Source organism: Rhizobium sp. RU20A, from assembly GCF_900155885.1.
Taxonomy (GTDB): Bacteria; Pseudomonadota; Alphaproteobacteria; order Rhizobiales; family Rhizobiaceae; genus RU20A.
Map to the genome: position 1 here is coordinate 1,693,029 of NZ_FTMB01000001.1, position 54,089 is coordinate 1,747,117.

Consider the following 54,089-nt stretch of genomic DNA (forward strand, 5'->3'; position numbering starts at 1 on the left):
CAGGTAGACGCCGGACGTCGGCGTGGAGCCGGTGATGGTGACCTCCGGCGCATCGATCTGCACCTCCGGCGGATCCTGCTCCTCGGCACGGGCGGCAGCGCCGACGGTCAGTGTTGCAAGGCCAAGCGCGGTCGTCGCCGCAAGCGTCGCGATCAGGCGCATGGCCCGCTCTCCCATTTGAAGACGTGTCCCGCGGGACGCGGTCAAGCCGCGCCGGGGCATTGGCCGGACTATGCCAGCGGTGGGTTAAGCGGTCGTTAACCACGTCCGTTAAGGAGGCAGAAAGATCTGGCTGGCGGACAAACGAAAAGGGCGGCCCGCAAGGACCGCCCCTTTTCAAGACTGGACCTTATGGGCCCGTCAATTACATGCCGGCGCCACCGAGAACCGTGACGGCGCGGCGGTTCTGCGACCAGCAGGAAATGTCGTCGCAGACGGCGACCGGCTTTTCCTTGCCGTAGGAGATGGTGCGCAGGCGGTTGCCGGGAATACCGCGCGAAACGAGGTAATCCTTCGTGGCCGCCGCGCGGCGGGCGCCGAGCGCGAGGTTGTATTCACGCGTGCCGCGTTCGTCGGCATGGCCTTCGATGGTGATGGCGTAGTTGCTGTAGCGCTGCAGCCACTGGGCCTGACGATCAAGCGTTGCCTGGGCATCGGCACGGATCGATGAGCTGTCCGTGTCGAAGAAGATGCGGTCGCCGACATTGACCGTGAAGTCCTGCTGCGAGCCCGGCGTGGCATTGGCGCCATTGGCACCGTTCAGGCCGAGTTCCGAAGCATTGTTCGGCAGGTTATTCTTCTTGGATGCGCAGCCGGCAAGGGCAATGCCCAGGACGAGCGCGATCACGGCGGGGTTGCGGGCGAGGGACTGCATGCGGCCTGCGGCCGGGGCTGCGATACGGCTCATGGCCGAACTCCTATGGACTGTCTTCATTCAGGGTTGCCAGACTGTAACCGGGACCGGTTAATCCGGTTTCAACGGTCATGGTTAATGTCTGGTTAAAAGAGCATCAACAGCCGCTAGATCAGCACTTTACGGCGAGAAAGCGGCAGCCTGCCACAATTAGGGAGAGGCCGGAGACACGAACGGCGCCCGAAAGGCGCCGTTTGCATGTGGATTTCCTGCCACAGATGCGGCACCCGCCCGCCCTATTCGAGAAGCGGCGACCAGGCCGGGTCGGAGGCGAAGCTCTTCGTGGGGATCATCTGCTCGTTATAGCCGGTCAGGTCGATCGAATAGAGCTGCGGACCGCCGGCACCGGCGGCCTGGCGGAAGAACATCAGCACGCGGCCGTTCGGCGCCCAGGTCGGGCCCTCATTGTGGAAGCCGGTCGTCAGGATGCGCTCGCCCGAACCGTCCGGCTTCATCACGCCGATCGAGAACTTGCCACCCGACTGCTTGGTGAAGGCAATGAGGTCGCCGCGCGGCGACCAGACCGGCGTCGAATAGGCGCCGTCGCCAAAGGAGATGCGCGTCTGGCCCGAACCATCGGCACCCATCACGTAAAGCTGCTGGCGCCCGCCGCGGTCGCTTTCGAAGACGACGCGGTTGCCATCGGGCGAATAGGAGGGCGAGGTGTCGATGGCGGCCGTATTGGTCAGGCGCGTCGTGGTGCGCGAGCGAAGGTCCATCGTGTAGATGTTGGAATTGCCGTCCTGCTGAAGGCTCATGATGACCTTCTGGCCATCGGGCGAAAAGCGCGGCGAAAACGTCATGCCGGGGAAATTGCCGACCACTTCGCGCTGTCCGGTTTCCAGCTGCAGCAGATAGACGCGCGGCTGGTTGCCTTCGAACGACATATACGTGATTTCCTGACGGTTCGGCGAAAAGCGCGGCGTCAGCACGATGTCGTTGGAATTGGTGAGCGCGCGCGCATTGAACCCGTCCTGGTCCATGATGGCGAGCTGGCGCTTGCGGGCCGTCTTCGGGCCGCTTTCGGCGACATAGACGACGCGGGTGTCGAAATACCCCTTCTCGCCGGTGATGCGCTCATAGATCGCGTCGGCGATGATATGGGCCACGCGACGCCAATTTTCCGGCTGCGTGAAGAACTGCTGTCCCGTCATCTGCTGGCCGGCAAAGGTATCCCACAGGCGGAATTCGGCGCGCAGGCGGCCATCGCCTTCCTGCGTCACGCGGCCCGTCACGAGCGCCTGGGCGTTGATGACGCGCCAGTCTTCAAAACGCGGCGCGGCATCGGGATTGGACACCTTCTCGATGAAGGCGCTCTTGTTGACCGGCGCGAAGAGACCGGAGCGCTTCAGGTCGGCGGCGATCACTTCCGAGATCTTCTGCCCCAGTTCGCCCTGCAGGAAGTCCGTGACGGCGATCGGCAGGGGCTCGACATTGCCCTTGTTGATGTTGATTTCCACGACAGCGTGCGCAGGCGAGGCAGCCAGCGGCACAATCGCCGCGAGCGCGATCAAAATGCGTGTGAACGTGCGTCTCAGCATGGTTTCAAAGCCTTTCAGCCGATTTCGGCATTTTCCTGAAGCACCGTTTCGATGGAATCGAAGCGGCGCTTCAGGATCTAATGTTTGTTTGGCGCATTTCCGGACGCAAAACCGCTGCACACTTTTGCTGGAAATGCTTCAGAGCATGGAGCTGGGATCGAAATTCACGACCACCTCGCTCCAGGAATCGTATTTGTCGGCGGGCAGACCCTTGAACGGCGAGGATTTCAGCACCGCACGCCGGGCACCGCCCGACAGCGCCCGCCGCGCCGCATCCGTGCCGCCGGTCGCCTCGACCTCCGGCTCGCCGATGATGGCGCCGCTCTCGTCGAGCTTGATGGTCACCTTGATGCGCACGTCGGAGGCATCGGCCATGCCGGGAATGATCGACCAGTTGTTCTGGATCTGGCCACGCAGGGCATCCATCTCGCTCATCGACAGCGTATTGCCGCCCGTCGTCTTCTTGCCGCCGAGCGAAGCCTGTTCGGTGGCGCGTTTGGCACCGCCGCCGGACGGGTCCTGTTTGTTGAGAAGCGCGGCGATTTCGTCGGCATTGAAGTCGCTCTCCTTGGCGGAGGCGGCCTTCTTCTGCTCCTTTTTCTTCTGCTCGGCCGTCTTGGTGTCGGCCTTGGCGGTCTCCGTCTCCGGCTTCTTCTCCACCGGCTTCTCGACGGGCTTTTCCGCCGCCTTTTCCACCTTCGGCTTCATCTGTGGCGTCGGCACATTGTCCGGCAGCGCTTCGGCCTCGGGGCTTTCGGCCGGCTTCGTCTCGGCCGGCACAGGCTCGGGCTTGGTCTCCGGCTTCACCTCCGGCTTGCTTTCCGGCAGCGCCGCAACTTCCTGCGGCACCGGCTCGGGGGCCGGCGCCTGCTCCTCGCTGGCCTTGATCTCTTCCTGCACGGGGTCCGGCGTCGGCGGCGCCTTTTCGGTCTTCTCCGGCGCGGCGGCGCTTTCCGTTTCCTTCGGCTTCACATTCGGCGTCGGCGTGTTTTTCAGATCAACGGTGTTCTCGCCGACATTTTCGGCGTTCTCCACGATATCCGGTCGCTTCGTCGGCACGGGCGAGGATTTCTCCGCCTTCGGCGCCGTCTTGTCGCCCTGCTGAATCTGGGTGATCGATTCCACCGGCACGATATCGACCGGCAGCGACTCGACGTCCATGACCTCGAAAGGTTCCGGACTGCCGAACGAAGCCAGCGCCAGGGTCAGCACCATGGCGTGCACAACGGAAGATGTGATGAGGCTTGCCTTCATCTCCGGTCGATCACTTGTCCGTTTCCTGCAGCGTCACCAGGCCGAGGTTCTTGAAGCCGGCCGCCGAGATGCGGGCCATGACCTTCATCACGGTGCCGTAATCGGCATTGGTGTCGCCACGCACATAAATGCGCTCATTGTATCCGGTGGTCGCGATCGCCTCGAGCTTCGGGACGACCTCGTCGAGGGCAATCGGCGTTTCCTGCAGGAAGATCTCGCCATTCGGGTTGACCGAGACGGTGATCGGCTGCGTGTCGGAATTCAGCGCCTTCGCCTGCGTTTCCGGCAGATCGATCGGCACGCCGACCGTCATCATCGGCGCAGCGACCATGAAGATGATCAGGAGCACCAGCATGACGTCCACGAAGGGCGTCACGTTGATTTCGCTCATCACGGCCTTGCCGCCGCGTCCACCGCGCCGACGACGACCGCCCGAACCCTTGGCACCGCCAACTGACATACCCATCGCGTGTCTCCTTGCCCGCCCTTGTCCAGCGCCGCTTTACTGTGCGGCCTGGCGGGTCTGCAGCTTCTCGTCGATCTGGCGCGACAGGATGGCGGAAAACTCGTCGGCAAAGCCCTCCATGCGGGCCGAAAGCTTAGCCGCATCGGCGGAAAACTTGTTGTAGGCGATAACGGCGGGAATGGCCGCCAGAAGGCCGATCGCCGTGGCCAGAAGCGCCTCGGCGATACCGGGCGCGACGACGGCAAGGTTGGTGGACTTCGAACCCGCGATGGCCTGGAACGAGGTCATGATACCGACGACGGTGCCGAAGAGGCCGACGAAGGGGCCGGCCGAACCGATCGTGGCGAGCGAGCCGAGCCGCGCCTCGAAGCTCTCGGCCTCCCGCGCCAGCGTCACGTCCATGGCGCGATCGATCCGCATCTGCAGGCCGATCGGCGAACGGGCGCCGCGCTCAAAGCTCTTCTTCCATTCGCGCATGGCGGCCACGAAGATGGCGCCCATGCCCGATGTCTGGCGGTCCGAGAGTGTGCGGTAAAGCTCTTCCAGCGACTGGCCGGACCAGAAGACCTGTTCGAAATTGTCGAACTGCCGGCGTGCCTTGTTGAAGGCGATGGTCTTGTCGACCATGATCGCCCATGTCCAGACCGAGGCTGCGAGCAGGCCGATCATGACCAGCTTGACCACGAGGCCCGCTTGCATGAACAGCGACCAGAGGGTCACGTCTGCCGTTGCGGCCAATCCTACCTGTTCCATCCTGTCAGTCCCCGAAATCGGAATGCCCGGCAAGAGCATCAGCCGCTCACCGCCGGGTGGCAAAAACTTGGGTTCGTACAAGAGGGGCCCGGCCGGTGCCGCTGATCGTCGAGGCCGGCGATCATGAAGCGTCGTATTGGGCCTTCTTGCCTTCAAATTTGGTCAAAGGATGACGTGGCACTGCACAAAATCCTAACGGTCGCAGTAAGACATCATTATCGTTAATAGAGGGTTACCGCGCCCGCTGCACGGCCCCTGCAAAAGGGGCCAGAGGCCTGTTCCCGGGGGGACAGCGCGGGACGGGCAAAAGGGCGATTGTCCGTCTCAACGGATGAGGCGGTCTCATCCAGCAGCGACAGCCAGAACCGACAATCAAATCTGCACCAAGGAGCCCTCCCCATGCGCAAGCTCATCCTCTCCGCCACGCTGACCACCCTCGCCGCCCTCTCCTTCGCCGCCCCGTCCATGGCCGGCGGCTGGGACGATGGCTGCAACGACGACGCCCGCAGCTACCGGCCGACGCACCATGCCAGCTACGCCTGGAGCGCGCCGCGCCGCGAGTACCAGGAAGAACCGACCTGCTACGTCCGGGTCGTCAAGGACTGGGACAGCTACGGCGACGTCATCATCCGCAAGGTCCGCGTCTGCGAGTAAGGCCGACGTTGGAAGACCGAAGACAGGGCGGCGCGTCGGCAACGGCGCGCCGCCTTCGTCCGTGCGAACAGCGTTGGTAACGGGATGTAATGAATTCTGATGGCAGCATGGATGCCGGCATGATCCGTTTTGTGGCAGAACGGGTCCAGAATCACCGTTTGCAGCGCACGAGCGCGCATCCGAGACCGGCCCCGCACGCGATCGAGCACCCGCGCCCATCGCAACAGCACCGGCCGGTGAGCATGATGGAGACACTATGAAGCGCAAGTATTTCGGCACCGACGGCATTCGCGGCCAGTCGAACATGTTCCCGATGACGCCCGACCTCGCCATGCGCGTCGGCATTGCCGTGGGCACCATCTTCCGCCGTGGCGCCCACCGCCACCGCGTGGTCATCGGCAAGGACACCCGCCTGTCCGGCTACATGCTGGAAAACGCGATGGTCGCCGGCTTCACCGCCGCCGGTGTCGATGCCTTCGTTCTCGGCCCGATCCCGACGCCGGCCGTCGCCATGCTGACGCGCTCGCTGCGCGCCGATATCGGCGTGATGATCTCCGCCTCGCACAACCCCTATGAGGACAACGGCATCAAGCTCTTCGGCCCCGACGGCTACAAGCTCTCCGACGAGATCGAAAGCCAGATCGAGGAATTGCTCGACCAGGATCTCTCCAACCAGCTCGCCCGCGCCGGCGACATCGGCCGCGCCAAGCGCATCGACGGCGTGCATGACCGCTACATCGAGCATGCCAAGCGCACCCTGCCCCGCGACGTGACGCTGAAGGGCCTGCGCGTCGCCATCGACTGCGCCAATGGCGCCGCCTACAAGGTGGCCCCCGCCGTGCTGTGGGAACTTGGCGCCGACGTCGTCACCATCGGCGCGGAGCCGAACGGCAAGAACATCAATCTCGAATGCGGCTCGACCCACCCCGAGACCCTGTCACGAAAGGTGCATGAAGTGCGTGCCGACATCGGCATTGCGCTCGATGGCGACGCCGACCGCGTGCAGCTCGTCGACGAGCGCGGCACCATCATCGACGGCGACCAGCTGATGGCCGTCATCGCCGACACCTGGGCGGCCGACGGTCTGCTGCGCGGCAAGGGCATCGTTGCCACCGTCATGTCGAACCTCGGCCTCGAGCGCTACCTGAAGGCCCGCAAGCTCTCCCTGCAGCGCACCAAGGTCGGCGACCGCTACGTTGTCGAGCACATGCGCGAACATGACTTCAACGTCGGCGGCGAACAGTCCGGCCACATCGTGCTCTCCGATTTCGGCACCACCGGCGACGGCCTCGTCGCCGCCCTCCAGGTGCTCGCCGCCGTCAAGCGTTCCGGCAAGACCGTCAGCGACGTCTGCCACCGCTTCGAGCCGGTGCCGCAGATCCTGAAGAACGTGCGCGTCATGACCGGCAAGCCGCTGGAGGACCCGCAGGTTCGCCAGGCGATCGCCGATGCGGAAGCTGCGCTGGCCAAATCCGGTCGCCTCCTGATCCGCCCCTCCGGCACCGAGCCGCTGATCCGCGTCATGGCGGAAGGCGACGACCGCGGCCAGATCGAGCGCATCGTCGACGAACTCATCAACGTCATCGGCAGCGCCCGCAACGCGGCGTGAGCCACACAGAGCCCCGCACGAAGACCGGCTTACGCCCTTTCTCTGTCATCCCGGCCACCGAGCCGGGATCCAGCCGCCGCGCGTGTGCGCGGCGAAAGACGTCTTTCAGACCAAAGACTTGGTCTGGCTGGATGCCGGAGTGAATCCGGTATGACCTCGGCCTTGCCCCACCCTTCAAAAACATCCGCAAAACACGGTGTACTCGCCCTTAACGTTAAGTCGCGTTTAACCATTCTTCTTCATCATACACACCAATTCCGACAGAAGGCCTCGGCTCGCCGCGGCGTCGAGAAAGATATTGGAGTGAGACCATGAAGTACGGATTGATGGGTGTTGCTGTCCTTCTCGCCAGCAGCACCGCGGCTCTCGCAGCCGACTTTTACCAGCCCCCCGTCGAACAGCCGATCATCGAGCAGCCGGTCATCGAGCAGCCTGTTGCCTCCGCCGGCGGATGGTACCTGCGCGGCGACGTCGGCTACTCCTACACGAAGATGCGCGGCGCGCACTTCTTCCAGGGCTCGAACGCCAATGTGGCCCATTTCGCCTCGGCCAAGGTCGACAACACCTGGACCGGCGGCATCGGCGTCGGCTACCAGGCCACCCAGTATCTGCGCGGCGATCTGACGCTCGACTATTTCGGCAAGAGCGACTTCCGCGGCTCCACGATCGGCGGCTGCGGCGTCGCGACGGCCTGCACCTCGCGTGACATCACCTCCTTCTCGGCCCTCAGCCTGATGGCCAATGCCTATGTCGATCTCGGCACCTACTACTCGGTCACGCCCTATGTCGGCGCCGGTATCGGTGGCACGCGCGTCAAGTGGGACAAGCTGCGCAACACGAGCTGCGAGACGGGCAACCCGGCCAACTGCGACCCCACCGTGGAGCATGGCGGCGGCGAAAACTGGCGCTTCACCTACGCCCTCATGGCCGGCGCTTCCGTCGACATCACCTGCGACCTGAAGGCCGATGTCGGCTACCGCTACCGCCGCGTGCTTGGCGGCAACATGTTCGGCTATGCCCAGAACGGTGGCCCCGGCTACGACAAGGGCTTCAACATGCACGAAGTGCGCGCCGGCCTGCGCTACTCGCTCGGCGGCTGCGCCGAGCAGGTCGCCTACGAGCCGCCGCCGGTGTCCTACGAGCCGCCCCCGGTCTTCAAGTAAGCCGGGACGTGACCATAATGTTCGCGAAGGGCCGTCCCGTGAAGGGGCGGCCTTTTGCGTCAAAAGGACAGCCATCGTCCCCCTCGGGCAAAAGGACCCTCGCCATGCCTTAAGATTTCCCTATTTTTCCGTGAGCCTTCTGCCAATCCCCTCGCACATGTGCTTGGCTTGGCAACGTCTTCAACGACCGCCCCCCGGGCGGGAACCCACTCAGACAGGAAAACGAGATGAAGCAATTCGTCGTGGCAACGATGATCGCGCTTTCTGCCTGCTGCGCCACCGCCGGACCCTCGTCCGCCGGTCCGCTCACCGCCTTCATGACGCCCCCGGTCGCCAGCCAGTCCAACCTGCCCGTCGTGCGCGTCCAGGCCGAAGCCGGCCGCATCACCCAGCTTGAGGAACAGATCCGCCAGTTGAACGGACGGATCGAGGAAATGAGCTTCCAGCTGCTGCAGATGCAGGAGCAGATCCGCAAGTTCCAGGAGGATAACGAGTTCCGCTTCCAGGACCTCGAAAAGGGTGCCGGTGGCAACAGGAAACAGGGCGCCGTCACACCTCCGCCATCCGCAGAGCAACAGGCCTCCGTCACGCCCGGCGTGACGGATGGGTCCGCAACCGCCGTCGATCCCTCGACGGCGGGCGCCGACCAGCAGGCATTGAACAGCGCGACCGGCGCCCCGGCGGAGACCCTCGGCCAGATCGTCTTCGACGAGAACGGCAATCCGGTCGCCGCCAACCGGCAGCAACAGCCGCTTGAGCAGCAGTCCAGCCTTCCCGGCGTCAGCACGACCACCCCGCCGGCCACGCAAGGGGCGACCCAAGGTCAGACCCAGCAGAGCGCCTCGCTCGACAATCCTTCCGATCTCTACCAGGTGGCCTATGGCCATGTCCTGGCCGGCGACTATGCCCAGGCCGAGCAGGAATTCCGCGACTACCTCGATATCTTCCCCAAGGGTGAAAAGGCCGCCGACGCCAATTTCTGGATGGGCGAGGCCCAGTATTCGCAGGGCAAGTTCTCCGAATCGGCCAAGACCTTCCTCAACGCCCACCAGGCCTTCTCGTCCTCTCCGAAGGCGCCGGAAATGCTGCTGAAGCTCGGCATGTCGCTCGCCCAGCTCGACAACAAGGAAACCGCCTGCGCCACCCTGCGCGAAGTCGGCAAGCGCTACCCCAATGCCTCCTCTGCCGTGAAGGGCAAGGTCAAGAGCGAGCAGAACCGCCTTGCCTGCTGAGGCAACGACGATTGCCACGAGCGAAGACGCTGGCGAGGCGATGGCCGTGACCCCGCCGAATGACGATCAGGCCCCCGGCCTCACCGGGACGCGCGCTGCGCACCCCCATCCCCACGATACTCTGCACGTTACTCCGCCCGACAGCTCATCCCCGACCAATGCCATGAACGCCGGTACCGCGCTGCCCGCTCCCGCACGGCCGAAAGCCTGCGCATCGCCCGTCGAGATGGCCGCAGCCTTCCTTGCCACCCTCACCCGTCCCGGCCCGCTTCTCGTCGCCATTTCCGGCGGCAGCGATTCCCGCGCCCTTCTCCTCGCGCTGCATGCCGCCGGCGGCCGCAACCTCGTTGCCGCAACCGTCGACCATCGCCTCAGGGCCGAATCGGCAGCGGAAGCCGACGAGGTTGCTGCGCTGGCCGCCACGCTTTCCATTCCCCACGAGACGCTCCCCTGGCACGCCGACAAGCCGCGCTCAGGCCTGATGGCCGCGGCCCGCATGGCGCGGTATGACCTCCTGTGCGATGCCGCCCGCCGCCATGGCGCCGTCGCGGTCGTCACGGGCCACACCGCTACCGACCAGGCCGAAACGCGGACGATGCGACGATTGCGCTCCGGTGACGAGACCGAGGCCGGAATGGCCGATGCCGTGCTGCACATGCCGAGCGGCGTGTGGATCCTGCGGCCTTTCCTCTCCCTTGAGCGCGATACGCTGCGCGCCTATCTCCGGGCCGCCGGCCACGGCTGGATCGACGACCCCTCCAACAGCGATCCGCGCTTCGAGCGCGCACGCCTGCGCCGAGCCGGCGCGGTCCCCGATCCTGTGGACGCTTTCCCGTTGGCTGGCGATCGAGATCTCATACGCCACCGCGCAGCCGAAAGCGGAGAAGCCGCGGCCTTCCTGCGCATCCACCTGCAGATGCCGACGCCGCGCATCGCGCGCCTCTCGCCCGGTTTTCTCGCCGAACTCCCCGGCCCCGCCGCCCGCCGGGCGCTCTTCACCCTGGCGCGCATCCTCGGCGGGCGCCAGCATGGGCCCGGTCGTCTGGCGGAAGATCGTCTCCTCGCCTTTCTCGCCGCGGGGACACCGGGGCGCCGGACGGCATCGCGCACCGTTTTTGACCGGCGCCGCGACGGTCTCTGGCTCTACCGCGAAAGCCGCGACCTCCCGTCGGTCACGGTTCCCGCCGGAGAGACCACCGTCTGGGACAACCGCCTGCGGATCATCAATCCCGGTCCGCAGGCGCTGACCGTCGGTCCGAGCCGCGATCCGCACGCTGTCGCGGCCCGGCTCACCGCCATCGGCCTACCGTCAGCCATCGCGCGCCGCGCCGCACCCGGCGAGCCGGACCTGCCGCCAACGAGCGCTGACGCCAATCCCGGCCTCGTTCCCCTTCTTGCCCCCTGGGACACCTTTTTGCCGCGTTTCGACCTGACAATTGCGTCTCTTGTCGCAGAGCGTGTCGGGCTTCCCGCCATAGCGCCGCCACCCGTCGCGACAAATTAACGGTTTTGCCGGCATGGCCGGCGGTTTGCCTTGGCAAGCGGGCACCGCGACCCTATGTTAGGCGCAAGTGGAAAGCGCTTCCTGCGCGTGTCCTGACATGAGGTTCCGGGGAGTTCGATGAACCCTAATTTCCGTAATTTCGCCCTCTGGGCGATCATAGCGCTCCTGCTGATCGCGCTGTTCAGCATGTTCCAGCAGCCCACCGAGCGCAGCGCCTCGCGCGAGATTCCCTTCTCCCAGTTCCTGAAGGATGCCGACGCCAGCCGAATCAAGGATGTGGTGATCACCGGCAACAGGATCGTCGGCAGCTACACGGAAAATGGCACGACCTTCCAGACCTATGCGCCGAGCGTCGATACGGCCCTGACCGAGCGTCTGGAAGCCAAGGACGTCACCGTGACGGTTCGCCCGGAAACGGACGGCTCGTCCGGCTTCCTCTCCTACATCGGCACACTGCTGCCCATGCTGCTGATCCTCGGCGTGTGGCTCTTCTTCATGCGCCAGATGCAGGGCGGCTCGCGCGGCGCCATGGGCTTTGGCAAGTCCAAGGCCAAGCTGCTCACCGAAGCGCATGGCCGCGTGACCTTCGCCGACGTCGCCGGCGTCGATGAGGCCAAGCAGGACCTTGAGGAAATCGTCGAATTCCTGCGCGACCCGCAGAAGTTCCAGCGTCTTGGCGGTCGCATCCCGCGCGGCGTGCTGCTCGTCGGCCCGCCCGGTACGGGTAAGACCTTGCTCGCCCGCTCCGTGGCCGGCGAAGCCAACGTGCCCTTCTTCACCATTTCGGGCTCCGACTTCGTGGAAATGTTTGTCGGCGTCGGCGCCTCGCGCGTCCGCGACATGTTCGAACAGGCCAAGAAGAATGCGCCCTGCATCATCTTCATCGACGAAATCGACGCCGTCGGCCGCCATCGTGGCGCCGGCCTTGGCGGCGGCAATGACGAGCGCGAACAGACGCTCAACCAGTTGCTGGTCGAGATGGACGGCTTCGAGGCGAATGAGGGCATCATCCTGATTGCCGCCACCAACCGCCCCGACGTTCTCGACCCGGCCCTTTTGCGTCCCGGCCGTTTCGACCGCCAGGTCGTCGTGCCGAACCCTGACATCAACGGCCGCGAACGCATCCTCAAGGTTCACGTGCGCAACGTGCCGCTCGCGCCGAACGTCGATTTGAAGACGCTCGCCCGTGGCACCCCCGGCTTCTCGGGCGCCGACCTGATGAACCTCGTCAACGAAGCCGCCCTGATGGCCGCGCGCCGCAACAAGCGCCTCGTGACCATGCAGGAATTCGAGGACGCCAAGGACAAGATCATGATGGGTGCGGAACGCCGCTCCTCCGCCATGACCGAAGCCGAAAAGAAGCTGACCGCCTACCACGAGGCCGGCCACGCGATCACCGCGCTCTACGTTCCCGCTGCCGATCCGCTGCACAAGGCAACGATCATTCCGCGCGGCCGCGCGCTCGGCATGGTCATGCAGTTGCCGGAAGGCGACCGCTACTCCATGAGCTACAAGTGGATGGTTTCGCGCCTCGTGATCATGATGGGCGGCCGCGTGGCGGAAGAACTGACCTTCGGCAAGGAGAACATCACCTCCGGCGCTTCCTCGGACATCGAACAGGCCACGAAGCTCGCCCGCGCCATGGTCACCCAGTGGGGCTTCTCCGACCAGCTCGGCCAGGTCGCCTATGGCGAAAACCAGCAGGAGGTCTTCCTCGGCCACTCCGTTTCGCAGCAGAAGAACGTTTCGGAAGCGACCGCCCAGAAGATCGACAACGAGGTGCGCCGCCTGATCGACGAGGCCTATACGGAAGCCCGCCGGATCCTCACCGAAAAGAACCACGAATTCGTGGCACTGGCCGAAGGCCTGCTCGAATACGAGACGCTGACCGGGGAAGAGATCAAGGCGCTCATCCGCGGCGACAAGCCGGCCCGCGATCTCGGCGACGATACGCCTCCCTCGCGCGGCTCCGCCGTTCCCTCGGCCGGGCACAAGAAGGACGCGAAGGGTGAAGAGCCAGAAGGCGGCCTGGAACCTCAGCCCCACTGAGGACGGCGCATGACCGATATGAAAAACGCGGCTCCGGGCCGCGTTTTTTGTTTCTGCAGACGGGGTCCGCGTCATGCCATGCCGGTGAACCGTTCAGCCAACGTTTCCGGCAGCCGGCGCGGCCGGCCCTTGCCGTTGATGACGGCGATAATGACGCGGGCTGCGATCAGCGGCATGTCGTCGCGGCGGATGGTCTGTCGCAGGATCATCTTCGCGCCCCCCGCTTTTTCCGTTTGGGTCTCGATGGTCAGGATGTCGTCCATACGGGCCGGGCCCTTGAAGTCGATCTCCATCCGGTGGACGACGAAGACCAGCCCCTCCGTGTCGCCGGCAACGGCCATGGCGGCCTGCTCGACCCCCAGAAGACGCAGATAATCCGTGCGGGCCCGCTCCATGAAATGGAGGTAGCGGGCGTGATAGACGACACCGGAAAAATCGGTGTCTTCGTAATAGACACGCTGCACGAGCCGGTGGCCCTCGCCGGTCAGTTCGCCGGAAAGCGGGATCTGCATGGTCTGCCTCTCAGTCGCTCCGGCCCGCGGATCGGCCCGCCCGGTCAAGGTCGCCATCGTCGAAGACGAGGTGCTCCGTGACGATCGGCAGGTTCTCGATGCGATCCTTGAAGAAATAGGGGGGAATATCGAGTGCCGTCAGCGCTGCGCGGGTGGCGGGCACCCATTTGAACTCCAGTTCGTTGCCGCCATCTTCCAGCCGGTGGACGATGCCGCCCTCCGGGTCGAAGGGGAAATCGACGGGGATCTCCATGCGGTAGTAGAAGCCGAGCTCGTGCCAGCGGCGTTTTTCATAATGGAAGAAATTCTCGACCACAAAGAGGAGCGGGCCGATGCTCACCTCGACCCCGAGTTCCTCGATCATCTCCCGGTAGAGCGTTTCGGCCGAGCTCTCGCCGATTTCCGCCCGCCCGCCGGGAAAGGTCCAGAAGGGCTCGTGCACGGCCCGGTGCACGAGCACGTGGCCCTCACGCAGCCCGAGACCGGCAATGCGATAGTTGAAGCGCGACGGCTTGGCATCGATGCGGATCATGCGGCGTTTGGCCATGTGCTATCCCAGTTCCACGACGACGATTTCAGGCGGCATGCCGACCCGAAGCGGCAGGCCCGTGCAGCCGAGACCGCCCGACACGATCAGGTTTTTCCCCTCCTCCACAATATGGCCGTAGCGGTAGCGCTGGCCGTATGCGGAAGGCACGAAGGGCGCATAGTTGAACATCTGCACCTGGCCCCCATGGGTGTGGCCGCACAAGGTCAAAGCGACGCGATCGGGCATATGGGCGAAAATGTCGGGCTCGTGCGCCATCATCACCACCGGCGCATCATCGGTGATCGCGGCCATGGTTTTCGGAACATCCGCAAGGCTGGTCATGTCGAAGGACCTGCCGGGGACCGCTTGGCGCAGCGCGCGCTGGTCTTCGAGGCCGGCAATCCAGAGGCCATGCCCGTCCTTTTCCAGCCGCTGCGCCGTGTTGGAATAGACGGGAATACCGTGATCGCGCATCATTCGGTGCAGGAAGGTTTCCGGCAGCCGCTCACGCTGCGCATCCATGTCCTCCCACCAGTCATGATTGCCCATCACGGCGTGAACGCCGAGCGGGGCGGAAAGCCGCGTGAGCGGCTGCAGCCAGGCAGCGGGCGCCAGCGGTTCAGCCACATGGCGGATCCCGATCACGTAATCGCCAAGGAGCACGATCATGTCGCCGCCGAGCCCGTTGGCGACATCGACGATGGAACGGATCCTGTCGGCATCCATCCAGGGGCGGCACGCATGGATGTCGGCGAGCGCGACAATCCGAAGCCTCAGCCCCGCCGGCCAGTTGGGCGGTGTCAGGCGATAGGTTGTGATGACCGGTTGGCGCATTGGCTCAAAGCCCACCGCATAGCCACCGGAAGCAAGACCGAGCGCACCGAGGCCCGCAACGGACCCGAGAAACTGGCGACGCGTCAGCATCTCACTCGTCCTCGGTAAAGAGGCGGAACTGCGCGGCTTCCAGCTCCTTCGGTGGCTGGAGGCCGAGATGCCGCCAGGCATTCGCCGTCAGAACCCGCCCGCGCGGCGTACGCTGGATGAAACCCTGCTGGATGAGGTAGGGCTCGATGATGTCCTCGATCGCATCGCGCGGCTCGGAGAGGCCAGCCGCGATCGTTTCGATGCCGACGGGCCCGCCGCCGAAATTGACGGCGATCATGTTGAGATAGCGCCGATCGAGCTGGTCGAGGCCGAGACTGTCGACATGAAGCCGCGTCAACGCCTCGTCGGCGATCTCCTTCGTCACCGCCTCGGCCCGCGCCACTTCCGCAAAATCGCGCACCCGGCGAAGGAGCCGCCCGGCGATGCGCGGCGTGCCGCGGGCGCGGCGGGCAATTTCGCGCGCGCCGGCATCGGTCATGCCGAGCCCCATCAGCCGCGCCCCGCGCCGCACGATCAGTTCCAGTTCCTCGACGGTGTAGAAGTTCAGCCGCACCGGAATGCCGAAACGGTCGCGCAGCGGCGTCGTCAGGAGGCCGAGGCGGGTGGTGGCCGCCACCAGCGTGAACTTCGAAAGGTCGATCTTCACCGAGCGGGCCGCCGGCCCCTCGCCGATGATGAGGTCGAGCTGGAAATCCTCCATGGCGGGATAGAGGATTTCCTCCACCGCCGGATTGAGCCGATGGATTTCGTCGATGAAGAGCACGTCACGCTCTTCTAGATTGGTGAGGAGAGCCGCGAGATCGCCCGCCTTGGCGATGACGGGACCGGACGTGGAGCGGAAATTGACCCCAAGTTCCTTCGCCATGATCTGCGCCAGCGTCGTCTTGCCAAGGCCCGGTGGCCCGACGAAGAGCACATGGTCAAGCGCCTCGCCGCGGTTCTTCGCCGCCTCGATGAAGATCTTCAGGTTGGCGCGCGCCTCGGCCTGCCCGGTAAACTCGTCCAGCGTCTGCGGGCGAAGCGCGGTGTCCACGTCCTCGCCGCGTTTATCGGGCGCCAGCAGCCGGGAAGGGTCGTTCATGCGAAAGGTCCAGTTCGTGCGGCGGGACGCGCGTCCCCTTGACGTTACAAGTTGACATTACAAGCGTGATCTCACCGGCCCAGGGCCGCGAAACGGTGTGCGGGCTAACGTTCCTCATTGCCGAAATCATGGCGATGCAATCGTTCAAGCCTCACCCCTTGCTTATGCGCGAAGCAAGCTGATTTGCAAACCACGTCCCGGCGATTGTCGGTCGCGCTTATCGTGCCAGTTCTTTCAGCCCAAGGCGGATCAATTTGGCGCTGTCGGCCCCCTCCCCGCCATTCTTCAGCGCCGCCGCAATGGCATTGGCGGCCTGATCGCGCGAATAGCCGAGATTGGTCAGGGCCGAGACGGCATCGGCCACCGGCGCACTCGCCACACCTTCGCCGATCTCCTGCTTGAAGCCGATGCTGGCGGCTGCCTCGCCGGAAAAGGCGGGTGCACGCGTCTTCAGCTCCGTGAGAATGCGGACAGCGACCTTTGGCCCGACGCCGGGTGCGCGCGAGATGGTCGTCTTGTCCTGCAACGCGATCGCATTGGCCAGTTCGCCCGGCGTCAACGTGGACAGAACCGCCAGCGCCACCTTCGAGCCAACCCCCTGCACGCTCTGGAGCAGGCGGAACCATTCGCGCTCCAGCGCACTGAGGAAGCCGAAGAGCCGCAGTTGGTCTTCGCGCACATAGGTCTCGATGAAGAGCACCGCCGCCTCCCCGGCCGAACCGAGTTTGCCGAGCGTGCGCGCCGAACAATAGGCGACATAGCCGACGCCGTGCACATCGAGCACCACATGATCCTCGGCGATCTCGTCGATGGTGCCTTTGAGTTTGCCGATCATGGGTGGGTCTCCGGTGTAATCAGATCGACCGTCGGGAAATAGCGGCGATAGCCGGCCGGGTCGCGGGTAAGCAGTCTGTAGCCCCTGATTGCCGCATGGGCACCGATCAGGAAATCCGGCAGCACGCGCGCCTTGCGACCGCCGGCGCCGCGATAGATGCGAAAAGCGCGCGCTGCCAGAAAGGCGGCAGGCCACGGAATGTCTTCGCGCTGGAACGTATCGCCCGGCAGCACCCGGTCGACCTCGTCGATCGTCTCGTAGCGAAAGCAAAACTCCGAATAGACAATAGGATTGATGACCATGCCGCCAACCATCGCCGCCTGCGCCAGCCAGCGGCGCGACCAGTCGCTCCAGGCCGGATCGCGCACGGCGACATCGACGAGAACATTCGTGTCAATGAGCGTCGTCATCGCCGCGCTCCCGCGTTATGCGCGCCAAAGCGTCCGCATCCACATGGGGATCGCCCGTGCCGCCCAGCGCATCGAGAGCAGCAAGGATCCGCGCCATCCGCACCCGCTCGGCTTCATCGCTGGCCCCGAGCTTCGGCGTGATGACGACGCGTCCATTCTCGAAGGAAAACACGACGTCAGTGTTTGGCTGGATACCAGCGAGATCCCTGAGATCACGGGGGATGGTGACCTGGCCCTTGGATGTCACACGCATGGCGCTCTCCTTTGTCGTAAGAATTATTCTTACGAAGAGAACAAGTCAAGAACAAATCACCCCGCCAGCGCCGCCAGCCGGCTGGCCATGCCCTGCCGGTTATGAGCGTGGCAGATGGCGATGGCCAGCGCGTCGGCGGCGTCATTGCCCTTGAAGATGGCTTTCGGCATCAGCACCTTCAGCATCAGGTGGATCTGCTGCTTTTCGCCATGGCCCACGCCGATGACGGCCTTCTTGACGGCGTTGGGCGCGTATTCGGCCACTTTCAGCCCGGCTCGGGCCGGGACCAGCATGGCAATGCCACGGGCCTGGCCGAGCTTGAGTGTCGCCGTGGCGTCCTTGTTGACGAAGGTCTGTTCCACCGCCGCCTCATCCGGCTGATAGCTGTGCACGATCTCGGCTAGGCCGTCATGCAACTGGCAGAGCCGCGAGGCGAGATCCATCTCGCCATCGGAGGTCACGGTGCCCGATGCCACGAAGCGCAGGGAATTACCGAGCGTTTCGATGACGCCCCAGCCGGTGCGACGAAGACCGGGGTCAATGCCAATGATGCGAATCGTCTCTTTCATGCGCCAGATCCTATGCTCACCGGCCGGACGCTGCCAGCCAAATGTGAACAAAACAAAAACATGACGGCCAGATCTGGCCTGCCGGGTGGGATTTTCCGGTCAGACTTCCTACATGGCAGAGAACACCGATCTGAAAGGCACCCGATATGACCGACCTCTCCATCCTCGATCTGTCGCCGATCAACCAGGGATCGACGGTGGCGCAGTCGCTGGAAAATTCGCGCCAGCTGGCCATCAAGGCCGAGAGCCTTGGCTACAGGCGGTTCTGGCTGGCGGAGCATCATGGCATGCCGGGTATTGCAAGCGCTGCCACCGCGCTCGTCATCCAGCACGTCGCCGCGGCGACGAAGACGATTCGCGTCGGATCCGGCGGCATCATGCTGCCGAACCATTCGCCGCTCGTCATCGCCGAACAGTTCGGCACGCTGGAAGCGCTGTTTCCCGGCCGCATCGATCTCGGCCTTGGCCGGGCACCCGGCACGGACATGAAGACGGCCCGGGCGCTGCGCCGCAACCTCGATGCCGCCGCGGAAAATTTCCCGCAGGACGTGATCGAACTGATGCGGCTTCTTGGTCCCGCCGACCAGACGGGCAGCCATCATATCCTCGCCGTGCCGGGCGCCGGCGCCAAAGTGCCCGTTTGGCTGCTTGGCTCGAGCCATTACTCCGCACATCTTGCCGGCATTCTCGGCCTGCCCTTTGCCTTCGCCTCGCATTTTGCGCCGGACATGCTGCTCTCGGCGCTGGAGATCTACCGCGAGCGCTTCGAACCGTCGGGCGTGCTCGACAAGCCGCATGTGATGGTGGGCGCCATGGCGGTCGCGGCCGATACGGCGACAGAGGCCGCCTACCATTTCACCTCCATGCAGCAGTCCTTCCTGCGGCTGCGGCGCGGCACGCCGGGCGCCTTTCCGGCACCGGTGGAGACGATGGACGGGCACTGGAGCGATCAGGAACGCATCATGGTGGAGCACACGTTGCAATATGCTATGGTCGGCGACCAGCCCACCGTGCGACGCCGGCTTGCCGAGTTCCAGGTGCTGACGGGTGCCGACGAGATCATCCTCTCCATGCCGGTCTACGACATGGCGGCCAAGCTTCGATCGCTGGAGATTTTTGCCGACGCGCGCGAGACGCTGAAGACCGCAGCTTAGAGACTGCCCGGCAAAAGGGCGTCTGCGCCCTTGCACAAACACGACTCGAAGGTCAACGAGATCCGGACATATCGGCGTTACCGGAGCGAGGCAGGGCGACCACGCCAGGTGGTCGCCCGGGGTACAGTTTCGCTATCAGCCGAGAATATCGACGCCCGGCAGCGGCTTGCCTTCCATCCATTCCAGGAAGGCGCCGCCGGCGGTGGAGACATAGGTGAAGTCGTCGGCGACGTCGGCGTGGTTGAGGGCCGCTACCGTATCGCCGCCACCGGCGACGGAGACGAGCTTGCCGGACTTGGTTTCAGCCGCCGCATGGCGGGCGACGGAGACGGTGGCCTTGTCGAACGGGGCGATCTCGAAGGCGCCGAGCGGACCGTTCCAGACCAGCGTGGAGGCCTTGGAAATCCATTCGTTGACCGTTGCGATCGACTTCGGCCCGACGTCGAGCACCATGGCATCGGCGGGGATGGCCGAGATGTCGACGACTTCGTTGTCGGCACCGGCCTTGAACTCGCGGGCAATCACGCCGTCGACGGGGAGCACGATGGCGCAGCCGGAGGTTTCGGCTTCGGCCATGATGGCGCGGGCGGTGTCGGCGAGGTCATGTTCGCACAGCGACTTGCCGACATCGATGCCCTGCGCCGCGATGAAGGTGTTGGCCATGCCGCCGCCGATGACCAGCGCATCCACCTTCTTTACGAGGTTCTGCAAAAGGTCGATCTTGGTGGAAACCTTGGCGCCGCCGACGATGGCAACGACCGGGCGGTTTGGGTTGCCGAGACCCTTTTCCAGCGCCTCCAGTTCGGCCTGCATGGTGCGGCCGGCATAGGCCGGCAGGTGCCGGGCGAGGCCTTCCGTGGAGGCATGGGCGCGGTGCGCGGCGGAGAAGGCGTCGTTGACGAAGATGTCGCCATTGGCGGCGAGCTTTTCGGTGAAGCCGGCGTCGTTCTTCTCTTCACCCTTGTGGAAGCGGGTGTTTTCCAGCAGCAGCACGTCGCCATCCTTCAGGCCGGCGATGGCGCTGGCAGCCTTGTCGCCGATGCAGTCGGCGGCGAAATAGACGCGCTGGTCGAGGATTTCCTCGACGGCGGCGGCGATCGGCTCCAGCGACATGTCGGCGACCGGCTCACCCTTCGGACGGCCGAAGTGAGCAAGCAGGATGACCTTGGCGCCCTTTTCAGAAAGTTCGCGGATGGTCGGCAGCACGCGCTCGATGCGTGTGGCGTCGGTGACCTTGCCGTCCTTGACGGGCACGTTGAGGTCGACGCGCACCAGAACGCGCTTGCCGGCGATGTCGGTGAGGTCGTCGAGGGTCTTGAAGCTCATGATGGGTCTCCGCTTAAAGTCTTCGGAAAAGTTCGGGATAGTCGAGGACGAGGCCATCCGCGTCCACGGGAAGATCGGCCGCGAAGCTGCCGTCGGCGACCTCAAAGCGATAGAGGCGCCCGTCTTTCAGGCAGGTGTAGCGTTGATGGTGCGCATGGGGCCGGAGGGTGTCGAAGGGAATGTAGAGGACTGCGATGTCCGACGCCGGCATTCCCGTCGTCAATCCCAGCCGCCGGATTGGCAAAGTATTGGTAAAGGGCGTGGCGGACAGGTCAATGTCGATAAGGCCGTCGAAATCCGGGCATGGGTGGCCATGCTCATCTGTCCAGCGGCCAGGCTGGTCGGAGCGAAGGCTTAGGCGATGACCAGCAGTATTTTCGACGCAGAGCGCGCTGACCGTCCAGTCCGCTCGTCCTTCGACCATGTAGCGGGCGCCGTAGGCAACGCCGTCAGCGGCGCCGATGACGACGCTTTCTGCCCGAAAGGCCGGGGAGTTCGTATCACTCCCCGGAACCAATGTCAGATGTTCGAGCCCTTCACCCTGGACCGGACGCCAGCGCACCGTTCTATGGGCAAGGGGCGGAAACATGCGAATGTCAGATCAGCTTGGCGAAGGCGACGGCCGTGTCGGCCATGCGGTTCGAGAAGCCCCATTCGTTGTCGTACCAGGACAGGATGCGCACGAAATTGCCTTCCAGAACCTTGGTCTGGTCGTTGGCAAAGATCGAAGAGTGGCTGTCGTGGTTGAAGTCGCGCGAGACGAGCGGCTCGTCGGTATACCCGAGGATGCCCTTCAGCGGGCCATCGGCGGCAGCCTTGATCGCGGCGTTGATCTCGGCAACGCTCGTGTCGCGCTTGGCGACGAACTTGAAGTCGACGACCGAGACGTTCGGGGTGGGAACGCGGATCGAGGTGCCGTCGAGCTTGCCCTTGAGGTGCGGCATGACGAGGCCGACGGCCTTGGCGGCGCCGGTCGAGGTCGGGATCATCGAGAGCGCCGCGGCGCGGGCGCGGTAAAGGTCCTTGTGCATCGTGTCGAGCGTCGGCTGGTCGCCCGTGTAGGAGTGGATCGTGGTCATGAAGCCATGATCAATGCCGACGGCGTCATCGAGCGCCTTGACGACGGGAACCAGGCAGTTCGTCGTGCACGAGGCGTTGGAGATGACGAGGTGGTCCTTGGTCAGCTTGTCGTGGTTGACGCCGAAGACGACCGTCAGGTCAGCGCCATCGGCCGGGGCCGAAACGATGACGCGCTTGGCGCCGGCCGTCAGGTGGGCGGCAGCCTTGTCGCGGGCGGTGAAGATGCCCGTGCATTCCAGTGCGATGTCGACGCCCATTTCGCCATGCGGCAGGGTGGCGGGATCCTTGATGGCGGTGACCTTGATCGGCTTGCCGCCGGCTACGATGATCGTGTCGCCCTGCACTTCGACGGTTGCGGGGAACTTGCCATGGATGGAATCGTAACGCAGCAGATGCGCGTTGGTCTCGACCGGGCCGAGATCGTTGATCGCGACGACTTCGATGTCGGTGCGGCCGGATTCGACGATCGCGCGCAGCACGTTGCGGCCGATGCGGCCGAAGCCGTTGATGGCGACTTTCACTGTCATGTCAGGTTTCTCCCTGTGAAATGCGCTTGGGATTTAAGCGACTTAAGAAAAAGGCGGCCGGGGGTACCGGCCGCCCGGAAGCGGTATCAGGAAAGCTTGGCCTCGGCAGCGGAGACTACGGCTTCCGGCGTGATGCCGAAGTGCTTGTAGAGCTCCTTGTAGGGGCCCGAAGCGCCGAAACCATGCATGCCGATGAAGATGCCGTCGGAGCCGATGAAGGCGTCCCAGCCCTGGCGGATGGCAGCTTCGACCGCGATCTTGACCGGAGCATCGCCGATGACGGCGCGCTTGTAGTCTTCCGGCTGGTCTTCGAAGAGCTCGAAGCAGGGCACGGAAACGACGCGGGTGGAGACACCCTTCTCGTTCAGCGTACCGGCGGCCTTGACGGCGATTTCGACTTCGGAGCCCGAAGCGAAGATCGTCACCTTGGCGTCGCTGTTGGAGACGACCTCGTAGGCGCCCTTGGCGCAGAGGTTGTCTTCCTCGAACTCGGTGCGGATCGGCATCAGGTTCTGGCGGGTCAGCGCCAGGCCCGACGGACGGTGCTTGTTCTCAAGCGCCAGCTGCCAGCACTCCACCGTTTCCGTGGCATCGGCCGGGCGGAACATCAGGAGGTTCGGGATGGCGCGCAGCGCGGCCATCTGCTCGACCGGCTGGTGCGTCGGGCCGTCTTCGCCAAGACCGATGGAATCATGCGTCAGCACGTGGATGACGCGGATGCCCATCAGCGCGGCAAGGCGGATCGACGGGCGGCAATAGTCCGAGAAGATCAGGAAGCCGCCGGAATAGGGGATGAGACCCCCATGCAGCGCGATCCCGTTCATCGCGGCGGCCATGCCGTGTTCGCGAATGCCGTAGTGCAGGTAGCGGCCAGTAAAGTCGGTCGGGGTGATCGACTTGGTCTGGCTGGTCTTGGTGTTGTTGGAGCCGGTGAGGTCGGCCGAACCGCCAATCGTCTCGGTCAGCACGCCGTTGATGACCTCGAGCGCATCCTCCGACGCCTTGCGGGTCGCCGGGTTGGGCTTGGTCTCGGCCAGCTTCTTCTTGTAGGCGGAAATCGCCGGGGCAAGGCCACTTTCCAGCTCGCCGGCAAAGCGACGGGTGAACTGCGCCTTCTTTTCTGCCTCGGTCTTTTCGAGACGAGCCTGCCATTCCTTGTGCGTCTTGGTGGCGCGAAGACCGGCCAGACGCCAGGCATCGAGAACGTCGGCCGGAACCACGAAGGCTTCCGATTCCCAGTTCAGCGCCTTGCGGGTGGCGGCGATTTCTTCCGCCCCGAGCGGCGAGCCGTGCACCTTGTGGGTGCCGGCCTTGTGCGGGGCACCGAAGCCGATGATCGTCTTGCAGGCGATCATCGTCGGCTTGTCGGACTTCTGGGCCGTTTCAATGGCGGCCGAGATGGCGTCCGGATCATGGCCGTCGACGGCGATCGTGTTCCAGCCGGATGCCTTGAAACGGGCGTGCTGGTCGGTCGAGTCGGCGATCGAAATCGGGCCGTCGATGGAGATGTTGTTGTCGTCCCAGAAGACGATCAGCTTGTTGAGCTTGAGGTGGCCTGCCAGCGAAATCGCTTCCTGGCTGATGCCCTCCATCAGGCAGCCGTCGCCGGCGATGACGTAGGTATAGTGGTCGATGAGATCGCCGCCGAACTCGTCGTTCAGCTTCTTTTCGGCGATTGCCATGCCAACGGCGGTGGCAATGCCCTGGCCGAGCGGACCAGTGGTCGTCTCGATGCCTGCGGCATGGCCGTATTCCGGGTGGCCGGCCGTCTTGGAGCCGAGCTGACGGAAGTTCTTGATCTCGTCGATGGTGATGTCCTCGTAGCCCGTCAGATAGAGCAGCGAGTAGATCAGCATCGAGCCGTGGCCGGCCGACAGGACGAACCGGTCACGGTTCGGCCACTGCGGGGCCTTGGGATCGAAGTTCAGGTATTTGGTGAAGAGGACGGTGGCCACATCGGCCGCTCCCATCGGCAGTCCAGGGTGGCCCGAGTTGGCTTTCTCGACGGCATCCATGGAAAGGAATCGGATCGCATTCGCCATCCGGTCGTGTTTTTCGCGAGAGTTCATGACTGTTCCGCTCAAAAATCGGTGGTCAGGGAACGGTCTCTATCCTCCAAAGACCGCGCAAGAAGCGCCCGACACATAGCAGGTGATACGCCCAAGTCAACAAAGACAAAGCCTTGGAACCCATGGCCAGAAGGGCGCCAGCGCGGCTTTTAAATCGTTTTGATCCACAGCTTCCCGACAAAGACTGTCTTTGAAACGGTTGTTCCCCCGACACGAATGGGTTTATGACGATTCCATAGCTTTTTAAGCCATGTCCGTCCGGATTCGGGCGGGTCTTTGCAAGGGACGCGGGCAGCATGCCATCGAAATCGGTCAGAGCGGCGATCGACGAGTTGAGGACTGCGCTTTCGGCCCTCGAAAAGGCGATCGATGGCAGGGTCGAGCGCGAGCGCGACATGGGCGAGGCGGAGAACGAGGTCCGGCGGGTGAATGTCGATCGGGCCCGCCTGGCCCAGGAACTCGACCAGTCACAGTTTCGCGCCAACCGGCTCGAAGAGGTCAACCGCGAGGTCTCGCGTCGCCTTGTGACGGCGATGGAGACGATCCGCGCGGTTCTCGACCGGTGACGGTCGGCAAGGGCAGGATAAAGGGCTGAGATGGCACAGGTCACGGTCAATATTGATGGGAAAGCCTATCGCATGGCCTGCGAGGAAGGCCAGGAAGAGCACCTGACCGAGCTTGCGGCGCGTTTCGACCGCTATGTCGGCCACCTCAAGCAGCAATTCGGCGAGATCGGCGATCTGCGCATCACCGTCATGGCCGGCATCATGGTCATGGACGAACTCTCCGAGGTCAGTCGTCGGCTGAAGACTCTGGAAACCGAAGTGGAAAACATCCGCGGCGTCAGGGACGCGGCGCTGGCCGAACAGGCCAAGGGCGACGAGGCGATCGCCGGTGCGCTGTCGGACGTCACCGCACAGATTCTCGGCATCACCGCCAAGCTCTCCGGCCGGGCGCCATCGGCCGCGGAGTAGGCGGCGCCGAATTGTTGGCGTCTGCAAGGTTCGCCACTGGCAACGGGACGCGATCCGCTCTATATCTTGTTTGCGGTCTGCGCTTCCCGACAGGATCCACAATCCCCGGGGCCATACTCGATCTCAAGGGAGCTGTCCCTGGCCGGACCCGTGGGTCCGGACATATGGCGCCCACCTACTTTGTAGGCACCCGGGATCGTAAAATATCCATCGGTCGTCGTGGATCGCACTCTCCTCCTCCCCCCATCCCACATGCATGCGCCTCCGGCTGGCGGCAGGCTGCGTCGTTTCCGGCGTGGCACCGGCCCTTTGCGGCTGGCATGGTGTGACATGGACTGACTTGACGGAGGAACGGATGGACGAAACTGTCATAACCCAACGCGACGAGAAGAAGGCGATCCGCGCCGAGCGGCTGGCGCTTCGCGATGCCTTGGCGCCGCAGGCGCGGGCGGCCGCGGGTGCCGCGATGCTGGCGCATGGCGGCGAGGCCATTTCCCTTGTCCCGGGCGAGGTGGTGGCCGGCTTCTGGCCGATCCGTTCTGAGGCCGATATCCGCCCGCTGATGGCGCGGCTCGCAGCGCGTGGTGCCCGTCTTTGCCTGCCGGTGGTGCTTGATCGCGAGACGATCGTTTTCCGCGCATATGCGGAAGGCGCGCCGGTGATCTCGACGGGCTTCGGGACGACGGGACCGGGCCCGGAGGCGGCGGTGCTGGAGCCGGACTTGCTGCTGGTGCCGCTCTCGGCCTTCGATGCGGCGGGCAACCGGATCGGCTACGGCGCCGGCCACTACGACCGCGCCATCGACCGTTTGCGGGGCATGGGCCGTCGTCCGCGGCTGATCGGGATTGCATTCGACTGCCAGGAAGTGGCATCAGTGCCCGCTGAACCGCATGATGTCGCGCTCGATGCAGTGCTGACGGAAAGCGGGCTTCGGGTCATCAAGACAGCATAGGTGGGACGATCGGCATGCGGCTTCTGTTTCTGGGTGACATGGTGGGCAAGACCGGGCGGGTGGCCGTCTGGAACCGTCTGCCGGGTCTGATCGCCGATCTGAAGCTCGACTTCGTCATCGTCAACGGCGAGAATGCGGCCGGCGGCTTCGGCATCACCGAGGACATCTTCCTCGAAACCATCAATGCCGGCGCCGATGTCGTGACGACTGGCAACCATGTCTGGGACCAGAAGGAGACCGTCACCTTCGCCGGCCGGCATGACCAGTTCCTCAGGCCCGCCAACTATCCGCCCGGCACGCCTGGGCGCGGCTCAAACCTCTACATCGCCCGCAACGGCGCGCGTGTTCTGGTCGCCAACATCATGGGCCGGGTCTTCATGCATCCCGAACTCGACGATCCCTTCAAGGCGGGCGAAGCCATCCTTGCCGCCTGCCCGCTCGGAGAACAGGCCGATGCCATCGTCTTCGACTTTCATGCGGAGGCGACCAGCGAGAAGCAGTGCTTCGGCCATTTCGTCGATGGGCGTGCCAGCCTCGTCGTCGGCACCCACACCCATGTGCCGACCGCCGATCACCAGATCCTGAACGGGGGTACCGCCTACATGTCGGATGCGGGCATGTGCGGCGACTATGATTCCTCGCTCGGCATGGACAAGGAAGAGCCGCTGAACCGGTTCATTTCCAAGATGCCGAAGGGCAGATTCGAGGCGGCGAGCGGCGCCGCCACCATCTGCGGCCTCGGTGTCGAGATTTCCGACCGCACGGGCCTTGCCGAAAAGATCGCGCCGCTGCGCCTCGGCCCGCGTCTGTCCGAGACAATCCCCGACTTCTGGGCCTGACACGCGAAAAGCGGCCGGGGTGACCCAGCCGCTTTCACGCCATTCATGGGTAATCAAATCATCTGAGGGCGAAGGGGATCGAGAGCCGCGGCGCCGCGCTGCGAGTCGTTGAAGACGACATGGGTCTTCACGCCGACATCGGGCTCGCTGTCGGTAAGATTGGCCTTGGCGATTTCCCAGCCGAACTTCAGCGACGAGCCTGTGGAGGCCCAGATCTCGGCATCTTCCATGCGCAGGGCCAGCATCGTCAGCTCCGGGTCGTTCTTGCCGCCGTCGAACCAGGCCTCGACGACCGAGTTCCAGAACTGGTCGATCCGCGCCGGATCCTTCGTGACGGTGATGCGGCCGGCGACGCAGGCATGGTAATCGTGGTCCTTGCCGACGACGCAGAAATGCGCGTGGCCACCCGAGCCGATGGCGCTGACAATCTCGGCGCTGGTCTTGGTGTAGAACCACACGGTGGCCGTCTGTTCGTCGAGGAACGGCGCCATAGGCTGCATGTGGAGGCCGGAGCCTTCGACGCCGAGCATGCCGGCATGGATGCTGTGGATCTGGTCGAAAAGCTGCTGACGCGGGTTTTCGCGGGCCTTGCTGAGATTGCTCACGGGTTTCTCCCTTAGTTGTCTGCCGAATGGCTTGGGTACGGGGCGGGTTTGACAAGCGAACGCGTCTGGCGGCGGCTTGTTCCCTTCACCGTCCGGAGCGTCACGCGTTTGAGACCTCTTCACGCATTTATGAGCGATGCCGGCCGGCTTGCCGCTTTACGGCGGCCTGCTTCTCGCTGATCCTTCGGGCACTGATGATGGGTGGCTGGTTCACCGGTTCTTTGCCGGTCGGATAGGAGAGAACCGTGATGATCCGCTATCTCGGCTATGTTTTTCTCGCGATCGTTTTCCTGCATCTTCTGTCCACCGACCGCGCCTTCGCGCAGGCGCGCACGGAAAGCCGCCCCGTCAGCCAGTGCCAGGCAATTGCCGGGACGGTGCCGGGCGTGATCTTCGCTACGCTGGCGCCAGGACAATGGCCGGTGATCCCGGCCCAGGCGCGCGCCAACGAGGCGGTAACGATCAGCTATATCGGCCACTCCACCTTTCTCATCGAAACGCCGGGCGGCATCTCCATCGCCACCGACTTCAACGGCTACCATCGCCCGGCGGCGGCCCCCACCGTCGCCACCATGAACAAGGCGCATTCCAGCCACTACACGCTGACACCGGATCCGGCGATCCGGCATGTGCTGCACGGCTGGGGCGAGGCGGGCAAGGCGGCGGAGCACCATCTGATGGTGGGCGACACCTATGTGCGCAATGTGCCCACCGACATTCGCTCGGGTTACGGCGCGATGGAGGCGAATGGCAATTCGATCTTCATTTTCGAAGTTGCGGGCCTGTGCATCGGCCATCTCGGCCATCTGCATCACGAACTGACCGACAGCCACTATGCCGCGATCGGCCGTCTTGACGTCGTCATGGTGCCGGTCGATGGCGGCCTGACCATGGGCGCTGACAGCATGAGCCGTGTGGTGACCCGGCTGCGCTCGGCGCTCATTTTGCCGATGCATCGGCGCGGACCGCCGATCGACCGGTTCCTCGACATGTTCGGCTCTGGCTTCGATCACCGCTTCGCCGACAGCGCCACCATCACGGTGTCCCTGCGAACCTTGCCAGAGAAGCCGCTGATTTATATCCTGAAGGGCGTGTGAGCGGCACTTGGCCGCGCAGCGCCCGAGGGATGACGGCATGACGATGACTGTGCGGCGGCTGGCGATGGGCCTGATCGTTCTTGGCATGTTTGCCGGTGTGGCCGAGGCTGCGAGTACGCCCGCCCCACGCCAGCCGACGGCCGACGGGATGGGCACGGCGCCTGAGGGCGAGACGAAGACACCCGCCGGCAATGGCGCGGCAAACGATACCGGCGCCGGACAGGTGACGCGAACGGCAAGGCCGCTGCCCGATCCCGAGGCCTTCCAGACGCCCACCGGCAATATTGGCTGCGTCTATACGCCGGCCGGCGGCAGCCGCGTCTATATGCCGGCCGATGGCGGTCCGGAGCTTTCCTGCGACATCGTCCAGCCACGTTATATCCGGGCCACGCTGTCGGCGCGCGGACCGGGCGTCCTGTCCCGCAATGTCTCCGATCAAGGGTGCTGCGGCGGTTTCGTGCTGCAGTATGGAGAGACGTGGACGGCCGGCCCCTTCCGCTGCACATCGGAGCGGACCGGGCTTTCCTGCGAGCGGCACGATGGCCATGGCATGTTCCTGTCGCGCAGGCGCATCGAAGCACAGTGAGCCGTCTTCCATGCCTTACCGGGCCGCAAAGCGCTGAAAAAGCGGGCATCGGCTGGACGAATGGCGGCAAGGGTCCTATAAGGCCCGCCACACTCCACACAGGGCAGGCATAGCAGAGGGCGTCATGGCCGGTCATTCACAGTTCAAGAACATCATGCACCGCAAGGGCCGTCAGGACGCGGTGCGCTCGAAAATGTTTTCCAAGCTGGCGCGCGAAATCACCGTCGCTGCCAAGGCGGGTCTTCCGGACCCCGCCATGAATGCGCGCCTGCGTCTGGCGATCCAGAACGCCAAGGCCCAGTCCATGCCGAAGGACAATATCGACCGCGCCATCAAGAAGGCGTCGGGCGCGGACGGCGAGAGCTATGACGAAGTGCGCTACGAGGGCTACGGCCCGGGCGGCGTCGCCGTCATCGTGGAAGCGCTGACCGACAACCGCAACCGCACCGCCTCCTCCGTGCGCTCGACCTTCTCCAAGGCCGGCGGCGCGCTCGGCGAAACCGGCTCGGTCTCCTTCTCCTTCGATCACGTCGGTGAAATCGTCTACAAGCTGTCGGCCGGCGACGCCGACACCGTCATGGAAGCCGCCATCGAGGCCGGCGCCGACGACGTGACGACCGACGAGGATGGCCACACGATCATCTGCGGTTTCGAAGCCCTTGGCGAAGTCTCCAAGGCGCTCGAAGCGACGCTCGGCGAAGCCGAGACCGTCAAGATCATCTGGAAGGCGCAGAACACCGTTCCCGTCGACGAGGAAAAGGCGCAGTCGCTGATGAAGCTCATCGACACGCTCGAGGACGATGACGACGTGCAGAACGTCTATTCGAACTTCGAAGTCTCCGATGAAGTGATGGCCAAGCTCTCGGCCTGAGGGCGCCGGATCTCGCCAGAGAAGCAAGTCCCGTCGACCGACCTGCATCATCCCCGGGCTATACACGAGCCTCGGGGATGCCTTGCCCAAAGCGCGGCCATTCTTGTCATACTGACAAGTTTTCCCGTTCCGGCGGGCCCGATCACGGCACTACAAAAGGCCCTTGCAATGAAAGGAGCCGCCCGTGCCCAAGATCCCCTTCGTGACCCTTGATGTCTTTACCACCACCCGCTTCGGCGGCAATCCGCTGGCGGTCATCACCGATGCGAGCGGGCTCGACACCGCGACGATGCAGGCAATCGCCGCAGAGTTCGGCTATTCCGAAACGACCTTCATCCTGCCTCCGAAAGACCCTGCCAATACGGCCGAGGTGCGGATCTTCACGCCGACCATGGAAATCGACTTTGCCGGCCATCCCAATGTCGGCACGGCACAGGTCGTCGCCGAGCGCATCGCGGCCGAGACCGGAACCCTCCCCGATACGCTGCGCTTCGAGGAACGCGCCGGCCTCGTCGTCGTTGAGATCCTCAAGCGGGACGATGGCGCGCTCATCGGTACGCGCATCACAGCGCCGCAGCCGCTGACGCTCGGCAGCGCGATTGCCGTCGATACGTTCGCGGCGGCCGCCGGTCTGGACCCGGCCGCGATCCGCACCGTGAACCACGCCCCGGTCTTCGCTTCGGTCGGCCTCAAATTCGCTGTGGCTGAACTGGAGAGCCTCGACTCGCTGGCCGCCGCCGTGCCGGATACGGCCGCCTCCCGTTCGGCACAGGCCGCCTATTCCGAGGATACCGATCATTTCCCCGTCTTTCTCTATGTGCGCGAGGAGAAGCCGGCCAGCGCGTCCCTGTCGATCCGCGCCCGCATGTTCGCCCCGCTCGACAATATTCCGGAAGATCCCGCCACGGGCAGCGCCTCCGGCGCGCTCGGCGCCCTTCTCGCCAGCCTCGACCCGCGCCCGGATGCGACGCTGGAGATCACCATCCGCCAGGGTGTGGAAATGGGCCGGGAAAGCATCATCCACGTGACAGCCGACAAGCGGGATGGAAAGGTTGGCGCCATCACCATTGCCGGCAGCAGCGTTGCCGTCATGGAGGGTTTCATCACCGTTTAGGCACTGCTGCGGGTGGTGACCGTTCCGGGCTACGGCCGGATCAGCACCGTCAGCATCATCGCAACGATGGCGGCAACGGCAATCTTCCAGAAATCGCTGCGCCGCTTCAGACCGGGCAGGCCGATCGGCCGCACGAGATGCAGTGCCATCACCAGAAGCAGCAGGAGCGGCATGACTTTGTGCATGGTCGAATCGCATTTCGCAAAGGTTGATCCTACTGTCATAGCCCTGCCGGTGGCCTTGAGATAGGGGCCGCGCGAAGACGCCATGGCGTCAATGCCACGGCTTTCCCTCGACTTGACCGCCAGCGACGCAAAGTGGATTCCGCTCACGGCGAAGATGCGCTAGGTAACCCTTGCCCCATCCGGAAACGAGGCGGACCAGATATGAAAAACAACCTGTTGCCCGTCGCCGCGCTTCTGCTCGGCACCCTCTTCCTCTTTCTCGGCAACGGCCTGCACGGACTGTTGCTGCCGGTTCGCGGCACGACGGAAGGCTATTCCACCACGCTGCTCGGCCTGCTCGGCACATCCTGGGCCACCGGCTTCGTGGCGGGCTGCCTGCTGGCGCCGACCCTCGTCAAGCGCATCGGCCATGTCAGGGCCTTTTCCGGCTTCACCTCGCTGATCGCGATCATCGCGCTGTTGACCGGCCTGCTCGTCGATCCTGTCTGGTGGGTCGTGCTGCGTGCCGTCACGGGCTTCTCCACCGCCGGCACCTCAATGATCATCGAGAGCTGGCTGAACGAGCGCGCCACCAATGAAAGCCGCGGCGCGATCTTCTCCCTCTACATCGCCATCACCCTCTTCGGCGTCGTCGGTGGACAGATGATGATCCCCTTCGGCGATACCAGCGCCGCCACCTTCTTCATGATCTGCGGCATTCTCTACTGCCTCGCCATGATGCCGACGCTCTTGTCGAACGCCCAGTCGCCGCAGCCGCTGAAACAGGTGAAGCTCGACCTTCGCGCCCTCTACCGCAATTCGCCGGTCTCCTTCCTCGGCATCCTCATGGTCGGCATCGCCAACGGCGCCTTCGGTACGCTCGGCGCCGTCTTCGGTCGCCAGGCCGGCCTGTCGGACAGCACCGTCGCGCTGATGATGAGCGTGACCATCTTCGCCGGCGCCGCCATGCAGTTTCCGGCCGGCCGCCTCTCCGACATGACGGACCGGCGCTATGTGCTCTCCGCACTTGCGGCCATTGGAGCCGTCGCCGGCCTGCTGATCTTCCTCGTCGAGCCCGCGAACGTCACGCTGCTCCTGACGCTCATCGCCATCTACGGCGCCATGGCGAACGCGCTCTATCCGATCGCCGTCTCCCACGCCAACGACTTCGCCGAGCCCGAGGACTTTGTGAAGGTTTCCGGCGGCCTGCTGCTGCTCTACGGCATCGGCACGATTATCGGCCCCACCATCGGCGGCCCGGTGATGACGGCGGCCGGACCCTACGGCCTCTTCATGATCACCGCCGCCTCCCATCTCGTCGTGGCCGCCTATGCCATCTTCCGCAGCCGTCGCCGCGCGCCGATCCCGGCCGCAGAACGCGACGCCTATTCCGCCGTCAACCCCGGCATGATGACGACGCCGGAAAGCCTGCAACTCTCGCCTCGCGCTGCGCCCTTCAGCGAGGAGCACGATGCCCAGGCGATGGCCGAACCGAGCGGACCAAGCGACAAGGCCGCCGCAGGCGAGATGGGCGCGCCGCCCGCATCGCAGGCGCCGGCTGCCATGCCCGACGAGTTGCCGGCGCATGTCAGCACCGACGCGCCCGACGATCCGGCCGCGGGCACGACGCCGTCCAACGATCCGAACCGATCCTGAGAACACGACACGACGACAGGAAGGGAGAGAAGCCATGGGTCTTTTTGACGAGGAAGCGACCAAACCGAAACGTCCCGGTCACGAGATCGGCGCCGACCTCTCGCTCATATCCGCCGACGAACTTCAAGAGCGCATCGGCCTGCTGAAAGCGGAGATCGAGCGGCTGGAGGCCGAGATGGCGAAAAAGCGCGCCTCCCGCTCTGCCGCCGAAGGCCTGTTTCGCTGAGTCTGCGCTGAACCAAGGATCGGCGACGCAGGAAAAGCGAATCAGTCAGCCGTTAACATTAAGAAGCTTTCCCGAAACAGCACGGGCATGACGCTTTGTTTACCAAATATTAAGCGTCATCACCGATAGTTGTGAACATCCGGTCTTTACCGGGTTCAGACAATTTCACCTTCTGGCGAGTGGTCTGATTTTTCTCCCTGTTTTACCTTGAGAGCCGCTTTTCGCGGCTCTTTTTTTGTTCACGCAAGCGTGTGGCCTGTGCCATCATTTCGCCTTCAGGTAAGGGAATTGTGGAGATTAACCTTCTATTAAGAATGTCCTTGCGTGAAATCCGTTAAGTGATCATTCTCCACCCACAAGCGAGACGGAAACCTTTAAGGCTTTCGTCCGTTAGGTTTGGTGAGTGATGCGTGATAACCGAGGAAGTCAAAGCATGTCGGAACGAGGATTGAACACCGTGAGCTTTGCCGGGCACGTGGCATCGTCCGCGCAGTTCCGTGCACTCTATGCAGAGGGCATGGGTCTGGTGGAGGAAACCGCGAGCTATCTGGACGGCCCGGGCCGTGCCGCCTCGAAGGTGCTTCCGCGCATGGCTTCCGTGCTTTACGCAGCAGAATCGATGCGTCTCACCACGCGTCTGATGCAGATGGCCTCCTGGCTGCTTCTGCAGCGTGCCGTGAACAATGGCGAAATGAGCCGCGACCAGGTGCTGTCGGAAAAAAACAAGGTTCGCCTCGACAGCTTCAATGTCGATCGCAATGCGCCCGGCTGGGCCGACCTACCGGAGGCGTTTCGCGATCTCATCGAACGCTCCCTCCGTCTGCAAAACCGCGTTGCCATTCTCGACCGCGAGATCTACCGCCCCAATGAGGAGGCGGAGATCGTCGCCGACAACGAGAACGCCGTGAAGGCGCAACTCAACCTGCTCCAGACGGCCTTCAGCCGTAGCTGAGCACGCACCGCATCGCTCTGACGAGAGCCGCCGGGATCCAACGATCCGGCGGCTTTTTCGTATGGGGCGGCCGCCAGGGCGGTTCGGGTCGGCAGCAAACAAAAAGCCCGGCGCGAAGGCCGGGCTTTTCGAAAGGTCTTGCAGTCGCAGGCGGATCAGAGGCCGAGGCCGCCGAAGCGCTTGTTGAACTTGGAAACGCGACCGCCGCGGTCCAGCATCTGCTGGTTGCCACCGGTCCAGGCCGGATGCGAGGTCGGGTCGATTTCGAGGTTCATGGTGGCGCCTTCAGAACCCCAGGTCGAGCGGGTCTGGTATTCGGTGCCATCGGTCATGACGACCTTGATCATGTGGTAGTCGGGATGGATATTCGCCTTCATCGCACTCTTCCTGCAGCTCTGGGGGCCAATTGTCGCAAGCCATTGCGACGGACGGGCCAAACACGTAATGAAGCCGCAGACCGCCATCGGCGACGGCTTCCCAATTTGATGCCGTGCCTATACATGATGGTCTGTGGGATAACAAGTGCCGCGTATCAAGAGTTTCAGGGCTCTTTGCGGCTGAGACGCCGAGGATTGCCGTGGCCGAAAGAGAAGCAAGACCGAGCGGCCAGCGGTCGATCCGACCGCTCGCCAACCTGCTGCCCTATATCGGCCGCTACCGCCTGCTGGCCATCGGCGCACTCGTGTCGCTGACGCTCGCCGCGATCACCACGCTGACGCTGCCCATGGCCGTGCGCCGCATGATCGACCACGGCTTCTCCCAGTCCGACTCAGGCTTCATCAACACCTATTTCGCCATGCTGATGGTTCTGGCCATCGTTCTGGCACTGGCGAGCGCGGCGCGTTACTTCTTCGTTATCACGCTTGGCGAGCGCATCGTGGCTGACCTCCGGCGCGATGTCTTCGACCACGTCACGCGCCTTTCCCCCGGCTTCTTCGACATGAACCAGTCCGGAGAGATCGTCTCGCGGCTGACGGCGGATACCACGCAGCTGAAATCGGCCGTCGGCGCCACCGCCTCGCTCGCCCTGCGCAATCTCATCCTCTGTCTCGGCGCCATCGCCATGATGGTCTATACGAGCCCGAAACTGTCGAGCCTCGTGCTGGTGGCGATCCCGCTCATCGTCTTCCCGCTGGTCGGCTTCGGCCGCTCCGTGCGCCGCCGCTCCCGCGCCGCGCAGGATACGCTGGCATCGGCCTCCGCCTATGCGGGCGAAGCGATTGCCGCCGCCCGCACCGTGCAGGCTTTCAACGCCGAAGCCGCAGCCCGCGCCCGGTACGGCGGCGCCGTCGAACAATCCTTTGCCGCGGCCCGCGACGCCATCAGCGCCCGCGCCGTGCTGACGGCCTTCGCCATCACCATGATCTTCGGCAGCGTCGTGGCGGTGCTCTGGTTCGGCGCGCATGACGTGCTGGCCGGCACCATGACGGCCGGCAATCTCGGCCAGTTCCTGCTCTATTCCGTTTTTGCCGCCGGCGGTCTCGGCGCGCTCTCGGAAGTCTGGGGGGAACTCGCCCAGGCGGCCGGCGCCTCCGAGCGTCTTGGCGAACTCCTGCGCGAGGAGCCGGCCATCGCCGCGCCCGCCAGCCCCGCCACCCTGCCTGAACCGGCCACCGGCGCGCTCGCCTTCGACGCCGTCACCTTCCACTATCCGAGCCGGCCGGATGCGCCGAGCCTCAAAGGCATGAGCTTTGCCGTTCGCCCGGGGGAAACCGTGGCCATCGTCGGTCCCTCCGGCGCGGGCAAGAGCACGCTCTTTGCGCTGCTGATGCGCTTTTACGATCCCACATCCGGCGTCATCACGATCGACGGGCTCGATATTCGCGAGACCGACCCCGAGGCGCTGCGCCGCCGCATTGCCATCGTACCGCAGGACGTGACGATCTTTGCCGCCAGCATCCGCGACAACATTGCCTTCGGCCGCCCCGGCGCCAGCGATGCCGAGGTGGAAGCCGCCGCACGCGCTGCCCAGGCCGAAGAGTTCATCGCCCGCCTTCCGGAGGGTTACGACACCTCCGTCGGCGAACGCGGCGTGACGCTGTCCGGCGGCCAGCGCCAGCGCATTGCCATTGCCCGCGCCATCCTGAAGGACGCACCCGTGCTGCTGCTCGATGAGGCCACGTCGGCCCTCGATGCCGAAAGCGAAGTGCTGGTGCAGCGCGCGCTGGATGGCCTCATCCGCCAGCGCACCACCCTCGTCATCGCCCACCGGCTCGCAACGGTGCTGAAGGCCGACCGGATCCTCGTCATGGACAATGGACGGATCGTCGAGGAAGGCACCCATGCCTCCCTGTCGCGGCAGGGCGGCCTCTATGCCAAGCTCGCCCGCCTGCAATTCGACCATCAGGCGGACCTCCGGGAAATTCCCGCCGCGCAGTGAGGCCCGTTTATACCGAACGGCCGACGACGCGGCCGGAAAACAGGCAGCCGCCGAGGAAGGTGCCCTCGAGCGCCGCGTAACCATGCATGCCGCCACCGCCAAAGCCGGCGGCCTCTCCGACCGCGTAAAGTCCCGGCACTGGCTCGCCCGAGAGTTCCAGCACACGGCCCGTCAGATCCGTCTGGAGCCCACCGAGCGTCTTTCGCGTGAGAATGTTGAGACGCACGGCAATGAGGGGACCCGCCTTTGGATCGAGGATCCGGTGCGGACGGGCGGTACGCATCAGCCGGTCGCCAAGATAGCCGCGCGCGCCATGGATGGCCGTGACCTGCGCATCCTTGGAGAAGCGGTTGGCGATCTCCCGGTCGCGCGCCTCGATCTGACCGCGCAGGCGGCGCAGGTCGATCCTCGCCTCCCCCGTCAGCGCATTCATGCCGACCACGAGGTCTTCCAGCCGCTCGCGCACGACGAAATCCTCGCCCTTGTCGAGGAAGGCCTGAACCGGTCCGGGCAGTCCCCGACCGAGACGTTTCAAGAGAAGGCCAATATTCTTGCCGGTCAGGTCCGGGTTCTGCTCCGAGCCGGAAAGCGCAAATTCCTTCTTGATGATGTCGCGCGTCAGGATGAACCAGCTGTGGTCGTGGCCGCGACGGCAGATTTCGCGCAGGGTCGCCAGCGAATCGAAACCCGGCATGGCGGGCGCGTCGAAGCGGTTTCCGTCCGCATCGCACCAGAAGGATGAAGGACCCGGCAGGATGCGGATCCCGTGGTTCGGCCAGATCGGATCGTGGTTCCGCAAGCCTTCCGAATAGTGCCACATGCGATCGGCATTGATCAGCGAGCCACGCGCCCGCGAAGCGATCTCCACCATGCGCCCGTCAACATGGTGGGGAACGCCGCTGACCATGCGGCGCGGCGCGGGCCCGAGCCGCGCCGTGGGCCAGTGACGGCGCACCGCCTCGTGATTGCCGCCGATGCCGCCGGAGGCGACGACGATGGCGCCTGCCGTGATTTCGAAATCGCCCTCGATGTCGCGATTGCTGCGCACCCCGCGCGGCGCCGCGTCCTGCCGCAGCACCGCCCCGCGCACCCCGAGCACGGTGCGATCGAAGGTCAGGAGTTCATCCACCCGGTGGCGGAAGCGAAAACGGATCTGTCCACGGCTTTCCGCCTCGCGGGCACGGCGGATGAAGGGCTCGACGACGGCCGGCCCGGCGCCCCAGGCCAGATGGAAACGCGGCACGGAATTGCCATGGCCATGGGCCAGCCCGCCGCCCCGCTCGGCCCAGCCGACGACGGGAAAGAAGCCGACGCCCATGCCGTTCAGCCAGGCCCGCTTCTCGTTCGTGGCAAAGTCGAGATAGGCCTCGGCCCAAAGGCGCGGCCAGTAATCCTCCTCGCGGTCGAAGCCCGCCGTTCCCATCCAGTCCTGATAGGCGAGTTCATGGCTGTCACGGATGCCCATGCGCCGCTGCTCGGGCGAATTCACGAGGAAGAGCCCGCCGAGCGACCAGTGGGCCTGCCCGCCCAGCGATTGCTCGCCTTCCTGATCGACCACGATGACCTTGCGTCCACGTTCGGCCGCGACGGTCGCGGTCACGAGACCGGCCAGCCCGGCGCCAATGACAAGCACGTCACACATCATGGCTAAAAGCCCTCCCGCCGGCTCCGCCCGTGATGGCGGATCCGTTATTTTTCCGTCAGCTTCAGCTCGATGCGGCGGTTCTGTGCCCGCGCCTCCGGCGTATCGCCGGGCGCGATCGGCTGGAACTCGCCAAATCCGGCGGCGACAAGCCGGTCGGCCGGAACGCCCTTCGAGATGAGGAACTTCACGACCGATGTCGCGCGCGCCGACGACAGCTCCCAGTTATCGGCATATTTGCCGGTTCCCGACAGCGGCACGTTGTCCGTGTGGCCATCGACGCGCAGCACCCAATTGATTTCGGACGGAATTTCCTTGGCAAGATCGAGGATGGCGGTGGCGAGCTTTTCCATCTCGACCTGGCCAGCCGGGTTCAGTTCGTTGCCGCCGGAGGGAAACAGGACTTCGGACTGGAAGACGAAGCGATCGCCGACGATGCGGATATTCTCGCGATCCGACAGGATTTCCCTGAGTCGGCCGAAGAAGTCGGAGCGGTAACGATTGAGCTCCTGCACGCGCTGGGCCAGCGCCACATTCAGGCGGCGGCCGAGATCGGCGATTTTCGCCTGCGAGGCATCGTCCTTGGCTTCGGACGCCTGCAAGGCGCTTTCGACGGCCGCGATCTGGCTGCGCAGGGCCGCGATCTGCTGGTTGAGCAGCTCGATCTGGCTCATGGCCCGTGCCGAAGCCTGCTTTTCCGTATCGAGCTGGCCCGTCAGGTCGCCGATCCGCTTCTCGGCGGCGGAGTTGCTGCCGGCCCCCTGGTCAAGCAGCGCCTGCAGCCGCGACCGTTCCGTCTCTGAGGTGGTGAGGGACGCCTGCAGATTGGCCAGCGTATCCTCAATATCCTGCCGACCGCTCTTTTCGAGGGCGAGAAGCTGGGTCAGTTCGTTGATCTGGCTGTTGAGCCGCGTCAGCACCTCGTCCTTGTCATTGATCTCCCGGCCCAGCAGAAACTGCGCCATGACGAAGACCGACAGGAGGAACATGATGGACAGGAGGAGAGTCGACAGAGCATCGACGAAGCCCGGCCAGTAATCGACCCCGCGTTCGCGTCGGCCCCGGCGTGAGAGCGCCATCGGCTCAATCCTTCTTCGGATCGTCGCCGCGACGGCGGCCGGTTTCCGGCTCGCCGATGCGGGCCGCCAGCTTGTCGAGCGTCTTGCGCATGGCGCGGGATTCCTCCTGCTGCGCCTCGATCCAGTCGCGCAGCATCTGCTGTTCGCTGCGCATGTTCTTCACCAGCCCCTGAATGCCCTCGGCAAGGCTCGCCATGGCGGCCGTGGTGCGCATGTTGGTGGCCCCATCCTGGTTCATGCGCGTCAACTGGTCGGTGAGCCGCTCCAGCGATTCATGCGGCGGCAGGCGGGTCGTATCGATGGCCGGCGCATGGTCCGAGCCGACATCCGTCACCGAGGAGAGCCAGTTTTCCAGCTCGGTATAAAAGCGGCTCTGCGCGCGACCGGCCTGCAGATCGAGAAAGCCGAGAACCAGCGAGCTGGAAAGACCGAAGAGCGAAGTGGAGAAAGCTGTGCCCATGCCCGTCAGCGGTGCGGAAAGGCCGGTCTTCAGGGCCGCAAGCACATCCTCCGTGCTGCCCGAGCCGATATCGAGGGACTGAATGACCGTGTTGATCGAGCCGATGGTGCCAAGCAGACCCCAGAAGGTGCCGAGCAGGCCGAGGAAGACGAGAAGGCCGATGAGATAGCGGGACGTATCGCGCGATTCGTCGAGGCGGGTCGCGATCGAATCGAGAATGGAACGCAGCGCGGCGGTGGAGATCGCCATGGCATGGCGCCGGCCGATCAACGCTCGCATCGGCGCCAGCAGCACCGGATCACGGCCCACCTTGTCGGCGCTTCCGGCCGCGCGAAAGGAATTGAACCAGCGCACTTCGGGGCGCAGATTGAGGACATGGCTGAAGACCAGCAGCACGCCGATCAGCAGCACGCCGAGAATGAGGCCATTGAGCCCGGGATTGCTGAGAAACGCTGTCTGCGCCTGACGAAACAGGATGGCCGCCACGAAGCCGACGATGATCAGGAAGATCACCATCGTCCAGAAAAACGGCATGGGACTGGACAGTTTGTGGATATCTGACGGAACCGTTTCTGCGCTGTCCGCCGCCGCAACCCGCATTCTTGCCATAGGCCCATCGTCTCCACTGCGCACCGGCATGCTGCCCGCCATTCCGGCAGAATGGCGCGAAGGGGCAAAGCCCCTTCCCCGCACCAGCACGAAGACAATGCCGCAAAGCACCGTGCGCCCCGTCCCGGAACTGCCGGGACACTAGATCAACTTCGCGTCGAATTGAAGGGAAAAGCGTGGCCGCAAAAGGTGCTTGCACCGGAAGATGCACGGAGCGTGCGCGTCGCCCCGAACGCGTCCTGCCCGCATGGGAGAGGGCGCTGGGAGGTCGGATGAGGCCGTGAGGACAGCCATCGGACGCCCTCACCCCCCTCTCTTTCCCGGATTACCGGGTCGGCAGCGGACGGTGCAGAACGTCCCGCAGCGCCTTCACGATAGCCTCGTTGCCGGCGATGACGGAGCCGGTGTCGATCGGGCGGGCACCGCCATCCATGTCCATCGAAAGACCGCCGGCCTCGCGCACCAGCAAGAGGCCGGCCGCCATGTCGCCCGCCGTGATCTGCCGCTCCCAGAAGCCGTCGAACCGGCCGGCGGCAACGCTGGCAAGGTCGAGCGAGGCCGCGCCGAAGGAGCGCACGCCGGCCACTTCGCCCATGACGTGGCGAAGCTCGATCAGGAAATTGCCGTGGTGGCCGCGGCCGAGATGGGGCGTGTGCACGCCGATGACGGCATCCGACAGCGCCTTGCGGGCGGCGACGCGGATACGGCGATCATTGAGGAAGGCGCCGCCGCCTTTTTCCGCGGTGTAAAGATCATCCGTGGCCGGATTGAAGATGACGGCACCGACGATCTCGCCCTGGCGCTCGAGCGCGATCGAGGTGGCGATGTAGGGAATGCCGTGCAGGAAGTTGGTGGTGCCGTCGAGCGGATTGACGAGCCACCGGTGCGAGCCGTCGGTGCCCTGTATATCCTCGCCCTTGCCGCCTTCGAGGCCGTAGGTCGGGCGGGCCTTCAGAAGTTCTTCGCGGATGATCTTCTCCGCCTTGCGTTCGGCGGTGGCGACATAGTCGCCGGGGCCCTTCATGGAAACCTGCAGCGCCTGGACCTCGCCGAAATCGCGCGCGAGCGACTTGCCTGCCTTGAAGGCGGCCTGGACCATGACGTTGAGAAGGGCTGAGCGTGCCATTTCATCTTTCCTTGTTCGTGCCTCCGGCCGTGGCGCCGGGATCATCCTGACTTGGCTGCCGCAGGAAAATGGCCGGGGTCCGGCATCGGACCCGCGAACAAAAGACGACGGCAGCTTCAAAAATCGCCGGCGCGGGGCGAGAGGGTCGCTGCGCCGGAAAACCGATGCCGGGCACTATGGCGCCGCCATCCGGACCGAAATCACCCGATCATAGGCTTGCGCAGGCCATGGAGCGTGCATCCCTGCCGACGAGGATTTTCGGAAGTGGCGCTTCAGACCACAAAATCTGCGGCAATTCAAGTCCGGACGCGCGCTACCCGGGCGCGCACGTCCTTTCAGGTGCCTCTTTCGGCCAAGAAGGTGAACGCGCAAGGATCGACAAAGACAGTCAGCTGCGCCGGAACCGGTTCGCCGCCATCAGCGCCTTTTTCTGCACCTCGTCGCTGACGCCGAGATAGAAATCTTCGAGCTGGGGATCCTGCAGGCCGGCGCGGCGCGAGAGCACATACCACTTCGCCGCCTCGACCGGATCCTGACGGGTGCCGATGGCATTGATGTAGAGATGCGAAAGCTTGTTCTGCGCCACCACATTCCCGCCCTCGGCGGCCCGGCGCATCCAGCGGAACCCCGCCTCCAGATTGCGCTCGCCGGCAATGCCGTCGATCATCCAGAGCGCCAGATCAAGCTCCGCAGTGTCGTAGCCGGCCATGGCTGCCCGAGCGAGCCAGTCACGCGCCGTGGCCCTCTCGTCTTCGGGAATGCCGTCGACATTGATGAGGATCTGCGAGAGCGCATATTGCGCATCCGCAATGCCTTGCTCGGCCGCCTTGCGATAATAGGGCAGCGCCGCCTTCAGGCCCTTTTCGCCGGGCATGTCGGCCGTCAGGGTCTGGGCATGGTTGAACTGCGCAGAAGCATTGCCGAGATCGGCCGCCTTCTTCATCAGTTCGTCAGCACGCTTGGGATCGCGCGGCACGACGCGTCCCTCCATCAGCAACACCGCAAACTTGAACATGGCGGAGGGATCGCCGGCATTGGCGGCCTGCTCGTACCAAAAGGCCGCGGCCTTCGGGTCCCGCTTCACGCCGAGACCGGAATCGAGGATTTCCGCGACCAAAGTCTGCGCTGCCCGGTCGCCGAGTTGCGCCCGTGGCAGGGCAAGGCCCATGGCCGTCAGGTAATAGCCGCGCTGGAAGGCGCCGTAGGCATCGTCCGGCTTGCCCTCAAAGGGTTTTTCCGCCGGCAGAGGCGGAAGTTCCGCGCCCATGCGTTCGAAGACCGTGACGCCTTCGGACGGGGCCGCACCATCCACCGGCGCGCCCGTCTCACCCTTCGCCATCGGCTGGAGTTCGCCGGCCGGCAATTGCCCGGAATCGCCGCTGCCCGCCTTGCCCGTCTCAAGCGGCGCCGCGCCGTTGAAGGGGGTGATACGGCCGCGCTTTTCAACGGGCTGGAACTCCTGCAGCGGATCTTCGGCACGTGCAACGCCTGCTGCGCCCGCCAGGACGGCAGACAGAATCATCAGGGACAGCAGTCGCAAATGACGGACGTGGCGGTTCGACATGTCCCGACTAATCTTCAAACCGTGGCGCTTTTTCGTCAAGCAAGGCATTAACCTCCGCAACGACGCTCGCGGCCCGCCCCGGCTCGCCGAACACCGCCTCGCGCAGCGCCACGAATTCCGCCCCGCTCTCGGCCACCGCCAGCGCGCTCTCGATCGAGGTACCGCCCATGACAATGCAGGGAATTTCGATCATCGCCGCCCACCATTCAGCGAGCGCGAGGTTCTTGGAATGCGCCTCCGGCTTTATGTCGCCGTCGAGCCTGCCGAAGAACACGTAGTCCGGCTGGGCATCGCCGATTTCCAGCGCATCATGCCGGGTCTGGGCATTGCCGCCACCGACGATCAGCTTCGGCGCGTGCTTTTCGACCGCTTCGGCCAGCACCTCGGCGCGCTCGGCCAGATGCAGCCCGTCGGCGCGGGCCCGCCCCGCGATCCGGCTGTCGCCCTCCACCAGCGCCGCGGCACCGGCCGCCTGCACCACGGGAACGATGGCCTCGGCGTGGGCCTGGAAATCGCTGTCATTCAACCCGAGCCGCGGAATGATCACCGAGGCGACGTCACCACCGCGCAACGCATCCGCCACGCGCTGCGCGCGCTCCGCCGCGCTCTCTCCGCCAGGAGCGATCAGCACCAGCCGGCACCGCGTGTCTGAAGCCATGTCTTTCCGTCCTGCTCTGGCCTATGCCGTTGCGACCGGCGGGAAAACAACCACACGCCGCTCGCGCCCTTCCTTCGGGCAATCTATTCCCGGGCCAGCAAGCACGCCGCTCGCCACCGGGCGGGAAAAGCGATAGACCGAGCGCAGCCAAGGATCAACACCGCCCATGTCGAACGACCTCACCTTCTACCTCGTCGCCGCCATCGCGGTGCTGTTTGTGGGAATGGCGAAAGGCGGCATGGGCGAGGCGCTGGCCCTGATGGGCGTTCCCATCCTCTCCCTCGTCACCTCGCCGGTCGAGGCCGCAGCGCTCCTCCTGCCGATCCTCATCGTTATGGATGGCGTGTCGCTCTGGGCCTGGCGCCGCGACAATGACCGGCGCACGCTGCTGATGATGCTACCGGGCGCGCTTGTCGGCATCGCCATCGGCTGGATAACCGCCGCACAGGTGCCGCGCGATGCGCTGCGGCTCATCATCGGCGCCATCACCGTCGGTTTCGTGCTGCGCTACGCCTTCACCCTCTGGCGGGCCCGGCAAGGGGTGCAGGCGAAGGCACGTGGTCACAGCTGGCCACTGGCCGCCCTGCTCGGTCTCGGCGCCGGCTATGGCAGCTTCGTCGCCCATTCCGGCGGGCCGTTCTTTCAGATTTACGGCCTACCACTGCGCCTGCCGCCGCGCGCCTATACCGGAGCCATTGTCCGCTTCTTCGCGATCCTGAATGTCGTGAAAATCTTACCCTATGCGGCGCTCGGCCAGCTCAACACCACCAACCTCACCACGTCCGTCACACTCTTCCCGCTTGCCGCCCTCGCAACCTTCACGGGCTCCCTTATCGTCAAGCGCATGAAGCCAAGTATCTTTTATCCGTTCATGTACATCATGGCCTTCATCGCCGGGTTGAAACTGCTCATGGACGGCTTTCTTGCGATGACCCTTATTTCGGGCACTTGACGAACGTCCGCGAAGAAGCTCTTTTAGCATAAACGAAAGTTCCATTGTACCGTAAAATATTTCTGATAACGAAATTACAAGGAGATGACCTCGCGTCACCCCATGTCCGCTCCCACTCAATTTGACGCCATTGCCGATCCCAATCGCCGCCATCTTCTGGAAGAGCTTCGCCGTTCGCCTCGAACGGTGAATGAGCTTGCCGATGGCTTGCCCATCAGCCGTCCGGCCGTATCGCAGCACCTCAAGACCCTGCTCGACTGCAATCTGGTCTCGGTCACCGCCGAGGGCACGCGCCGGATCTATGCGATCAACAAGGACGGCTTCAAGCCGCTGACCCTGTGGCTGGACCAATTCTGGTAGGGTCGCCCCTCGCCAATCCCTGTAAACGCAAACGCCGGTACCAAAAGGCACCGGCGCTCGGGGACAAGGCCAAACTCTGTTACGCAATCCCGGTTTTTGGGGTCCGGCCGCCATCTTCACCGGAAACGCTTTGCTTTGATGACCGGCGACTGGCCGATCAGGTCTCATGCGTTCCCTTTCGGGCGGCCTCCTCATCCCTTTGAGGTCAGGCGTCGATCAGTGGACCGAGCTACGGATCTTCTCGATCTCGTCCTTGATGCGCAGCTTCCGCCGCTTGAGGGTCGCGATGTCGCGGTCGCTGGAAGACGGATGGGCGAGGGCCTCGTTCAGTTCCCTCTCCAGAGCGCCGTGCTTCCGTTCAAGCGTTGCAAGATGAGCCTCAATGGTCATGAGCAATCCCTTCCTTTGTTTTGCATCCGGCAATTTTCAAAGGCCGGATGTTCCGGTTTATGGCACTGAAAGAGTGCCACGCTATTTTTCATTTGTCGAAGGCGATTTCGTGGCAACGGATAACTTCCCGTTACCACGCCTTCATGTTAGAGCGGCTCATGAATGGACGTCGGATGGCGGGCCAACCGCCACCGGTTGTATGACGGGGAATACGCATGCCGGATCAGGATCAGGCCGAACTCAGACTGACAGCCGCTCGTCTTCGCCAGGAGCACGAAGATTACGATGCGGCCATCAATGCGATGATCCAGGTCGGCTGTGACGCCTTGCGCATCCAGCGCATGAAGAAGAAGAAGCTGATTCTGAAGGACAAGATCATCAAGATCGAGGACCAGATCATCCCCGACATCATCGCCTGACGAGGAGCTGCCCATCGTGCAAGACCGCCTCACGCCGCCCGTCGCCATCATTATGGGAAGCCAGTCCGACTGGGAAACCATGAAGAATGCAGCCGACACGCTGGAAGCCCTCGACATCGAATATGAGGCGCGCATCGTTTCGGCACATCGCACGCCAGACCGCCTCGTGGCCTTTGCCAAGGGCGCCAAGACCGAGGGCTTCAAGGTGGTGATCGCAGGCGCCGGCGGCGCAGCCCACCTGCCCGGCATGTGCGCCTCCATGACGCCGCTGCCGGTCTTCGGCGTTCCCGTTCAGTCGAAAGCGCTCTCGGGCCAGGACAGCCTTCTGTCCATCGTGCAGATGCCCGCCGGCATTCCCGTCGGCACGCTCGCCATCGGCAAGGCCGGGGCCGTCAATGCCGCGCTGCTGGCCGCCGCGGTCCTCGCACTGACGGACGAGGATCTTGCCGAGCGTCTCGACGACTGGCGCAGCGCGCAGACCGACAGCGTGGCCGAATTTCCGGTAGACGGCTGAGATATCAGGATTGACCACATGAAGACCATCGGGATCATCGGCGGCGGCCAGCTGGGCCGCATGCTCGCCATTGCGGCCGCCCGGCTGAATTTCAGGACGATCATTCTGGAGCCGCAGGCCGATTGCCCCGCCGCCCAGGTCGCCAATGCGCAGATCACCGCCGCCTATGACGATCCGGCCGCTCTCGATCGGCTGGCCGCCGAATGCGACATCGTCACCTATGAATTCGAGAACGTGCCCGTCAGCGCCGCCGAACGGCTGGCCGCGACCCGCCCCGTCTATCCGCCGGCAAAGGCGCTGGCGGTCGCGCAGGACCGCGTCACCGAAAAGCGCTTCATCAACGACTGCGGCATCGCCACCGCCGACTTCCGCGAAGTGGACGATCAGGCCGGCCTCGAAGCCGCCCTTGCGGCCTTCGGCGGACAGGGCGTCCTGAAGACCCGCCGGCTCGGCTATGACGGCAAGGGGCAGAAGGTCTTTCGCTCCGCAGCCGACAGCGCCACCGGCGCCTTTACGAGCCTCGGCAGCGTGCCTCTCATTCTCGAGAGCTTCGTGCCCTTCGAACGCGAGATCTCGATCATCGCGGCCCGCTCGGTTGATGGCGCGATCGTCGCCTACGATCCGGCCGAGAACGAACACCGCAACGGCATTCTCTACCGCTCGACCCTGCCCGCAACGCTTGGCCCCGACACCGCCGACAAGGCCAAGGCGGCCGCGGCGGCGATTCTCGCTGCCCTCGACTATGTCGGCGTCATCGGCGTCGAGTTCTTCGTGCTGGCCAGCGGCGAGCCGATCGTCAACGAGATTGCCCCGCGCGTCCACAATTCCGGTCACTGGACGGAAGCGGCCTGCGTGGTCTCGCAGTTCGAACAGCACATCCGCGCCGTCGCCGGGCTGCCGCTCGGCAACGGGGCGCGCCATTCGGACTGCGTGATGCAGAACCTCATCGGCGACGAAATCGACGATGTGCCGATCTGGCTTTCCCGCCCGGACGCGCTCGTCCACCTCTACGGCAAGGCCGAAGCCCGCCCCGGCCGCAAGATGGGCCACGTCACGTGGCTCACGGCGAGCACATCCGGGCAGCGCTGAACCTGTTGCAACACAGGGGGTTTTAGCCGAAAAGCCGGTTCACATGGTTGACACACGAAAACCGCCGGGTTATCAGCCTGCCCAACCTGGAAGCGTGCGTGAGGTGCGCTTTTGAATGTCAGACATGAAGGCCCCGCGTCGCAGACGACGTTAGGCCCCACGAATACGCGGACCAGACCAATGAAGATCAAGAATTCGCTGAAGTCGCTGAAGACCCGCCACCGCGCGAACCGCCTGGTCCGCCGCAAGGGTCGCATCTACATCATCAACAAGGAAAACCCGCGCTTCAAGGCCCGCCAGGGCTGAGGTTGCGTCTGGCGGTTCATTGAAATCGCCGTCCGAAAAGATTTTGTGAATTGCCTTCGGCGCATGGCGCGGTACCCTACCGACCATGCGCCGAAGCTTTTTGTCGATTCTCGCTTTTTCTCTGGCCCTCACGGCCACCCCTCTTCTCGCCCAGACGGCTGGGGAGACACCTGCGGTCGCCGCGCTGACCTCGCCCAAGGAGAAGCTTGACGGGCTGTTCGCCGAGTTGAAGCGCGCGCGCGACGACACCAAGGCCACCGCGATCGCCAACCGCATTCGTATGGAGTGGGCCGATTCGGGCAGCGCCTCGATCAATCTGCTTATGCAATGGGCCGAGAAGGCCGTGTCGGAAAAGCGCAACGGCGCCGCCCTTGACCTGTTCGATCAGGTCGTGATCCTTGACCCAGACTATGTGGAGGGCTGGAACCGCCGCGCCACGCTGCATTATCAGATGGGCAATTTCCGCAAGTCCATGTCCGACATCAACCGCGTTCTCGCCCTTGAGCCGCGCCACTTCGGCGCTCTCGCCGGCATGGCCGCAATCCTTTCCGACGCCGGCAAGGACGAACTGGCGCTGAAGGCCTGGGAACAGTTCCTCGCCGTCTATCCCTCCGAACGCAACGCACAGAAGCAGGTCGGCGACCTCGAGGAGAAACTGGCCGGCAGTCGCACCTGAAGCGATGCTATTCGAAGCGCCGTTTCCACGAACAGCTTGCATGCATCGCTGCGGCTTGCGAAAGGTCCAAATGGTGACCTCCCGCGTAGAGACCCCATGCTCAAGATCCTCGCCATTACCCTTTTCGTCATCGCGCTTGCCGTCGGTACCGCCATTCTCTTCAGCCAGTGGGAGGCGCGCCAGCTGACCGCATCGGCCCCTGATCCCGGTCAGCGCATCGACGTCGGCGGCTTCAACATGAACAGCGTGCTGGTGCCTGCCGGCCCCGCTGCCGACCTGCCGCCGATCGTCTTCATCCACGGCGCCAGCGGCAACATGCTGGACCAGATGACGCCCTTCCGCCCGGCGCTCGAGGGCCGCGCCGAGATGCTCTTCGTCGACCGTCCCGGCCACGGCTTTTCCGAGCGCGGCGGGCCGGAAAATGCCCGGCCGGACGGACAGGCCGATGCCATCGCGCGGCTGATGGAAAAGCGCGGTATCGAGAAGGCGATCATCGTCGGCCACTCCTTTGCCGGCGCCGTCGTCGCCAGTTTCGCGCTGCGCCATCCGGAGCGGGTGGAAGGCCTCGTCTTCCTCTCACCCGCTACCCATCCCTGGCCAGGCGGCATCACCTGGTATTATCAGGTCGCCAGCACCCCCGTGATCGGCTGGCTCTTTACCAATGCGATCGCAACGCCGGCCGGCCTGGCGCTGCTCGACACGATTTCCAGCGCGGTCTTTTCTCCCAACACGCCGCCGGCCGATTACGTCGCCAAGACCGCCCCGCAACTGGTGCTGCGACCCGATACCTTCCGCAACAATGCGACCGACATCGCCAATCTGCTGGATTATGTCACCCGCGTTGCCCCGCAATATCCCGCGATCACAGCGCCGACCGTCATCATCACCGGTGACAGCGACGACGTGGTTCTCGCCGACATCCATTCGCGCGGTCTCGCCCGCGACATCAAGGGTTCGGAACTGGTGTGGATTGCCCATCTCGGCCACAAGCCGGATTACATGGCAACCGACGTGGCGGTCGCCGCCATCGAGAAGGTGGCGGGCAAGGATCGCGACCTCCAGATGCTGGCAAGGCGGGCCGGAGCCCGCCTTGCCGATGAGACCGCGACGGCCTCGATTGGACAATGATGCTGAAGCGCCTCAGACGCCGCTGATGCCGTCCGAGCCGATATAGGCGATGCGCAGCATGTTCGTCGCGCCGGGCGTGCGCAGCGGCACGCCAGCGGAGATGATGATGCGGTCGCCCGGCTGGCCGAAACCCTCGGTGGAGACGATGCGGCAGGCGCGGTTGACCATGTCGTCGAGGTCCGAGGCATCCTCCGTGACCACGCAATGCGTGCCCCAGACCACCGACAGGCGGCGCGCCGTCTGGATGACCGGCGACAGCGCAATGATCGGCACCTGCGGACGCTCACGCGCGGTGCGAAGGCCCGTATTGCCCGACGCCGTGTAGCAGACGATGGCCGACAGCTTCAGCGTCTCGGCGATCTGGTGGGCCGCAAGCGAGATGGCGTCCGCACCAGTGGCTTCCGGCGGCGTGCGCTGGGCGTAGATGATGCCCGGATAGTGCGGGTCGCGTTCCACCTTCTCGGCGATCGACGCCATGGTGGAGACAGCCTCGACCGGATATTCGCCGGAAGCCGATTCGGCAGAGAGCATCACGGCATCGGCGCCTTCGAAAACGGCGGTCGCGACGTCGGAAACTTCGGCGCGGGTCGGAACGGGCGCCGAGATCATCGATTCGAGCATCTGGGTCGCGACGACCACGGGCTTGCCGGCACGGCGGCAGGCGCGGATCAGCTGCTTCTGCAGGCCTGGAACCGCTTCCAGCGGCATTTCCACGCCAAGGTCACCGCGCGCCACCATCAGTGCGTCCGAGAGTTCGATGATCTCGTCGATACGCTCGATGGCCTGGGGCTTTTCGATCTTCGACATCAGGCCGACGCGACCGCGCGCCACCTTGCGCACTTCCGAAAGGTCTTCCGGGCGCTGGATGAAGGAGAGTGCCACCCAGTCCACCTGGTCGGTTTCGAGAACGGCGTCGAGGTCGGCGCGGTCCTTCTCCGTCAGCGCACCGACGGGCAGCAGCGTATCGGGAAGGCTGACGCCCTTGCGATCGGAGATCTTGGTGCCGGAGACGACGGTGCAGACGATGCTCTTGCCATCGGCCTCTTCGGCCCTGAGGTGCAGCTTGCCGTCATCGATCAGCAGGCGGTGACCAGCCTTCACCGCCTGGAGAATTTCCGGATGCGGCAGGAAAACGCGGGTGGCGTCGCCGAGCGCTTCGTTGCTGTCGAGCGTGAAGGTCTGGCCGGGTTTCAGCTCCACCTTGCCCTCGGCAAACTTGCCGACGCGCAGCTTGGGACCCTGCAGGTCGGCGAGAATGCCGATCGGACGGCCACAGCGGGCCTCGACGGCGCGAATGCGCTGGATCAGCGTGCGCATGAGATCATGGCTGGCATGGCTCATATTGATGCGGAAGAGATCCGCACCCGCCTCATGCAGCTTCTGGATCATGGCTTCCTCGCTGGAGGCGGGCCCGAGCGTGGCGAGGATCTTGGCTTTCCTGTTGCGTCTCATCAGTTGCTTTCCTGCGTGCTGCCGGGGGTATCGGAGAGCTGAACCATCCAGCTGCCCTGCCGCCCCGTGTCATATTCCTTGAAGCCCATGCGCTGGAAGCCGCGGGCAAAGCAGTCCTGGACCCCGGTGATCTTGAACTCGTTTTCTGCCACGCACATCTGCACGTCGCCGGTCCAGCGCCCGCCGCGCGCGGCATCCTCCGCATAGAGGTAGTAGTAGCGCGACTGCAGCTCGCCCTCGATGAGGGTCGCGCAGGTCGTCGCCGGTACCTGCCACCAGCCTTCCGTCACCCAGCCTTCCTTGGCGCGATAGCCGATCGCCACACCGACGAGGTTCTGCGTGCCGTTGCAAACCCTGAAATCGGCCCGCGCCGGGCTGGCGGCAAAGAGCGGGGCGGCCAGCGCAAAAACCGAAAGAATCATGCAGCCGAAGGACAGGCCGCGCATGCGCATCGTGAAGGACGTCTTGATAGTCACGGCTTTCAAGGGGGCTCCGCTCCGATTTGCCCAGGACGTTTTGCGACGCGCCGCCCCGAATGTCAACGTGAAATCTAATCGATTTATATGACAGGAAACCAGTCGCGCCGCCCTCGTTTCCCGCCCAGTCTTGCGGTCTGACCTGACGCATGCGATCAGACCGCGTCAGCATCATGGCACAGATGACAGCAGGATCGAAGGGAATGGTTAACGACACGGCGGCCTATGAGGCAATCGAGGGCGATAAAGCGCGTGGCCTATTGATTCTGGCCGATCACGCCACGAATCATGTACCGAAAGACTATGACAGTCTCGGCCTGCCCCGGGAGGCTTTCGCCCGCCACATCGCCTACGACATCGGCGTCGAGCCGCTGACCCGGCGTCTGGCCGCCCGACTCGGCGTTCCGGCCGTGCTCTCGCGTTTCTCGCGCCTCCTGATCGACCCCAATCGCGGCGAGGACGATCCGACTCTCATCATGCGAATCTCCGACGGCGCCATCATTCCCGGCAACCACCCGCTGCCGGCCGGCGAGCGCGAGCGACGGCTCGAGCGTTTCCACCGCCCCTATCACCACGCCGTCGCCGTCATGATTGCAGAGGTTGCGGCGGCGTCGGGCACGGCGCCGCTCGTCATTTCGCTCCATTCCTTCACGCCGCACTGGAAGGGTGTTGCCCGCCCTTGGCATGTCAGCGTGCTCTGGGACACGGATGCCCGCGCCGTCGCGCCCCTGATCGAGGCGCTCGCCGCACCGGGTGACGTGATGGTCGGCGACAACGAGCCCTATGACGGGGCGCTGCGCGGGGATACGCTCTACCGCCACTGCATGGTACCTGGCCTTGCCCATGCGCTCATCGAAGTCCGGCAGGACCTGATTGCCGACGAGGACGGCGTCGCCGCCTGGGAAGCCCGCCTTGCCCCGGTGCTTCAGGCCCTGAACGAACGCCCGGAGTGCCATATCTATCAGCAGCACCCATCCCGCACCGGCCCCTATGAGAGGCCCGCCTGACGGAGAACCGCGATGACCGACCCGAAGACCGAGACGATCCCAGACATCAGAACCGCAAGCATGGCCATGAGCCCCGACGACATCCGCAATGCCGAAGCCGCCGCCTTCCGCCGCCTGCTGTCCCACCTTGCGGCACGGCCGGACGTGCAGAATATCGAGCTGATGAACCTTGCCGGCTTCTGCCGCAACTGCCTCGCCAACTGGTACCGCGATGCGGCCACGGAAGCCGGCCACCCCATCGACAAGGACGCCGCCCGCCTGCACGTCTACGGCATGCCCTATGAGGAATGGCGCGCCCTCAACCAGCGCGAGGCGACCGACGACCAGAAGCAGGCCTTCGAGCGCAATCGCCCGCAGGAGTGATCGCACCCGTTCTGCACACCCCGCCCACAGGCGCGCGCAGCCGAAATTCAGCCATGCTTTCAAGCGACGAGCCCGCTTTGGGACGTGCAGCCTCGCCAAAGCGCGCCCTTCTCCCTTGACCGGCGGGCGCCAAAGCGGCAGATGACGGGCCCGGACAAGAAGACGCGGACAGGAGCGATCAATGGAAGAAACCGCAGCAGTCGAAAACGTGGCCGCCGCCGAACTGCGCCAGTTCATCGAGCGCATCGAGCGCCTGGAAGAAGAAAAGGCCTCGATCTCCGACGACATCAAGGACGTCTTCGGCGAAGCCAAGGGCCGCGGTTACGACACCAAGGCCATGAAGACCATCATCCGCCTGCGCAAGAAGGACGCCAACGAGCGCATCGAGGAGGAGACGATCCTGCAGACCTACATGGCCGCGCTGGGCATGGAATGACGGGAGGGCGCCACGGGCGCCCTTTTATTATGGGTGACGACTATAGACCATGCCGAAATTGCACGCATTCCGCGAGAAAATTGCCTAAGGTGAGAGGATAAGCATCCATCTTTCTTCAGGCGCTACTGGCGAATGCAGCACGAAAACTTCTACCATCACGGCAGTCTGATTGACGTGAGCCATCTTCGTCAGACAAGTGCAGACTTTACCTGACTGACAGCGTCCGACAGCCAGACCCACAGAGTCTGGCTACGCTATTCCAATCACTGCTATTCCAGGGAACTCAAGACTGGCGAGACGTTGGCATCACACGACCACATTATCGGGCCCGCTCCCAAGCTGAGGGTTTACTGCCCGGAGAGATACGCCCACACCAAGAAACTCACGGCCATGATGGCGGCCCTTTTCGCGAAGCCGACATCAAGAGTGTCACTCACCCACGACCATAACTGGACATCGTTCGCGATTCATCTGCCTCCCGAAGGCGGTGATCAACAGCGATACTGCGCTTTCTTCAGGGTAAAGAATTCCGCACAGCAGCCGGAAGCGCCGGACCTCCACTTTCTCGACATGCATGTGGAAAGTGCCTATGTGCGAAC

60 protein-coding genes, 1 other RNA gene and 1 pseudogene (1 of these 62 only partly in view) are annotated in these 54,089 nt (G+C 64.4%); 32 read left to right on the plus strand and 30 right to left on the minus strand.

All coding sequences use genetic code 11. From position 1 onward, the window contains the following. From F3H41_RS08180 to tolQ, 6 genes are all read right to left on the minus strand, one after another. On the minus strand, window positions 1–162 hold the beginning of the coding sequence (locus tag F3H41_RS08180) for an outer membrane beta-barrel protein (RefSeq protein ID WP_149738051.1). Its footprint begins 687 nt before the window's first position; the window shows 162 of its 849 coding nt (coding positions 1–162); its start codon is at window positions 160–162; the stop codon falls past the left edge of the window. 202 nt (window positions 163–364) lie between these two features. Beyond that, window positions 365–907 (minus strand): peptidoglycan-associated lipoprotein Pal, encoded by a 543-nt coding sequence (gene pal, locus F3H41_RS08185; RefSeq protein ID WP_149738052.1) that lies wholly within the window; start codon window positions 905–907, stop codon window positions 365–367. Between the two features lie 242 nt (window positions 908–1,149). Next, on the minus strand, window positions 1,150–2,454 hold the full coding sequence (gene tolB / locus F3H41_RS08190; protein WP_149738053.1) for a Tol-Pal system beta propeller repeat protein TolB: 1,305 nt from the start codon (window positions 2,452–2,454) through the stop codon (window positions 1,150–1,152). 138 nt (window positions 2,455–2,592) lie between these two features. After that, window positions 2,593–3,708 carry a hypothetical protein gene (locus tag F3H41_RS08195; RefSeq protein ID WP_149738054.1) on the minus strand — a complete coding sequence of 372 codons (1,116 nt, stop codon included), beginning with the start codon at window positions 3,706–3,708 and terminating at the stop codon, window positions 2,593–2,595. Window positions 3,709–3,718: 10 nt separating this feature from the next. After that, window positions 3,719–4,174, minus strand: coding sequence for a protein TolR (gene tolR, locus F3H41_RS08200; protein ID WP_149738055.1), 456 nt, complete (start codon window positions 4,172–4,174; stop codon window positions 3,719–3,721). 36 nt (window positions 4,175–4,210) lie between these two features. Continuing rightward, the gene (gene tolQ / locus F3H41_RS08205) at window positions 4,211–4,927 is read right to left on the minus strand and encodes a protein TolQ (RefSeq protein ID WP_149738056.1); all 717 of its coding nucleotides are present in this window, start codon (window positions 4,925–4,927) and stop codon (window positions 4,211–4,213) included. Between the two features lie 399 nt (window positions 4,928–5,326). Between tolQ and F3H41_RS08210 the strand changes: the two genes are divergently transcribed. The 6 genes from F3H41_RS08210 to ftsH all read left to right on the plus strand — a co-directional run bounded on the left by F3H41_RS08210 (window position 5,327) and on the right by ftsH (window position 13,138). After that, window positions 5,327–5,581, plus strand: a complete 255-nt coding sequence (locus F3H41_RS08210) for a hypothetical protein (protein ID WP_149738057.1) — start codon at window positions 5,327–5,329, stop codon at window positions 5,579–5,581. A gap of 256 nt (window positions 5,582–5,837) precedes the next feature. Beyond that, window positions 5,838–7,190, plus strand: coding sequence for a phosphoglucosamine mutase (glmM, locus tag F3H41_RS08215; protein ID WP_149738058.1), 1,353 nt, complete (start codon window positions 5,838–5,840; stop codon window positions 7,188–7,190). Between the two features lie 311 nt (window positions 7,191–7,501). After that, window positions 7,502–8,353, plus strand: coding sequence for an outer membrane protein (locus F3H41_RS08220; protein WP_149738059.1), 852 nt, complete (start codon window positions 7,502–7,504; stop codon window positions 8,351–8,353). Window positions 8,354–8,580: 227 nt separating this feature from the next. Beyond that, the gene (ybgF, locus tag F3H41_RS08225; protein ID WP_149738060.1) at window positions 8,581–9,585 is read left to right on the plus strand and encodes a tol-pal system protein YbgF; all 1,005 of its coding nucleotides are present in this window, start codon (window positions 8,581–8,583) and stop codon (window positions 9,583–9,585) included. Then, window positions 9,575–11,089, plus strand: a complete 1,515-nt coding sequence (gene tilS / locus F3H41_RS08230; RefSeq protein ID WP_149738061.1) for a tRNA lysidine(34) synthetase TilS — start codon at window positions 9,575–9,577, stop codon at window positions 11,087–11,089. Before ybgF ends, tilS begins: the two co-directional genes overlap by 11 nt. A 117-nt stretch (window positions 11,090–11,206) precedes the next feature. After that, the gene (gene ftsH, locus F3H41_RS08235; RefSeq protein WP_149738062.1) at window positions 11,207–13,138 is read left to right on the plus strand and encodes an ATP-dependent zinc metalloprotease FtsH; all 1,932 of its coding nucleotides are present in this window, start codon (window positions 11,207–11,209) and stop codon (window positions 13,136–13,138) included. Window positions 13,139–13,209: 71 nt separating this feature from the next. On the opposite strand, the gene ybgC is transcribed toward ftsH, so the two are convergent. From ybgC to ruvC, 8 genes are all read right to left on the minus strand, one after another. Further along, complete coding sequence (gene ybgC / locus F3H41_RS08240; RefSeq protein ID WP_149738063.1) at window positions 13,210–13,650, minus strand: tol-pal system-associated acyl-CoA thioesterase; 441 nt, start codon at window positions 13,648–13,650, stop codon at window positions 13,210–13,212. Window positions 13,651–13,660: 10 nt separating this feature from the next. After that, complete coding sequence (locus tag F3H41_RS08245) at window positions 13,661–14,197, minus strand: NUDIX hydrolase (protein ID WP_149738064.1); 537 nt, start codon at window positions 14,195–14,197, stop codon at window positions 13,661–13,663. A gap of 3 nt (window positions 14,198–14,200) precedes the next feature. Further along, the gene (locus F3H41_RS08250; RefSeq protein ID WP_149738065.1) at window positions 14,201–15,103 is read right to left on the minus strand and encodes a metallophosphoesterase; all 903 of its coding nucleotides are present in this window, start codon (window positions 15,101–15,103) and stop codon (window positions 14,201–14,203) included. A gap of 1 nt (window position 15,104) precedes the next feature. Beyond that, entirely contained in the window at window positions 15,105–16,145 is a 1,041-nt protein-coding gene (gene ruvB / locus F3H41_RS08255) for a Holliday junction branch migration DNA helicase RuvB (protein WP_149738066.1), read from the minus strand. A 217-nt stretch (window positions 16,146–16,362) separates the two neighbouring features. Beyond that, window positions 16,363–16,980: a Holliday junction branch migration protein RuvA gene (gene ruvA / locus F3H41_RS08260; RefSeq protein WP_149738067.1), complete on the minus strand. Its 618-nt coding sequence runs from the start codon at window positions 16,978–16,980 to the stop codon at window positions 16,363–16,365. After that, entirely contained in the window at window positions 16,977–17,390 is a 414-nt protein-coding gene (locus F3H41_RS08265) for a type II toxin-antitoxin system VapC family toxin (protein ID WP_149738068.1), read from the minus strand. The genes ruvA and F3H41_RS08265 overlap by 4 nt, the downstream gene beginning before the upstream one ends. Beyond that, window positions 17,374–17,643 carry an AbrB/MazE/SpoVT family DNA-binding domain-containing protein gene (locus tag F3H41_RS08270; RefSeq protein WP_149738069.1) on the minus strand — a complete coding sequence of 90 codons (270 nt, stop codon included), beginning with the start codon at window positions 17,641–17,643 and terminating at the stop codon, window positions 17,374–17,376. Before F3H41_RS08270 ends, F3H41_RS08265 begins: the two co-directional genes overlap by 17 nt. A gap of 56 nt (window positions 17,644–17,699) precedes the next feature. Continuing rightward, window positions 17,700–18,212 carry a crossover junction endodeoxyribonuclease RuvC gene (ruvC, locus tag F3H41_RS08275; RefSeq protein WP_149738070.1) on the minus strand — a complete coding sequence of 171 codons (513 nt, stop codon included), beginning with the start codon at window positions 18,210–18,212 and terminating at the stop codon, window positions 17,700–17,702. Window positions 18,213–18,358: 146 nt separating this feature from the next. On the opposite strand from ruvC, the gene F3H41_RS08280 reads away from it, so the two are divergent. Beyond that, the gene (locus tag F3H41_RS08280; RefSeq protein ID WP_149738071.1) at window positions 18,359–19,366 is read left to right on the plus strand and encodes an LLM class flavin-dependent oxidoreductase; all 1,008 of its coding nucleotides are present in this window, start codon (window positions 18,359–18,361) and stop codon (window positions 19,364–19,366) included. A 135-nt stretch (window positions 19,367–19,501) separates the two neighbouring features. Here the strand turns inward: F3H41_RS08280 and F3H41_RS08285 are convergent, their stop codons facing one another. From F3H41_RS08285 to tkt, 4 genes are all read right to left on the minus strand, one after another. Beyond that, window positions 19,502–20,692: a phosphoglycerate kinase gene (locus F3H41_RS08285; RefSeq protein ID WP_149738072.1), complete on the minus strand. Its 1,191-nt coding sequence runs from the start codon at window positions 20,690–20,692 to the stop codon at window positions 19,502–19,504. A gap of 13 nt (window positions 20,693–20,705) precedes the next feature. Next, the gene (locus F3H41_RS08290; protein WP_149738073.1) at window positions 20,706–21,281 is read right to left on the minus strand and encodes a putative glycolipid-binding domain-containing protein; all 576 of its coding nucleotides are present in this window, start codon (window positions 21,279–21,281) and stop codon (window positions 20,706–20,708) included. Window positions 21,282–21,288: 7 nt separating this feature from the next. Next, window positions 21,289–22,299 (minus strand): type I glyceraldehyde-3-phosphate dehydrogenase, encoded by a 1,011-nt coding sequence (gene gap / locus F3H41_RS08295; RefSeq protein WP_149738074.1) that lies wholly within the window; start codon window positions 22,297–22,299, stop codon window positions 21,289–21,291. An 86-nt stretch (window positions 22,300–22,385) separates the two neighbouring features. Continuing rightward, the gene (gene tkt / locus F3H41_RS08300; RefSeq protein ID WP_149738075.1) at window positions 22,386–24,368 is read right to left on the minus strand and encodes a transketolase; all 1,983 of its coding nucleotides are present in this window, start codon (window positions 24,366–24,368) and stop codon (window positions 22,386–22,388) included. Window positions 24,369–24,664: 296 nt separating this feature from the next. Between tkt and F3H41_RS08305 the strand changes: the two genes are divergently transcribed. The 5 genes from F3H41_RS08305 to F3H41_RS08325 all read left to right on the plus strand — a co-directional run bounded on the left by F3H41_RS08305 (window position 24,665) and on the right by F3H41_RS08325 (window position 27,133). After that, a complete protein-coding gene (locus F3H41_RS08305; RefSeq protein ID WP_149738076.1) occupies window positions 24,665–24,934 on the plus strand; it encodes a DUF4164 domain-containing protein in 270 nt (89 codons plus the stop codon). 30 nt (window positions 24,935–24,964) lie between these two features. Further along, window positions 24,965–25,342 carry a cell division protein ZapA gene (locus F3H41_RS08310; RefSeq protein ID WP_149738077.1) on the plus strand — a complete coding sequence of 126 codons (378 nt, stop codon included), beginning with the start codon at window positions 24,965–24,967 and terminating at the stop codon, window positions 25,340–25,342. Between the two features lie 71 nt (window positions 25,343–25,413). Beyond that, window positions 25,414–25,572: non-coding RNA, 6S RNA (gene ssrS, locus F3H41_RS08315), on the plus strand. 140 nt (window positions 25,573–25,712) lie between these two features. Then, window positions 25,713–26,294, plus strand: a complete 582-nt coding sequence (locus tag F3H41_RS08320; protein ID WP_149738278.1) for a 5-formyltetrahydrofolate cyclo-ligase — start codon at window positions 25,713–25,715, stop codon at window positions 26,292–26,294. A 14-nt stretch (window positions 26,295–26,308) separates the two neighbouring features. Next, window positions 26,309–27,133: a YmdB family metallophosphoesterase gene (locus tag F3H41_RS08325; protein ID WP_149738078.1), complete on the plus strand. Its 825-nt coding sequence runs from the start codon at window positions 26,309–26,311 to the stop codon at window positions 27,131–27,133. Window positions 27,134–27,186: 53 nt separating this feature from the next. Here the strand turns inward: F3H41_RS08325 and F3H41_RS08330 are convergent, their stop codons facing one another. Continuing rightward, entirely contained in the window at window positions 27,187–27,738 is a 552-nt protein-coding gene (locus tag F3H41_RS08330) for a pyridoxamine 5'-phosphate oxidase family protein (protein ID WP_149738079.1), read from the minus strand. A gap of 245 nt (window positions 27,739–27,983) precedes the next feature. Between F3H41_RS08330 and F3H41_RS08335 the strand changes: the two genes are divergently transcribed. The 4 genes from F3H41_RS08335 (at window position 27,984) to F3H41_RS08350 (ending at window position 31,406) form a co-directional block, all read left to right on the plus strand. Continuing rightward, window positions 27,984–28,835: an MBL fold metallo-hydrolase gene (locus F3H41_RS08335; RefSeq protein WP_244616104.1), complete on the plus strand. Its 852-nt coding sequence runs from the start codon at window positions 27,984–27,986 to the stop codon at window positions 28,833–28,835. 37 nt (window positions 28,836–28,872) lie between these two features. Next, complete coding sequence (locus F3H41_RS08340) at window positions 28,873–29,421, plus strand: hypothetical protein (RefSeq protein ID WP_210246647.1); 549 nt, start codon at window positions 28,873–28,875, stop codon at window positions 29,419–29,421. 124 nt (window positions 29,422–29,545) lie between these two features. After that, the gene (locus tag F3H41_RS08345) at window positions 29,546–30,292 is read left to right on the plus strand and encodes a YebC/PmpR family DNA-binding transcriptional regulator (protein WP_149738080.1); all 747 of its coding nucleotides are present in this window, start codon (window positions 29,546–29,548) and stop codon (window positions 30,290–30,292) included. Between the two features lie 184 nt (window positions 30,293–30,476). Next, entirely contained in the window at window positions 30,477–31,406 is a 930-nt protein-coding gene (locus F3H41_RS08350) for a PhzF family phenazine biosynthesis protein (RefSeq protein WP_149738081.1), read from the plus strand. Between the two features lie 29 nt (window positions 31,407–31,435). Here the strand turns inward: F3H41_RS08350 and F3H41_RS21220 are convergent, their stop codons facing one another. After that, window positions 31,436–31,591 carry a hypothetical protein gene (locus F3H41_RS21220; protein WP_188129374.1) on the minus strand — a complete coding sequence of 52 codons (156 nt, stop codon included), beginning with the start codon at window positions 31,589–31,591 and terminating at the stop codon, window positions 31,436–31,438. A 201-nt stretch (window positions 31,592–31,792) separates the two neighbouring features. Here F3H41_RS21220 and F3H41_RS08355 point away from each other — a divergent pair. The 3 genes and pseudogenes from F3H41_RS08355 to F3H41_RS08365 all read left to right on the plus strand — a co-directional run. After that, a pseudogene (locus F3H41_RS08355) lies at window positions 31,793–33,034 on the plus strand (MFS transporter); the annotation flags it as partial. Between the two features lie 226 nt (window positions 33,035–33,260). After that, a complete protein-coding gene (locus F3H41_RS08360) occupies window positions 33,261–33,452 on the plus strand; it encodes a DUF1192 domain-containing protein (protein ID WP_149738082.1) in 192 nt (63 codons plus the stop codon). A gap of 433 nt (window positions 33,453–33,885) precedes the next feature. Next, window positions 33,886–34,404 carry a DUF1465 family protein gene (locus tag F3H41_RS08365; RefSeq protein ID WP_149738083.1) on the plus strand — a complete coding sequence of 173 codons (519 nt, stop codon included), beginning with the start codon at window positions 33,886–33,888 and terminating at the stop codon, window positions 34,402–34,404. Window positions 34,405–34,559: 155 nt separating this feature from the next. Here the strand turns inward: F3H41_RS08365 and rpmE are convergent, their stop codons facing one another. Further along, window positions 34,560–34,781, minus strand: coding sequence for a 50S ribosomal protein L31 (rpmE, locus tag F3H41_RS08370; protein WP_149738084.1), 222 nt, complete (start codon window positions 34,779–34,781; stop codon window positions 34,560–34,562). A 200-nt stretch (window positions 34,782–34,981) separates the two neighbouring features. Here rpmE and F3H41_RS08375 point away from each other — a divergent pair, with 200 nt between their 5' ends. Beyond that, window positions 34,982–36,784, plus strand: a complete 1,803-nt coding sequence (locus F3H41_RS08375) for an ABC transporter transmembrane domain-containing protein (RefSeq protein WP_149738085.1) — start codon at window positions 34,982–34,984, stop codon at window positions 36,782–36,784. Window positions 36,785–36,791: 7 nt separating this feature from the next. Here F3H41_RS08375 and F3H41_RS08380 read toward each other — a convergent pair whose 3' ends face one another. Genes F3H41_RS08380 through F3H41_RS08390 form a run of 3 tightly spaced genes read right to left on the minus strand, consistent with a single transcriptional unit; the run spans window position 36,792 to window position 40,574 of the window. After that, a complete protein-coding gene (locus tag F3H41_RS08380) occupies window positions 36,792–38,429 on the minus strand; it encodes an FAD-binding dehydrogenase (protein ID WP_149738086.1) in 1,638 nt (545 codons plus the stop codon). 44 nt (window positions 38,430–38,473) lie between these two features. Then, entirely contained in the window at window positions 38,474–39,505 is a 1,032-nt protein-coding gene (locus F3H41_RS08385; protein ID WP_149738087.1) for a peptidoglycan -binding protein, read from the minus strand. Window positions 39,506–39,509: 4 nt separating this feature from the next. Continuing rightward, window positions 39,510–40,574, minus strand: coding sequence for a MotA/TolQ/ExbB proton channel family protein (locus F3H41_RS08390; RefSeq protein WP_149738088.1), 1,065 nt, complete (start codon window positions 40,572–40,574; stop codon window positions 39,510–39,512). Here F3H41_RS08390 and F3H41_RS21225 point away from each other — a divergent pair. Further along, window positions 40,462–40,719 (plus strand): hypothetical protein, encoded by a 258-nt coding sequence (locus F3H41_RS21225; RefSeq protein ID WP_188129397.1) that lies wholly within the window; start codon window positions 40,462–40,464, stop codon window positions 40,717–40,719. The genes F3H41_RS08390 and F3H41_RS21225 overlap by 113 nt on opposite strands. A 180-nt stretch (window positions 40,720–40,899) precedes the next feature. Here F3H41_RS21225 and F3H41_RS08395 read toward each other — a convergent pair whose 3' ends face one another. The 3 genes from F3H41_RS08395 to F3H41_RS08405 all read right to left on the minus strand — a co-directional run bounded on the left by F3H41_RS08395 (window position 40,900) and on the right by F3H41_RS08405 (window position 43,922). Next, window positions 40,900–41,700, minus strand: coding sequence for an inositol monophosphatase family protein (locus F3H41_RS08395; protein WP_149738089.1), 801 nt, complete (start codon window positions 41,698–41,700; stop codon window positions 40,900–40,902). A 388-nt stretch (window positions 41,701–42,088) separates the two neighbouring features. Further along, entirely contained in the window at window positions 42,089–43,264 is a 1,176-nt protein-coding gene (locus F3H41_RS08400; protein ID WP_149738090.1) for a tetratricopeptide repeat protein, read from the minus strand. A 7-nt stretch (window positions 43,265–43,271) separates the two neighbouring features. Continuing rightward, a complete protein-coding gene (locus tag F3H41_RS08405; RefSeq protein WP_149738091.1) occupies window positions 43,272–43,922 on the minus strand; it encodes a thiamine phosphate synthase in 651 nt (216 codons plus the stop codon). Window positions 43,923–44,088: 166 nt separating this feature from the next. Here F3H41_RS08405 and F3H41_RS08410 point away from each other — a divergent pair, with 166 nt between their 5' ends. Next, on the plus strand, window positions 44,089–44,874 hold the full coding sequence (locus F3H41_RS08410) for a sulfite exporter TauE/SafE family protein (RefSeq protein WP_149738092.1): 786 nt from the start codon (window positions 44,089–44,091) through the stop codon (window positions 44,872–44,874). 102 nt (window positions 44,875–44,976) lie between these two features. After that, complete coding sequence (locus tag F3H41_RS08415; protein ID WP_149738093.1) at window positions 44,977–45,234, plus strand: metalloregulator ArsR/SmtB family transcription factor; 258 nt, start codon at window positions 44,977–44,979, stop codon at window positions 45,232–45,234. Between the two features lie 216 nt (window positions 45,235–45,450). On the opposite strand, the gene F3H41_RS08420 is transcribed toward F3H41_RS08415, so the two are convergent. After that, window positions 45,451–45,624 (minus strand): DUF465 domain-containing protein, encoded by a 174-nt coding sequence (locus F3H41_RS08420; protein WP_149738094.1) that lies wholly within the window; start codon window positions 45,622–45,624, stop codon window positions 45,451–45,453. Window positions 45,625–45,839: 215 nt separating this feature from the next. On the opposite strand from F3H41_RS08420, the gene F3H41_RS08425 reads away from it, so the two are divergent. From F3H41_RS08425 to F3H41_RS08450, 6 genes are all read left to right on the plus strand, one after another. Beyond that, on the plus strand, window positions 45,840–46,043 hold the full coding sequence (locus tag F3H41_RS08425) for a DUF465 domain-containing protein (protein ID WP_149738095.1): 204 nt from the start codon (window positions 45,840–45,842) through the stop codon (window positions 46,041–46,043). A gap of 52 nt (window positions 46,044–46,095) precedes the next feature. Further along, window positions 46,096–46,557, plus strand: coding sequence for a 5-(carboxyamino)imidazole ribonucleotide mutase (gene purE, locus F3H41_RS08430; protein ID WP_149738281.1), 462 nt, complete (start codon window positions 46,096–46,098; stop codon window positions 46,555–46,557). Window positions 46,558–46,575: 18 nt separating this feature from the next. After that, complete coding sequence (locus F3H41_RS08435) at window positions 46,576–47,646, plus strand: 5-(carboxyamino)imidazole ribonucleotide synthase (protein WP_149738096.1); 1,071 nt, start codon at window positions 46,576–46,578, stop codon at window positions 47,644–47,646. A 180-nt stretch (window positions 47,647–47,826) separates the two neighbouring features. Then, the gene (ykgO, locus tag F3H41_RS08440; RefSeq protein WP_149738097.1) at window positions 47,827–47,952 is read left to right on the plus strand and encodes a type B 50S ribosomal protein L36; all 126 of its coding nucleotides are present in this window, start codon (window positions 47,827–47,829) and stop codon (window positions 47,950–47,952) included. Between the two features lie 85 nt (window positions 47,953–48,037). Continuing rightward, a complete protein-coding gene (locus tag F3H41_RS08445) occupies window positions 48,038–48,628 on the plus strand; it encodes a hypothetical protein (protein ID WP_149738098.1) in 591 nt (196 codons plus the stop codon). A 96-nt stretch (window positions 48,629–48,724) separates the two neighbouring features. Next, on the plus strand, window positions 48,725–49,756 hold the full coding sequence (locus F3H41_RS08450; protein ID WP_149738099.1) for an alpha/beta hydrolase: 1,032 nt from the start codon (window positions 48,725–48,727) through the stop codon (window positions 49,754–49,756). A gap of 12 nt (window positions 49,757–49,768) precedes the next feature. Here F3H41_RS08450 and pyk read toward each other — a convergent pair whose 3' ends face one another. Then, complete coding sequence (gene pyk / locus F3H41_RS08455) at window positions 49,769–51,208, minus strand: pyruvate kinase (RefSeq protein WP_149738100.1); 1,440 nt, start codon at window positions 51,206–51,208, stop codon at window positions 49,769–49,771. Beyond that, entirely contained in the window at window positions 51,208–51,630 is a 423-nt protein-coding gene (locus F3H41_RS08460) for a DUF1036 domain-containing protein (protein WP_244616140.1), read from the minus strand. Before F3H41_RS08460 ends, pyk begins: the two co-directional genes overlap by 1 nt. A 257-nt stretch (window positions 51,631–51,887) precedes the next feature. Here F3H41_RS08460 and F3H41_RS08465 point away from each other — a divergent pair, with 257 nt between their 5' ends. The 3 genes from F3H41_RS08465 (at window position 51,888) to F3H41_RS08475 (ending at window position 53,490) form a co-directional block, all read left to right on the plus strand. Further along, window positions 51,888–52,691, plus strand: a complete 804-nt coding sequence (locus tag F3H41_RS08465) for an N-formylglutamate amidohydrolase (RefSeq protein ID WP_149738101.1) — start codon at window positions 51,888–51,890, stop codon at window positions 52,689–52,691. Between the two features lie 60 nt (window positions 52,692–52,751). Continuing rightward, window positions 52,752–53,054, plus strand: coding sequence for a DUF1244 domain-containing protein (locus tag F3H41_RS08470; RefSeq protein WP_149738283.1), 303 nt, complete (start codon window positions 52,752–52,754; stop codon window positions 53,052–53,054). Between the two features lie 181 nt (window positions 53,055–53,235). Continuing rightward, window positions 53,236–53,490 (plus strand): DUF2312 domain-containing protein, encoded by a 255-nt coding sequence (locus F3H41_RS08475; protein WP_149738102.1) that lies wholly within the window; start codon window positions 53,236–53,238, stop codon window positions 53,488–53,490. The last annotated feature ends 599 nt before the right edge of the window (window positions 53,491–54,089 follow it).

Bases quoted from the DNA above. Each gene is read 5' to 3' on its own strand.
- pal (WP_149738052.1), bottom strand. From the start codon at position 907: ATGAGCCGTATCGCAGCCCCGGCCGCAGGCCGCATGCAGTCCCTCGCC.
- tolB (WP_149738053.1), bottom strand. From the start codon at position 2,454: ATGCTGAGACGCACGTTCACACGCATTTTGATCGCGCTCGCGGCGATT.
- F3H41_RS08195 (WP_149738054.1), bottom strand. From the start codon at position 3,708: ATGAAGGCAAGCCTCATCACATCTTCCGTTGTGCACGCCATGGTGCTG.
- tolR (WP_149738055.1), bottom strand. From the start codon at position 4,174: ATGGGTATGTCAGTTGGCGGTGCCAAGGGTTCGGGCGGTCGTCGTCGG.
- tolQ (WP_149738056.1), bottom strand. From the start codon at position 4,927: ATGGAACAGGTAGGATTGGCCGCAACGGCAGACGTGACCCTCTGGTCG.
- F3H41_RS08210 (WP_149738057.1), top strand. From the start codon at position 5,327: ATGCGCAAGCTCATCCTCTCCGCCACGCTGACCACCCTCGCCGCCCTC.
- glmM (WP_149738058.1), top strand. From the start codon at position 5,838: ATGAAGCGCAAGTATTTCGGCACCGACGGCATTCGCGGCCAGTCGAAC.
- F3H41_RS08220 (WP_149738059.1), top strand. From the start codon at position 7,502: ATGAAGTACGGATTGATGGGTGTTGCTGTCCTTCTCGCCAGCAGCACC.
- ybgF (WP_149738060.1), top strand. From the start codon at position 8,581: ATGAAGCAATTCGTCGTGGCAACGATGATCGCGCTTTCTGCCTGCTGC.
- ftsH (WP_149738062.1), top strand. From the start codon at position 11,207: ATGAACCCTAATTTCCGTAATTTCGCCCTCTGGGCGATCATAGCGCTC.
- ybgC (WP_149738063.1), bottom strand. From the start codon at position 13,650: ATGCAGATCCCGCTTTCCGGCGAACTGACCGGCGAGGGCCACCGGCTC.
- F3H41_RS08245 (WP_149738064.1), bottom strand. From the start codon at position 14,197: ATGGCCAAACGCCGCATGATCCGCATCGATGCCAAGCCGTCGCGCTTC.
- F3H41_RS08250 (WP_149738065.1), bottom strand. From the start codon at position 15,103: ATGCTGACGCGTCGCCAGTTTCTCGGGTCCGTTGCGGGCCTCGGTGCG.
- ruvB (WP_149738066.1), bottom strand. From the start codon at position 16,145: ATGAACGACCCTTCCCGGCTGCTGGCGCCCGATAAACGCGGCGAGGAC.
- ruvA (WP_149738067.1), bottom strand. From the start codon at position 16,980: ATGATCGGCAAACTCAAAGGCACCATCGACGAGATCGCCGAGGATCAT.
- F3H41_RS08265 (WP_149738068.1), bottom strand. From the start codon at position 17,390: ATGACGACGCTCATTGACACGAATGTTCTCGTCGATGTCGCCGTGCGC.
- F3H41_RS08270 (WP_149738069.1), bottom strand. From the start codon at position 17,643: ATGCGTGTGACATCCAAGGGCCAGGTCACCATCCCCCGTGATCTCAGG.
- ruvC (WP_149738070.1), bottom strand. From the start codon at position 18,212: ATGAAAGAGACGATTCGCATCATTGGCATTGACCCCGGTCTTCGTCGC.
- F3H41_RS08280 (WP_149738071.1), top strand. From the start codon at position 18,359: ATGACCGACCTCTCCATCCTCGATCTGTCGCCGATCAACCAGGGATCG.
- F3H41_RS08285 (WP_149738072.1), bottom strand. From the start codon at position 20,692: ATGAGCTTCAAGACCCTCGACGACCTCACCGACATCGCCGGCAAGCGC.
- F3H41_RS08290 (WP_149738073.1), bottom strand. From the start codon at position 21,281: ATGTTTCCGCCCCTTGCCCATAGAACGGTGCGCTGGCGTCCGGTCCAG.
- gap (WP_149738074.1), bottom strand. From the start codon at position 22,299: ATGACAGTGAAAGTCGCCATCAACGGCTTCGGCCGCATCGGCCGCAAC.
- tkt (WP_149738075.1), bottom strand. From the start codon at position 24,368: ATGAACTCTCGCGAAAAACACGACCGGATGGCGAATGCGATCCGATTC.
- F3H41_RS08305 (WP_149738076.1), top strand. From the start codon at position 24,665: ATGCCATCGAAATCGGTCAGAGCGGCGATCGACGAGTTGAGGACTGCG.
- F3H41_RS08310 (WP_149738077.1), top strand. From the start codon at position 24,965: ATGGCACAGGTCACGGTCAATATTGATGGGAAAGCCTATCGCATGGCC.
- F3H41_RS08325 (WP_149738078.1), top strand. From the start codon at position 26,309: ATGCGGCTTCTGTTTCTGGGTGACATGGTGGGCAAGACCGGGCGGGTG.
- F3H41_RS08340 (WP_210246647.1), top strand. From the start codon at position 28,873: ATGACGATGACTGTGCGGCGGCTGGCGATGGGCCTGATCGTTCTTGGC.
- F3H41_RS08345 (WP_149738080.1), top strand. From the start codon at position 29,546: ATGGCCGGTCATTCACAGTTCAAGAACATCATGCACCGCAAGGGCCGT.
- F3H41_RS21220 (WP_188129374.1), bottom strand. From the start codon at position 31,591: ATGCACAAAGTCATGCCGCTCCTGCTGCTTCTGGTGATGGCACTGCAT.
- F3H41_RS08360 (WP_149738082.1), top strand. From the start codon at position 33,261: ATGGGTCTTTTTGACGAGGAAGCGACCAAACCGAAACGTCCCGGTCAC.
- F3H41_RS08365 (WP_149738083.1), top strand. From the start codon at position 33,886: ATGTCGGAACGAGGATTGAACACCGTGAGCTTTGCCGGGCACGTGGCA.
- rpmE (WP_149738084.1), bottom strand. From the start codon at position 34,781: ATGAAGGCGAATATCCATCCCGACTACCACATGATCAAGGTCGTCATG.
- F3H41_RS08380 (WP_149738086.1), bottom strand. From the start codon at position 38,429: ATGATGTGTGACGTGCTTGTCATTGGCGCCGGGCTGGCCGGTCTCGTG.
- F3H41_RS08385 (WP_149738087.1), bottom strand. From the start codon at position 39,505: ATGGCGCTCTCACGCCGGGGCCGACGCGAACGCGGGGTCGATTACTGG.
- F3H41_RS21225 (WP_188129397.1), top strand. From the start codon at position 40,462: ATGATCAGGAAGATCACCATCGTCCAGAAAAACGGCATGGGACTGGAC.
- F3H41_RS08390 (WP_149738088.1), bottom strand. From the start codon at position 40,574: ATGGCAAGAATGCGGGTTGCGGCGGCGGACAGCGCAGAAACGGTTCCG.
- F3H41_RS08395 (WP_149738089.1), bottom strand. From the start codon at position 41,700: ATGGCACGCTCAGCCCTTCTCAACGTCATGGTCCAGGCCGCCTTCAAG.
- F3H41_RS08400 (WP_149738090.1), bottom strand. From the start codon at position 43,264: ATGTCGAACCGCCACGTCCGTCATTTGCGACTGCTGTCCCTGATGATT.
- F3H41_RS08405 (WP_149738091.1), bottom strand. From the start codon at position 43,922: ATGGCTTCAGACACGCGGTGCCGGCTGGTGCTGATCGCTCCTGGCGGA.
- F3H41_RS08410 (WP_149738092.1), top strand. From the start codon at position 44,089: ATGTCGAACGACCTCACCTTCTACCTCGTCGCCGCCATCGCGGTGCTG.
- F3H41_RS08415 (WP_149738093.1), top strand. From the start codon at position 44,977: ATGTCCGCTCCCACTCAATTTGACGCCATTGCCGATCCCAATCGCCGC.
- F3H41_RS08420 (WP_149738094.1), bottom strand. From the start codon at position 45,624: ATGACCATTGAGGCTCATCTTGCAACGCTTGAACGGAAGCACGGCGCT.
- F3H41_RS08425 (WP_149738095.1), top strand. From the start codon at position 45,840: ATGCCGGATCAGGATCAGGCCGAACTCAGACTGACAGCCGCTCGTCTT.
- purE (WP_149738281.1), top strand. From the start codon at position 46,096: ATGGGAAGCCAGTCCGACTGGGAAACCATGAAGAATGCAGCCGACACG.
- F3H41_RS08435 (WP_149738096.1), top strand. From the start codon at position 46,576: ATGAAGACCATCGGGATCATCGGCGGCGGCCAGCTGGGCCGCATGCTC.
- ykgO (WP_149738097.1), top strand. From the start codon at position 47,827: ATGAAGATCAAGAATTCGCTGAAGTCGCTGAAGACCCGCCACCGCGCG.
- F3H41_RS08445 (WP_149738098.1), top strand. From the start codon at position 48,038: ATGCGCCGAAGCTTTTTGTCGATTCTCGCTTTTTCTCTGGCCCTCACG.
- F3H41_RS08450 (WP_149738099.1), top strand. From the start codon at position 48,725: ATGCTCAAGATCCTCGCCATTACCCTTTTCGTCATCGCGCTTGCCGTC.
- pyk (WP_149738100.1), bottom strand. From the start codon at position 51,208: ATGAGACGCAACAGGAAAGCCAAGATCCTCGCCACGCTCGGGCCCGCC.
- F3H41_RS08460 (WP_244616140.1), bottom strand. From the start codon at position 51,630: ATGATTCTTTCGGTTTTTGCGCTGGCCGCCCCGCTCTTTGCCGCCAGC.
- F3H41_RS08465 (WP_149738101.1), top strand. From the start codon at position 51,888: ATGGTTAACGACACGGCGGCCTATGAGGCAATCGAGGGCGATAAAGCG.
- F3H41_RS08470 (WP_149738283.1), top strand. From the start codon at position 52,752: ATGGCCATGAGCCCCGACGACATCCGCAATGCCGAAGCCGCCGCCTTC.
- F3H41_RS08475 (WP_149738102.1), top strand. From the start codon at position 53,236: ATGGAAGAAACCGCAGCAGTCGAAAACGTGGCCGCCGCCGAACTGCGC.